Consider the following 56968-nt stretch of genomic DNA (forward strand, 5'->3'; position numbering starts at 1 on the left):
CCACCTGCTCATCCGCTGGGCCAAAAAGCCGGAAAACTACCTGGCCATGCTCCATTTTGCCTGCGCCCGAATTACGTGGTACAATTGTCTTTTTGGGTGACGCTGTTTCCCTATTCGGATAGGCACTTAATACCATTTACCTAACGGCCGAAACAGCAGGGAGTTATGAGCAGGCCGACGGTACCCAAGCTTAACTATTTAGTAATCAATTCTTTATAACCACAAAAGAAACCGCGCTACCAAGCGCTTGCCAAAGCAAGGCCAGGTAACGCGGTTTCTTTCATCGGGTGGCGTGCTGCGCTCAGTTGGCCACGGCGGGCGCGGGCGCTTTCACGTACTTATTCAGCCACGAATCCATCTCCCAGAGCATGTGGAGCAGGTTTTCGCGGGCGGCGTAGCTGTGCGCCTCGGCGGGCAGCACCACGTAGCGCACGGTAGCACCCTGGCCCTTGAGCGCCGCGTAAAACCGCTCGCTCTGGATGGGAAACGTGCCCGAATTGTTGTCGGCCTCGCCGTGAATGAGCAGAATGGGCGTCTTGATTTTATCGGCAAAGTTGAAGGGCGACATGGCGTCGTACACGCCCTTGGCCTGCCAGTAGGTGCGCTCCTCCCCCTGGAAGCCGTAGGGCGTGAGCGTACGGTTATACGCCCCGCTACGAGCAATACCGGCTTTGAATAAGTTGGAGTGCGCCAGCAGGTTAGCCGTCATAAAGGCGCCGTAGCTGTGGCCCATCACGGCCACGCGGTTAGCATCGACCACGCCCAGGCGGGCACCCTCGTCGATGGCGGCCTTGGCACTGCTTACCAGCTGCTCGGTGTAGGTGTCATTGGGCTCGGCGCTGCCCTCGCCCACAATGGGCACGGTGGCGTTTTCGAGCACCGCGTAGCCCTGCGTAACCCAGTACACGGGCGAGGCCCAGCTCACCCGCGTAAACGTATGGGGCGAGCCACTCACCTGCCCGGCATTGGCTTTGTCCTTAAACTCAACGGGGTACGCCTCCATCAGCGTGGGCAGCGGGCCGTCGGTTTTCTGGTAGTTGGGCGGCAGGTAAAGGTTAGCCGTAAGGGCCACGCCATCAGCGCGCTTGTAGTGCAACACCTGCTTGCGGAAGCTGCCGCCAAACTTAGCGTAGGGGTTGGCGAAGTGCGTGAGGGCCAGCGGCTGGCCCTTTTTGCCCAGTTCGCGCAGGTAGTAGTTGGGCGTTTGGGCGGCCGTTTCGCGGCGGGTCAGCAGCTCCAGCTTGCCTTTTTTGCCTTCAAAAATGGCGGCCGGCACCTCGTAGTACGGCGCTTCGGAGCGCCACAGGCGGGTCGTTTTTTGGGTGGTCAGGTTCAGCTCATCCACAAACGGCCGGTCGCCCTCGGGCGAAGCGCCCTGGCCCGACAGGTAGATGGCCTGCCCGCCCTGGCCCAGCCGCAGCACGGCGCGGCCCTGCGCATTGCGGCGCGTGGCGGGCGTGCCGGGGTTGTGGTAAGTATCCTGCGACGAGCCGTCGAAAAGCACGGCCAGCGGCTGGCCGGGCGCGGCGGGGTCGAGCCGCCAGGTGGTTTCGTGGCGGTCGGCCCAGCGGTAGCCATCTACCAGCGCCAGGTGGTCGGTGCCCCAGGTCATGCCCGCGTAGCGCAGCGGCAGCGCGGCCAGCTCCTGCGCCGGGCCAGCGAAGGGCGCGGCCAAGAGAAACACCTTGTCGCGCACGGCGGCCTTGGTCTTAGGGTCGCCCCCGTCCTGGGCCTCGGCGTAGTACACGGTGGCCGGGGCATCGGTGCGCCAGCCGTGGTCGCGTGGGCCGGTGGGCACGGCGTCGAAGTTGGTGGGCACATTATCGGCCAGCGGCAGGTCGGCAATCGTTTTGGCCAGGCTGCCCGAGGTTAAATACAGTACGTCAACGCGTTGCGCAAAGCCGCTCACTGGCAGCGTGTACGAATAGGGCCGGTGCACGGCGCGCACCAGCACGAAGCGGCCATCGGGCGAGGGCGAGGCGGTGCGCAGCACGCCCGGCTGGCCCAGCGGCTGGGCGCTGCCATCGGCCAGCTTCACTTTCACCAGCTGCGAGGTGGCGTAGTACTCGAAAAGCCGCTCATCGGCGGGGTTTTTCAGCAAGTCCTGGTAGGTGCGGGCCCCCGATTTTTTGCCGCTGCCCGTTTCCTGCACTGCGGGGCCGGTGGGCGTGGCATCGGCGGCCGGGGCGGCGCCGCGGCCGGCCGGCACGGTGCGCGCCAGCAGCGTCTGGCTATCCGAAACCCACTCGAAGGAGTTGCCAAACACGTCGTTGAGGGGCGTGGCCAGCAGGCGGCGGGCGGTGTTGGTAGCTACGGCGGCCACCCAAAGCTCGATGCGGCCGGGCGCGCCATCGGCCCCCAGCGTAGTGAGCGTGAAGGCCAGGTGCTGGTTGTCGGGCGACCAGCTGGGGCTGCTGATGCGCGCCTGGGCGGGCAGGCCCTGCACGGGCGTTTCGGCCCCGCTGGGCAGGCGCTTGAACTGCATGCCCACCGCGTAGCTCACGCGGCTGGGGCCATTGGTGCGCGGGTTGAGGCGCAGGCCAGCCAGGCGCAGCTCGGGCTGCGAAAGCTCGGCAACGGTCGGAAAATCCTGCACCGCCAGAATGGCCAGCACGCTGCCATCGCCGGCCACGCTCACGCGGGGCGTGGGCGCGGCCAGCAGCAAGTCGCGGATAGCCGCCGGGGGCTGTTGATACTGCGTTTCCTGGGCCATGGCGGGGGCTGCCAGCAGAAGCAGCACGGGGAAAATTTGTTTCATAAACGGGCGGGGTTGAAACGAAAGAACGCCCTGCGGAACCAGCCGAAGCAGCTCCGCAGGACGTTCAATGTTACGCCCAGCCAGTTAATTATCGGTTAAAATCGGCCAAAATTCAGCCCTAGAATCAAGACGATGCCGAGCACCATCAAAATCAGGTAGGTTTCGACCGAGCCGGTTTGCACGTTGCGCAGTAGCTGGCCGCCGGCCAGCGTGGCGCGGCCCACCCCATTGACAATGGGGTCGATGATGCCGTTTTCCACAAACTTGTAAAGGCCAATGGACAAGGCCATTACCGGCTTCACGAAGAGGCTGTTGTACAGCTCATCCACGTAATACTTGTGGTACACCAGGTTTTCGGGGGCCGAGCGCTGGGCGTCGTCCTCGGCGGGGCGCTGGGCGCGGGCTACGTACATCACGTAGGCCGCCACGATGCCAATCACGGCCGCTAGCACCGAAATGCCCATCAGCATGAGCTCTGTGTTTGGATTAACGTTATTATCCAATTCACCCAAAAATGCGGCGGGCAGAATCTGCTTGGAGTAGGTGAAAATCGGGGCCAGATAATCGGCCAGGTAGTGCTTGCCCACAAACATGGGCGCGCCCATAAAGCCACCCACGGTCGACAGAACGGCCAGCACAATCAGCGGCAGCGTCATGCTGGCCGGCGACTCATGCAAGTGGTGGCGCTGCTCCTCCGTGCCCCGAAACTCGCCGAAGAACGTGAGAAACAGCAGGCGGAACATGTAGAACGCCGTCAGGAGCGAGGTAAAAACGCCGATGGCCCACATCACTTTGTTGTGCTCGTACACGTGGCTCAGGATTTCATCTTTCGAGAAGAAGCCCGCGAACGGCGGAATGCCCGAAATGGCCAGGCAGCCAATCAGCATCGTTAAGAACGTGATGGGCAAGGCTTTGCGCAGGCCGCCCATGCGGCGCATGTCCTGCTCGTTGCTCATGGCGTGAATAACCGAGCCGGCGCCCAGGAACAGCAGGGCCTTGAAGAAAGCGTGCGTGAGCACGTGGAAGAACGACGACGTGTAGCCCATCACGCCCAGCGCCAGGAACATGTAGCCCAGCTGCGACACGGTGGAGTAAGCCAGCACTTTCTTGATATCGTTTTGCGCCAGGCCGATGGTGGCCGCAAACAGCGCCGTGGCCAGGCCGATAATGCCCACAACTTCCAGCGTTTGCGGGGCCAGCGTGAACAGCACGTTGGAACGTAGCACCAGGTAAATACCAGCCGTTACCATGGTAGCGGCGTGGATGAGCGCCGATACCGGCGTGGGGCCGGCCATGGCATCGGGCAGCCAGGTGTAGAGCGGCAGCTGCGCCGACTTACCCATCGCGCCTACAAAAAGCAGCAGCGTGATAACGGTGCAGATTTCGACGCCGTGGGTGCCAAACTGGCCCAGGCTAGCCTTCTGAAACACCTCGCCATACTGTACCGAATTGAAAGTCAGGTAGATGAGGAAGATACCGAGCAGGAAGCCCAGGTCACCGATGCGGTTGATGATGAAGGCTTTTTTGGCGGCGTTGTTGTAGCTGGTGTTCTTGTTCCAGAAGCCGATGAGCAGGTACGAGCACAGGCCCACGCCTTCCCAGCCGATGAAGAGGATAACGAAATTGGCCCCCAGCACCAGAATCAACATGCTGAATACGAAGAGATTGAGGAAGCTGAAGAACTTCCCCACGTTCTCGTCGTGGTGCATGTAGCCGATGCTGTAGATATGGATGAGCGTGCCCACGCCCGTAATCAGCAGCAGCATGAGCAGGCTCAGCTGGTCAATCTGGTAGCTGAAGGGTATTTGTAGCGAACCTACTGATATCCAATCGAATAGATTAACCGTGTATTGATACTGAAAATTCAGGAACAGAAACAGCGACAGGCCAAACGAGCCCAGCACGGCCAGCGTGCCAATGGCCCCAGCCACCGTGCCCGACAACCGCTTGTTTAGCAGGCCATTGAGCAGAAAACCCAAAAAGGGTAGCCCCGGAATGAGGACGTAGAGCAGCGTGGAGAAAGGTGCCGTGGCACCGGGGAGAACAGTTTCTTGCATAAGATTAACTAGGCGCCTACGCGGCTGTCATTACCCCTTCAACCGGCTGAGCAGGTTGACGTCGGTATTCTGGAAGTTGCGGTAAATCATGACGATAATGCCCAGGCCTACGGAAACTTCGGCGGCGGCTACGGCCATGATAAAGAACACGAACACCTGCCCATTGGGGTCGGCGCGGTAGGCGGCGAAGGCCGTCAGCAAGATGTTCACGGCGTTGAGCATCAGCTCGATGCACATGAAAATAATGATGGCGTTGCGCCGGATAAGCACCCCCGTGACGCCGATGCAGAAGAGCGAGGTGGCGAAAAACACGTAGTACTGAAGCGGCACCTCGTGAATGACGGCGGGAACGATGGAAGCGTTGGTCATGGCAAGAAAACTGCGGGAAAGCGCGCCGGCCGCAGCCAACGTAGCGGGCAAAGTTACACCGCAGATTCAAACGGATTTAACGGATTTCGCAGATACGTCGCTGCGCTCCTCTTCTACGCTGGGTGGGGGAATGGATTTGAGGGGGAGCCGTCATGCTGATGAAGGAAGCATCTCATCGCGTTGGAGCGAGTTATTTGATGGGGATAAGGTGCCTGGCAAGCAGCGTTGGATGAGCACCCCATTCCCACTCAATAGCCACCAAATCCATTTCCCAAACTGCGTACTATTGCGTAGAAAAGGAGCGCAGCGACGTATCTGCGAAATCCGTTTGAATCTGCGGTCCGGTTGAATTTGCGGTTAAAGTATTTCACTGTGGTAGTGCGTCTGCTTAGGTACGATGGAAGCACTTGCCCTCCCCCTTTCTGCGCTCATGACAACTGCCGCCGGCCAAGACCAGCAAATACAGACGGCGGTGCGCGAGCAGCGCGGCCGCCTGCTGCGGTTTATTGAGCGGCGGGTGCCCGACCCCGACGAGGCCGAGGACATTTTACAGGATGTGTTTGCCGAGCTGGTGGAAAGCTACCGCCTGCTCAAGCCCGTGGAGCAGGCGGCCGCCTGGCTGTTTCGGGTGGCCCGCAACCGCATCATTGACCGCTACCGGCGGGTGCCGGCCCAGCGCACGGTGTCGCTGGATGCGCCGCTGGGGGGCGGCACCGACGGCGACGAGCCGGCCCGCCTGCTGCAAGACGTGCTGCCCGCGCCCGACGACTCGCCCGAGAACCGGCTGCTGCGCGAAACCATCATGGACGCCCTCACCGATGCGCTGGCCGAGCTACCCGCCGAGCAGCGCCAGGTATTCGTGTGGCACGAGCTGGAAGACCGGTCGTTCAACGAGATGGTGGCCGAAACCGGGGTGCCGCTCAAAACGCTCATCTCCCGCAAGCACTACGCGGTGAAGCACTTACGCAAGCGCTTGCGTAAGCTCTACGACGAGTTGTTTACCGAGTAGCGCCCGTACCCTTCCCTTTTACTATTTCAATTCTAGCAATATGAACCGCTCTTTTTGGCTGAAAAAAGCCGCCAAATTCGTTTTCTTCGCGGCCCTGTTTGTGGTAGTGGCCGTGTTCGCAACCATGAGCCTCTGGAACTGGCTGATGCCGATGATTTTCCACCTGCCGGCCCTCAATTTCTGGCAGACGCTAGGCCTGGTGGTGCTCAGCCGCATCCTCACGGGTGGGTTTGGGCGCGGCGGCCAGGGTGGCCGCAGCCGCTGGGCCGCTTGGAAGCGCCAGACGCAGGAGCGCCTCGAAGCCTTCTCACCCGCCGAGCGCGAGAAATTCCGGCAGCAAATGCGCAACCGTTGCGCCGGCTCGTGGGGCCGTCCGGCGGCCGAGGCTCCGGTGGAGTCGGCGGTATAGTGCTTCGCTAGTTTGCAGATTAAAAGGCAATTAAAAAAAGGCAGTGGTCATTGCCGCGCTCCATTACGTTGCGCTCGCAATGACCACTGCCTTTTTTTAATTGCCTCTTAATCAATAATATACTTTACTGCTGGCTGGCCCGAAACAACTTCTGCTTCTCGTCTTTCGACAGGCTTTCGTAGCCGGAGCGCGAGATTTTATCCAGAATAAGGTCCACTTCCTCGGGGTGGGTGGCGCTGGGAGCTGCTTTGCCCGCGGCCGCCGGGCGGGCGGCGCTGGCCGAGCCGCGGTGCGTTACCTGCATGGCGGTACGGCGCTGGAACAGCCGGCTCAACCACGCGCCGGTGGCTACCACGGGCTTGCCCATATCGCGGTCACCGTTTAGCTGCTTGATGAAGATGAAGCCCAGCAGCGCGCCACCCAGGTGAGTAATTTCGCCGCCCGCGTTGCCGCCGTTGATGCCCGCAATGGAAATCAGTACCACCACCAGGGCTATCCACTTGATTTTCACGGGGCCCAGGATGAAAAGCATGAACGTGTAATCGGGCAGCAGCGTGGCGGCGGCCACGATAATGGCCGTAACCGAGGCCGACGCGCCCAGCACCGGCTGACCCACCATGGGCTGCAAGGCGGGCAGAAAATTATAGGCCAGCAAAAACAGCACGGCCCCGGCCAGCGCGCCCAGCACGTAGATGCTCACCAGCCGCCGGTCGCCGAGGTACTCCCGAATAATCTGCCCGAACCAGTAGAGGTTCAGCATATTAAACAAAATATGCAGGAAGCCCTCATGCACAAAGGCATAGGTGAGCAGCGTCCAGGGGTGGCGCAGCAGCACCCAGCCGTCCGACGACAGGGCTAGGTAGCGCATCACCACTGTGTAAATGCCGCGCGACTGCGCCAGAAACAGCACGGCCTGAAACACAATGAGCACGGCCCACACCAGCGCATTGAGCAGAATAAGCTGAATAAGCGCGTTATCGCGGCGCGAAAAAGCGGCGCGGATATCCTGGGTTACACTCATAAGAAACGTCGATTTTAATAGAAACGGGCGCGCCCGTTTTCCCAGAATTTAAGAATGATGAAGGCCACCAGCATCCCGCTGATGTGGGCGTAGTGAGCCACGTTGTCGCCGGGCACCTGGTGCACGCCACTATACAACTCGTAAAGGGCGTAAAAGAATACCAGATACTTGGCCTTGATGGGAAACGGAATAAAGAGCAGGTATATCTCCGTATTGGGAAACAGGTAGGCGAAGGCGAACATGATGCCAAAGAGCGCGCCTGAGGCCCCCAGCATCCCGTAGGGCGAGTCGTGAATGGCCGCGTATACCTCCTTGATATGCTGCACGATAGCTTCCTTTAGCTGCGCATCATTAGGGTTGCGCTCGAAGGCGGCGGCGGCGGCATCGTCGGCGGACTGCTTGAAGCCGCTGAGCTCCATAAACTGGTTGTAGTCGCCGGCTGTGGGGGCGCTAATTACTTCGCGGTAAGCTACTTCAATCTTGTGTATTTCATAGGTGCGCACGCCATCGTAGAGCAGTCCTGCGCCCACGCCGCACATCAGCCAGAAGGCCAGCAAGCGTTTTCCGCCCCAATTCTGCTCCAGCAGCGGCCCAAAAATAAGCAGGCCAAACATGTTGGAGAACAAGTGCCCCCAGCTGCCGTGCAGGAACATATAGGTGAAAAACTGCCAGAAGTGCAGGTTGGGCGACCCAAACGGAAACACGCTGCCCAACTGCGTAATGGAGGGGTCGAGGCGAATATTCTGCTGCGCTAAAAACACCAATAAATTGGCGAGCATCAGGTTGCGAACGGTGGGCGTGAGGTTGAACATAGAGGAGCGCCGGGCATCGGCCGGCGAGTGAGCGGGCGAGCAAAGTTCGCACCGGGCCGGCTACGCGCCGGTTTTGCGGAAATAGGCGGCCAGCTGCTCGCCATCGAGCAGCACTACAGTGGGGCGGCCGTCGGGGGTATAGTTGGGCACCTGGCAGCCGAAGAGCTTGTCTACCAAGGCGTTGAGTTCTACATCGGGCAGGCGGGGCAAGCTGGTGGCCTGGGCCACGCGCCGGGCCAGGGCGCGGGTCAGCGCCTCGCGCCGGTCGAGGCGCAGCGGGGCGGCCCCGCTCCGAAACTGCTCAATGAGGCCTTCGAGCAGCTCCTGCTCGCCCTGGGCGGGCAGGTCGGCGGGCACGGCCTCAATGGCAATGGTGAGCGGCCCAAACTCGGCAAAGCGGAAGCCCAGCAGGTGCAGCGTGGGCGTAAGCTCGCCCAGCACGGCGTAGTCGGCGGGCGAAAACGTGAGCGGCCGCGGAAACAGCAGCGCCTGCGAGTGCCCACCGCCGCCCCGCTCCTGCCCCGCCGCATACTGCTCATACAGAATGCGTTCGCGGGCCGCCTCCTGGTCAATCAGCATCAGCCCCGACTTCACGGGCAGCAGCACGTAGCGGTTCAGCACCTGCGTGGCGCGGGGCGTGCCCTGGTTGGGGGGCCGCCCCGCACTGACGGCGCTCGGCCCAGCGGGGGCGGCTGCGGGGCGCGGGCCCTCGGGCGGCGCGGGGTGGGTGAAGGGCAGTTCGGGCAAGGGCGCGGTAGGCGGCTCTACCACGAAGGCGGGCGCGGTGGGCGCGGCCTCCTCGCCGGGCGGGCGCACGGGCTGGCCCAGCTCGCGGTAAAAGGCTTCGAGGTCGCGCTTGGCCTGCTCGGTGGGGCGCGGCGGGGCCTGGCGGTCGTCGGTGGGCTTGCGGCCCCGCGCGGCGGCCGATACGGAGTCGGCCAGCGCATCGGGATTGAAGTGCACGGCGCGGGTGGGCGCGGGCAGCGAGGCGCTTTCGCCAAACGAGTTTTTGCCCGCCGAGGTGCGCAGCGGTCGGATGGGCGCAAAGTTCACGTCGCCCTCAAAATCGAGCGACGGCGTGAGGCTGTGCAGGCCCAGCGCCTGCCGCACGGCCGCCCGCACCACGGCGTACACTGTTTTCTCGTCCTCAAATTTTATCTCCGTCTTGGTGGGGTGCACGTTGATGTCGATGGCCTTTGGATCGAGCTCCAGAAACAGCACGTAGAACGGGTGCGTGTCGCGCGTCAGCAGGCCCTCGTAAGCCGCCAGCACGGCGTGGTTGAGGTAGGCCGAGCGGATAAAGCGGTTGTTGACGAAGAAAAACTGGTCGCCCCGGCTCTTCTTCGCTGACTCAGGCTTACCGATGTAGCCCTTCACCGTAATGAAAGGCGTAACCTCTTCGCAGCCAGCCAACTGCTCCTTATAGTTATTGCCTAGTAGCGACACAATGCGCTGACTCAGCTTGCCGGCGGGCAGGCCAAATACCTCCAGGTCATTCTGGTACAAGGAGAAGGCAATCTGCGGATTGGCCAGCGCCACGTGCTGAAACTCATCCAAGATGTGGCGCATTTCTACCGCGTTGCTTTTCAAGAAGTTGCGCCGGGCGGGCACGTTGAAAAACAGGTTTTTGACGGCGATGCTCGTGCCGTCGGGGCAGGCCGTGGGGGCCTGGCTCGTCACCTGCGAGCCCTCCACGAGCAGCAGCGAGCCGGTTTCCTGGCCGCGCTGCTTGGTGCGGATTTCGACCTGCGCCACGGCCGCGATGCTGGCCAGCGCCTCGCCCCGGAAGCCCAGCGTGCGAATGCGAAACAGGTCCTCCGTCGAGCGTATTTTACTGGTAGCGTGGCGCTCCAGGCTCATGCGGGCGTCGGTGGGCGACATGCCGAGGCCGTCGTCTACTACCTGCACCAGCTGCTTACCAGCTTCTTTCACAATGAGTTGCACGCTGGTGGCCCCGGCGTCCACGGCGTTTTCGAGCAGCTCTTTCACCACCGAGGCCGGGCGCTGCACCACCTCACCCGCCGCAATCTGGTTGGCGAGGTACTCGGGCAGAAGTTGGATGATGTCGGGCATAGGGGCGGGGGTGAGCCGGGGGCGGCACCGGTTTTTGGCCTTGGGTGGGCAATTAGTCAGTAGCACCGGCGTTTTGCGGCCGGGCCTACTGGCTTGGTGCCTACCTTTGCGGCCAATTTGGGCTAGCTGCCCGGCTTATTTTCGGCTGCCAAGCAAGGTTAGGTTCTCTAGGAACCGCCAAGGGCAGCCGGGGGTTCCGGCAGTGTTCACCGGCAAAAGTAGGCCGGCGGAACCGCCTTTTCTACCTCTTAAAACTTCCCGCCCTGGGCTGATGCGCGTCGATTTCCGGTTTTTGTTTCTGGGGTTGCTGCTGGGAGTTGCCGGGTTGCTGCTGGGCTTTTCGGTGCCCCGCCCACCCCTGCCCGACCCGCTGCCCAATGGCCCCGCCGAGCAGCGGTGGGTCGATAGCGTTTTTACCGCCCTCACCCCCGACCAGCGCCTGGGCCAGTTCTTCATGGTGGCGGCCTACTCCAACCGCGAGAAGGCCCACGCCGACCGCATCGAGCGGCTGGTGCGCAACCAAGGAATCGGGGGCGTGATGTTTTTGCAGGGCGGCCCCAAGCGCCAGGTGCTGATGACCAATCGGTTGCAGGCCGCCGCCAAGGTGCCGCTGCTCATCGCCACCGACGCCGAGTGGGGCCTCGACATGCGCCTCGACTCGACCTCGCACTTCGCCAAGGAGATGACGATGGGCGCTATGGACGACGACCGGCTGGTGTACCAGATGGGCCGCGACCTGGCCCGCAAGCTGCGGGCGCTGGGCGTACACATCAACTTCGCGCCCGTTGTGGATGTCAACTCCAACCCCGGCAACCCGGTGATTGGCAACCGCTCGTTTGGCGAAAACCAGGACCGCGTGGCGGCGCTGGGCGTACAGTACGTGCGGGGGTTGCAGGACCAACACGTGATTGCCGTAGCCAAGCACTTCCCTGGCCACGGCGACACCGATACCGACTCGCACGTGGCCCTGCCAGTTATTAATACCGACTTGGCGCGGCTCGAAAAAGTAGATTTGGTGCCTTTCCAAAAGGCGTTTGAGGCCGGGGCGCTGGGCGTGATGGTGGCCCACCTCTACATGCCGCTCTTCGACACCACCAACGCCAAAACCACGACCCTCTCGAAGGCCCTGGTAACGGGCCTGCTGCAAGAGCGGATGGGCTTTAAGGGCCTGATATTCACCGATGCGCTGAATATGCGCAGCGTGAGCAAGCTCTACAAAGACGGCGAGTTGGACGCCATGGCACTGGCTGCTGGCAACGACGTGCTGCTGTTTTCGGAAGACGTGCCGGCCGCCCTCAACCGCATTAAAGAGGCCGTGACCGCGGGCAAGCTGCAACAAGCCGACCTCGATGCGCGGGTGAAAAAAATACTGCGCGCCAAGTACTGGGCTGGCCTCAACCACTACCAGCCCGCCAACGCCCTCACCCTGCGCGACAGCCTCAACCAGCCGGCGTCGCGGGTGTTGTCGCAAACCATTTTTGAGCACGCCGTAACGGTGGTGAAGAACGAAGATAAGCTCCTCCCCTTCCAACGCCTTGACACGCTGCGTATTGCGGCCATCACTATCGGCACCCAGCCAGAAGGGCCCTACGCTACTATTTTCAACAAGTACCAGCCCGGCCCGGTGTATGCCGTGCCCGACCGCTACGCACCCGACTCCACGTTTGCCCGCATTCAGGCGCGCCTCGGCGACGCTAACGTGGTGGTAGTGAGCCTGCACCAGATGAACAACACCCCCGGCCACAGCTATGGACTGGGCGATGGGGCGCTGAAATTCATCAAGAACCTGCAAGCTGACAAGCGCCGCAAAACGGTGGTGGTGGCCATGGGTAATGCCTACAGCCTCAAATACTTAGAGGGCGCCCGCACGCTGGTGTGTGGCTACGAGGACCACTATGCCGCGCAAATTGTGGTGCCGCAAATATTGTTTGGCGCGCTGCCGGCCAAGGGCAAATTGCCCGTGACGGTATCGGAAACTATGAAGGTGGGCACCGGCCTGGCCCTGCCCGATCTACGCCGCCTGCGCTACGCCGCCCCCGAGCGCGAGGGCCTCGACTCGAAAATAATGAGCCAGATTGACCACATTGCCCTCGAAAGCATTGTGACGGCCGCTACGCCTGGCTGCCAGGTGCTCATCGCCAAAAACGGCACCGTAGTATTTGACCAGAGCTACGGCTACGGCACCTACGACCAGAGCCAGCCCATCACGAATAGCACTTTATATGACCTGGCCTCAGTGACCAAAGTAGCTGGCACCTTGCAGGCCGTGATGTTTTTGAAGGACCAGGGCCGCCTCAACCTTGATGCAAAAGTGGCCACCTACCTGCCCGAAATGGCGCGCACCAACAAGCGCGACATGACCGTGCGCGACGTGCTGCTGCACCAGGCGGGCCTCAAGCCCGGCATCCCCACCTGGGAGCGCACCGTGGCCGGCGGCAACCTCAAGCCCGCTTATTATTCGAGCCAGCGCTCCGACGATTTCCCCAATGAAGTAGCGCCCGGCGAGTATTCCATCAAGGCCGCCGACGACTCAGTGTGGGCCTGGACGATGCGCTCGGGGCTGCTGCCCAAAGTACGCGGCAAGTACCCGGTGGAGTACTCCGACCTCAGCTTTATTATCATGAAGCGCCTGAGCGAGAAGATATTAGGCCAACCGCTAGCCGAGTTTCTGCCCAAGGAGTTTTACAAGCCGCTGGGCCTGGGCAGCATGACGTATAACCCGCTCACGCGCTTCCCCAAGAGTTGCATTGCGCCCACCGAAAAAGATACGTACTACCGCCGCGAGCAGCTGCAAGGCACCGTGCACGACCAAACGGCCGCGCTCGTGGGCGGCGTGGGCGGCCACGCTGGCCTCTTTGCCACTGCCAACGACCTGGCCGTGCTCATGCAGATGAACCTGCAAAACGGCCGCTACGGCGGCAACACGTACTTCCAGAACTCGGTAGTGAGTGAGTTTTCGCGGCCCCAGGTGGCGGGCAACAAGCGCGGCCTGGGCTGGGACCGTGGCGACCCCAGCAAACCCGAGGGCCCCACCAGCCGCCTCGCGCCCGCCAGCACCTTCGGCCACACCGGCTTCACGGGCACCTGCGTGTGGCTCGACCCCGACAACCAGATTCTCTACGTCTTCCTCTCCAACCGCGTGTACCCCGACGCGGGCAACATCAAGTTGCGGACGTACAACATCCGCACCCGCATTCAGGAGGTGATTTACAAGGCCATGGCCCAGCACCGGACCAGCCAGGTAAGTAGCTCAGCCGGCGGGCAGTAGCCCAAACCGCTCAGCCCCTACCGCACAATCACGTCCAGCATCAGGTTGAAGCTAGTGTTGAAGGCCGTTTTCTGGGTTTCGCGCCAGTATTGGTACATCAGGCCCAGGTCGCAGTCGAGGTGGTGGCGCGGAATGTCCAGCGTGCGGCGGTAGTAAACTGAAAGCCGGTTTTCAGTGAGTTTATACGGGCTCCAGGACTGACCCGGGGCGCGGGTGGCGGCCGGGCCGTAGGCGTCGGTGGCCGTCAGCACTTCGTCGCTCAGAATGAGAAAGCGGTGGCCGGCCTGGTCGAGCGGGAAGCGGGCCGTTACCATGTCACGCAAGCGAAACTCGAAGGGCGTGGGCCAGCGCTCCTCAAAGCCGGGGGTGAAGTAGAAGCGGTAATCGGTGCGCAGGCTGTTGGTGAGCGCCACCCGGCCCAGCGTCCGGTCGTAATGCAGGCGGGCGTAGGGGCGCAGCTCGTCGCGGTAGTTATTAGGCTGCTCGGCCTCGTAGGGCGGCGCATCCTGGTAGGCGTCGCGCCGCCAGTAGCCGCCCGACAGGGAAACCCGCCAGTGCGGGCGCAGGCGGTACACAAAATCCTGGGTGAGCACAAACAGGCCCGTGCGCTTCACCGGGTTCAGGCTGCCGGTGGGGTCAGAATGGCGGCCCACCCCCATATCAGTTACCGACGACCAGCGGGTGCTCAGCTCCCTATCCAGGCCCAGCGCCACCCAGGTGGTGAGCTTGCCGCCCTGCGCCTCGGCCCCAATCTGGGCCTGGGCCGCCAGCGGAAGTACCGCGCCAGCCGCGGCTACCAGAAAGGTTTTTATCGTCATGCGCCCCAAAGCTCGCGCTACGCCCATAAAGGCTTGGTGAAGCGCCGACTAGCCTGTTCGCCAGTGGGTAATTGCACTTGCTACCGAGTTGCTTCCGCTCCGCAGGGTAGCGGCCTGGTTAGTGGGCTATTCCCGCCTGGCAACCTAACTACTTACTAAACATCTTTCTTACAAGTAGTTACTTAAGCTTCGCCACTGGCGTGGTGCTCGTCATAGTGCCCTCGGGCACGGTTTGCGCGGCCGTTACGTAGTCGAACCGGGAGGGCTTGTCGGCTTCGCTGCGGCCGGACGCCAGCAGGATTTGGCCGTGGCGGACGTACTCATTCCAGCGGCGGCGAAAGGCGGGCTCCGGGTCGGCGGCTTTGGGGAAGTAGGCCCACTCATCTACCAGGCCGGTGGCGCGGTTTACCAGCACTTGGTAGCGGTTATCGGGCGTTACGCCTACTTTGGTAAACGTCAGTTGCAGGCGGTCGGCGGGCGCGCCGTCCATCGTTTTGCCTTCGCCTAAGTACTTGAGCATCACGCCGGGGTCTTCCAGCTTGAAAGGCATCACCAGCCAGTAGGAATTGTTAATCCAGAGGGGCGTGAGCTTGTCAAGCGTTTCCTTACCGGCGGGCGTGGCCGACACGTCCTTGCCGCGGCTGTACACGTGGCCCTGCTTGGAGTTGAGGTTATAATTCGCCACCAGCGTATCCTTTTCCCAGTGAAAATCGCCGGTTTTCTTGTCCCAAATCTGGTACTGGCCTCCGAAGAAATCCCAGGCCAGGTAGCGGGTAGCATCCCAGCCCTCGCGGCCCCCCATCTCCTTCAGCACCCGGTCGGCAATGGCCACCGCCTTGGGGTCCGACGCCTTGTCGGGGCCCTTGTCTACGCACCCCAGCAACAAGCCGCTGGCGGCAGTGGCAAACATAAATCCGGCTAAGCGAGGGGCGAGGCGCATGGGAGTAGGAAAAATGCGCTGGCCGCGTGGGTTGCAGAAACAACTATGCTACCAGCCAGTGAATGAAGGGGTTGGTAAATGTAGCCTATTTTTCGTTTGCTGGTAGCGCAGTAGCCTAAACTCGACAGTTCGCGTCTCGTTGGCGCCGTGGCCCGCCCTATTGGCGCGGGGCCGCGCACCGCCAGGCTCACGCTACTGCGGAGCCGTCCACGCGTTGTCGGCCGGGTAGCTGTCGGGGGTGTAGGTGCTACCCAGCGTTACCTGCCGGATGGCGCGGCGGCCGGCTACGGGCACCGTAATGCGCTTGGCACCGTCCTTCCACACGGCGATAGTGCGGTGGATTTTTTCCTCGCTGCCGTTGTCAAACGTCACCGTCAGGTCTACGGGCATGGGCTTGCTGCCTTTGGCCGTGACCACGATGGCGGCGGGGCCATCGGCGGGGCGCGCCACGCTCGTGATGGCCAGGTCGGGGTAGCCGCCCTCAAAAAACCAGCGCTGCCAGAACCAATCCAGGTTTTGGCCCGCCCCGGCGTTCATCGAGTAGAAGAAGTCGTAGGGCATGGGGTGCTTGCCATGCCAAGTCCCGATGTAGGTATGCAAGGCCTTGGTAAACAGTTCATCACCCAGCATATCCTTCACGTAGAGGTAGCCCAGGCCGGGCTTGGGATACGAGTTGAGGAAGAACGGCGTGCCGGTTTGCTGGGTCGTGAGCGTCACGATGGGCAGGTCGTCCTCGGTGTCGGCGGCGCGGGCGTAGGGCACCATGCCGTAATCATCGACCAGGCCGGGCTGGATGAGGGGCGAGATAATCCACTCGCCGATGGTGGCCCAGCCTTCGTCCATCCAGGCGTATTTCGTCTCGTTGATGCCCATGTAGAACGGGAACATCGTGTGAAATATCTCGTGGTCGGTGAGCGTGATGCTCTCCTCGCGGGTGTGGGTGGGGTTGTCGTTCACCATCATGGGGTACTCCATCTGGTCGAGGCCGTCGAACACCGTTTCGTGGCTGTACGGGTAGGGCCACTTGGGGAAGGTGTAGCTCATGGCCTCCACCGTTTTGCGCCCAAACTGCGCAACCTCCTCAAAATCATCATGTTTAGCATTATACACGGCATCGACGCGGGTGCGGCGCTTGGTGGCGCGGTCCACCACCAGGCTAGTCGATTCCCACACGTAGTGGTCGGCGGTGGCGAAGGCAAAGTCGGTTACGTCGCGGGCGTCGAAGTGCCAGGTGTTGTAGGCGTTGGGCGCGGTGGCGTCGTGCAGGCGCGCCTCAGCGCTGTCGATTATGCTGGTAATACCGTCCTTTTTCTCGGCCGTGCGCAGGCGGGCCAAGTACTTTTTGGTGAGCACTTTATCAGCATTAGTCAGCTCGCCGGTGGCCCATACCAGGAAATTGCGCGGCACCGTGATGTCGACCTCAAAGTGACAGAAGTCGTTGTAAAACTCGGGGCCGCCAGTGTAAGCAATTCGGTTCCAGCCATCTATGTCGTCGTACACGGCAATGCGCGGAAAGAAATACGCCACAAACGCGGCCCCCGGCGCTACCTCGCCCGTGCGCTGGTGCGAGCCCTTGTTGAGTACGTAGGAGTACGCTACCTCCACCTGCGCCGCCTGGTGCGCGCCGATGGCGCGACGCAGCGGCACTACCATGTTGGTGTTATCAATAAGTAGTGAGCTGGGGTCAATAACCTGACCATTAATACTTAGTCGCTCAATCTTCACGCCATCGCTCAGGTCTTCAGCCGAAAACTTGCCCGAGCGGGGCGCCCCCTTTTGGTAGAGGTTGGGGTAGAGCTTGAACCAGAGTTGGCGTAGCGAATCGGGGCTGTTATTCTGGTACTTAATGTGCACCGTGCCGGCCAGCCGCCGCGTGGCGGGGTCGAAGTTGACCTTGATGGTATAGTCGGCGGTGTTTTGCCAGTACTTGGGGCCGGGCTGGCCGGTGGGCGAGCGGGTGCCTTTGTCGTAGGTCGCCCGCAGGTTGCGGGGCATGGGCAGGGCAGTCTGGGCCTGGCTGGCCGAATACGTGAGGGCCAGCAGAATCAGCAGCAGGCAACGAGAAAACGTGGAGGTATTTTTCAAAAAGAAAAACTAAAATGTAGCGTTGGTGAAGCCGGAAGGCAATTTTTGACGAAAACCGTCCGGCCAGGCTACAGACGCGAAAAGCCGGCTTGCCGCTGCAAGCCGGCCCACAAAAATAGGCAGGTAAGTAGCGTAAGCTTTCGCTTGCGAGTGAGCACAGCGAGCAGGCGGGGCCGGACGAACCTAGTGCCAGATACTCGCTACGCTCGCTCGCAAGCGAAAGCTTACGCTACTGCTTTACCGCTCTAGCTTGAAATCTTTGTCGCGGGCGGGCGGGGCGGGGCGGTTGGCCACGGCCCAGCCAGTGAGGTACATCCAGCGCGTCATGTTGGTGAGCTTGGGGTAGTCGATGCGCTTGGGCTCGTCGCGCGGAGTATGGTAATCGGGGTGCAGCACCGAGGTGTACATCACCGACGGGATGCCCAGGCGGGCATACGGCAGGTGGTCAGAGCGGAAATACCAGCCTTCGGGGTGGTCGGCGCGGTCCCAGAGGGTATCGAGCTTGAATTTGGGGCCGGCTAGGTTGGCGGCCAGCGCCATGTTTACTAGCTCGGTCGAGTTGCGGTGCGGGCGTTGGCGGCCCAATAGCGCGGCGCTATCGGGCGAGTTGCGGCCCATCATTTCGGCATTGAGCACCGCCACAATGGATGCCACCGGCACCGTGGGGTTGCTGGCGTAGTAGCGCGAGCCCAGCAGGCCGCGCTCCTCAGCCCCGTGAAACACAAACAGCGCCGAGCGCCGACCCGGCTTCTGCTTGAAGGCGCGCATGATGGCCAGCAGCGCCGAGCAGCCGGTGGCGTTGTCGTCGGCCCCGTTGTAAATCGAGTCGCCGGCCACCGCCTCGCGCACGCCGTCGTGGTCCTGGTGGGTGCTGAAGAGCACGTTCTGGCCCTTCAGCTGGGCATCGGTGCCGGGTATTTTAGCCACGATGTTTACCGAAGGGTAGGCGAAGCTTTCCAGCCGCAGGTCGGCCACAAACTGCTGGCCGGGCTGCTGGGCCCAGCTGGCGGCGCTGGCGGGCAGCCAGATGGTGGGCGCGCCGCTGTTCACCTTCACGTTGGGGCCGCCGGGCAGGTCATAGCGGCCGCGCTCGTAGGTGTGGCCCCAGTGCTCGTACACGGCCTGGGCGCGGGCATCGCCCACAATCACCACGGCCACCGCGCCCGCCTTCAGCAGTTCGGCCGAGCGGTCGCGCATGGTTGTCATCTGGTAGCGCCGGAAGCTGAGGCCGGGCGTTACGTCGCCGCCAAACTGCATGGCCACGGCCTTGCCCTTCACATCTACTTTGGCCAGCTCGGCGGGCGTGGCGTTGCCCACCCACACCAGGGGCGCGTTCACGCTGGCATTGACCGGGGCAAAGAGCAGGGCGTCGTGATTCAGCTTAAGCTGGTGGCTGCCAATGGTTAGGCTGCTGTTTTTGACCAGGCGCGTGCGCTGAATATTAAACCACTGGTAGTAAGTCCCATCGTCGCCGGCCGGCAGCGCGCCGGTGGCCCGAATCTGGTCGGCCAGCCACACCGAGGCTTTCAGCTCGTCGAGGGTGCCGGCTTCGCGGCCGCGAAAGTGGTCGCCGCCCAGCGCAAACAAGTCGCGCTTGATGTCGGACTCGTGGATGGCGCTTTCGGCGTTGGCGGCGGCGGGCGCAGCCTTTTTCTGGGCCTGGCCCACCAGCGGCAGCGACAGAGCGAGGGCCGCTAAGAGATGGAGTTTGTGTTTCATAGTCGCAAGGTTTCGCAAGGTTAAAGGAGGTTCAGCAAGGTCGATTTTTTGAGGACAATATAGGCGCAAGATTCCCAGGTAATCAGTTAGTTCACAGGCAGCCTCTTGCGAAACCTCTTTTAACCTTGCGAAACCTCGCGTTATTTCTGGCGGGCGGCCCAGGCGTCCATCCGCCGCTCCAGCACGGCCAGGGGCATGGCCCCGTCCAGCAGCAGCTCATCGTGGAAAGCCTTGAGCGAGAATTTGTTGCCTAATTGCTTTTCGTAGCGCGTGCGCAGCTCCCTGATTTTGAGCTGCCCCGTTTTGTAGGCCAGCGCCTGGCCGGGCCAGGCCATGTAGCGCTCAATTTCGGCGGTGGCCCCTTGCTCGGTAGTCGCCTCGTTAGCAAGCATGTACTGAATGGCCTGCTCGCGGGTGAGGCCCTTGGCGTGCATGCCCACGTCCACCACCAGCCGGATGGCGCGGTGCATCTCGGCGCTCAGCGCGCCCAGGTATTGATACGGGTCGGTGTACATGCCCAACTCCTTGCCCAGGCTCTCGGTGTAAAGCGCCCAGCCTTCGCTGAACGCCGAGTAAAACGCAAAGCGCTGGAATTTAGGCAAATCCGTGTTCTCCTGCTGCAACGATACCTGAAAGTGGTGGCCCGGAATGGCCTCGTGCAAAAACAGCGACTCCATGCCCGGCGTCTTAAACTTGGTAGCGTCCAGAATGGGCACGTAGAAAATGCCCGGCCGCGAGCCGTCGGCCGCGCCGCGGTTGTACTGCGCGCTGGCCGTAGCGGCCCGGAAGGCCTCCGTCTGCCGAATCTCGAAGGCCGTTTTGGGCAGGCGCCCAAACAGGCGCGGCAGCCCCGGCGCCACCCGCCCCTGAATGGCGCGGAAGCCGTTGAGCACGTCCTCGGGCGTTTTGTAAGGCCGGAATTTCGGGTCGGTACTCAGCGAAGCCAGCAGCTCGGGCAGGGTGCCCTGGTAGCCAATCTGTTGGCGCACCTGCTCCATTTCGGCCTTAATGCGGGCCACTTCCGACTGGCCGGTCTGGTAAATTTCGTCGGGCGTGCGGGTGGTGGTGGTCCAGTAGCCCACGGCGTAGGCGTACATGTCGGCCCCGCCGGGCACGTCGGCAATGCCGGTGCTGGTGCGGGCGGCGGGCAGATATTCGTCGCGCAGAAACGCGGCCAGCTTGCGGTACGTGGGCACCAGCTGCGTGCCAATGGCCTGCGCATACGCGGCCGTGAGGCGCTGCTTATCGGCCGCCGAAAACGCGGCCGGCAGCTGCTTAATGGGGCCGTAGAATACGCTCTGCGCAGGCTCGGTAGCCAGCGCTTCGAGCTGCGGTATCATCTTTTGCACCAGCACGTTGGGCAATACTACGCCGGTGCGCATGCCGTGCCGGAAGTCGGCGATGGCCGTATCGCCCCACGCCGGAAACTGCCGCACGCGGGCCAGCCAGTTATCGTAGTCCTGCGGCGTTTTAAATGGCTGCGCGCCGGTGCCCGCGCCCAACTGCGCCAGCTCGATGGGCAGGCCGCTAAACTGCGTGAACGGCATCGTCCAGGTGGGCTGCTTCAGCCCCGCCAGCCGGGTCGCCATCTCGTACTGAAACACGTCGTAGCTCGTTTGGTCGGCCGCCCCCAGCCGGCGGCGGTCAATGCGCGTCAGCTGACCCTGGTAGCGCGCATAGAGGCTGCGCTGCAGCTCCCGAAACGCCCGCGTGCCCGAATTAGGCAGCTGGTCGTTGTTGCGGTTGTCGCCCTGGCTGGTGGCTTGCAGCGGGTAGAGGCGCGCCTGCTCCTCCCAATAATTGGTGAAGAGTGCGGCCAGCGGGGCCGACAGGGCCACGGCCTTGGGCGAGTTGGCCCGCGTGGGCTGGGCCAGCGCGGGCGCGGCGGGGGCGGCGAGGCCGGCCGCCAGGCAACCCGCCAGTAAAAATTGCTTCATTGGGAAATCGCTAAAAACACAGTGGCCCAAAGCTACGCGGCGGCTACCGGTGGCGTTGTCGGCGCTTTTGGGCTCGTGCCCGTAAAGGCGCGGGCCGGGGCAGCCGGGTGGCGGCCAACATCCGCCGCGCATTCTGGTTAGCCCCTCGCCTACTATCCTTTCTACATGAACATCGGCATCGTCTGTTATCCCACTTTTGGCGGCTCCGGCGTGGTGGCCACCGAGCTGGGCAAAGCCCTGGCCCAGCGCGGCCACAAGGTCCACTTCATCACCTACAGCCAGCCGGTGCGGCTCGATTTCTTCAACGAGAACGTCTTCTACCACGAGGTGTACGTGCCCACGTATCCGCTCTTCCAGTTTCCGCCCTACGAGTCGGCCCTGGCCAGCAAAATGGTGGATATTGTGCAGAACGAAAAGCTTGACGTACTGCATGTTCACTACGCCATTCCGCACGCCTCAGCGGCCTACCTGGCCAAGCAGATTCTGCGCTCGCGGGGCATCACGGTGCCCGTAGTTACCACGCTGCACGGCACCGATATTACCCTCGTGGGCAAGGATGCCAGCTACGAGCCGGTAGTCACGTTCAGCATCAATGAGAGCGACGGCGTAACGGCCGTTTCGGCCGATTTGCGCCGCGAAACCTACGAGTATTTCCCGGTCGAGCACAAGATTGAGGTTATCCCCAACTTCATCGACCTGCACCGCTTTCGCAAGCAGGAGAAAAGCCATTTTCGAACCGCCATTGCGCCCGAGGGCGAAAAGCTGCTCATCCACACCAGCAATTTTCGCTCGGTAAAGCGGGTCGAAGACGTGCTGCGCATTTTCTGCGGCGTGCGCCAGGTTATCCCGGCCAAGCTGCTGCTGGTGGGCGACGGCCCTGACCGCTCGCGCATGGAGAAGCTGGCCCGCGACCTCGATTGCCACCGCGACATCCGCTTCCTGGGCAAGCTCGAAGCCGTGGAGGAAGTTCTGAGCGTGGGCGACCTGTTCCTGATGCCCTCTGAGAATGAGAGCTTTGGCCTCGCCGCCCTCGAAGCCATGGCCTGCGAGGTGCCCGTGGTCAGCACCAACGCCGGCGGCATTCCCGAGCTCAACGTGCACAACGTAACCGGCATGCTCAGCAACATCGGCGACGTGGAGGACATGATTAAGAACGCCCTCTACGTACTCGATGATGCCAACCTGCCCCGCTTCAAAGCCGCCGCCCACGCCCGCGCCGAGGAGTTTGCCGTCGACAACATCGTGCCGCTCTACGAGCGGTGCTACGAGCACGCCGTGCAGCTGGCCCAACAGCGCGTAGGATAAGCTTTAGCTTGCCGGCGCCAGGGCAAAATTGCCAGCGTTAGGATAACAAGTACCCTAACGCCGGCAAGCTAAAGCTTATCCTACACGCACTTACAGCAAGATATCACCTAGCTCCTGCCAGTTGTGCACCCGCCGATGACGCGTGTCGTGCGCATTATGCGGCGCATCAAATAATAGCCCCTCCCCGCGAAAATTATCGAAATTATAGGCGTTGTCGTCAATAAGATAATCAGCGTTCAGAATGCTCTTATCGCCGCAAAATACGAAGTTGCGCCACGAGATGAACGGGAAATGCTGCTCCAGCCACCGATATTTATCCAGAAAGGAATTCGGAAATTCCATCGCCGCGGTGGCCACAAAAATCTCATAGCGCTCGCTCAACGCTTGCAGAACGCGCTGGCTATCAGCAATAACGGGCAGGTCGCGAAAGAAGCCCTCGGCATTGGGATAGGCGCGCAGGGCGGGCTGGTGCTCGGGCGCTACCGCCTCGTGCGGGCTTTTACCGCGTAGCGTGTCCAGCGTTAGCTCCAGCTGAAAATCGCGGCCGTACCACTCCTGAAACCGAGAAATGGAATCGGCCATGACCTCATCCATGTCCACAGCTATGCGCTTCTTAATCATCACTCAATCAGGTAGCTGCCTCTAGAATAATTGCGCCGCCTCGCGCTTCACCACCGTCAGGGCGTGGGCGGTGGGGTCGGCGGCATCGGTCATGAGACCCTCCAGAATGCGCTTGGCCAGCTCGGTGCCGCGCAGCTGCGTGGGGTTGTTGAGGCCGTGAAAGGCGCGGTTTATCATCGTGAGCACGTCTTCCTTAGCTTGCTTCACCTGGCCCCAGGCCTCGGGCGTAATGTAGAGCTGCTGCGAATAATTGTGCTCAAACTCGCCGCGGATTTCCTGCTGCAACAGGCGGTGGTAGTCGGCCGCGTTCTGGCCGGCGCTGCTCAGGCGCACCAAAATATTGTTGGGCGAGATGCGCTCCAGCAGCAGTGTTACGCGCTCGTAGGCCTGCAGGCGCAGCGGCAGCGTGGTTTTGCTGCTATCGAGGCGCAGCTCGATGAGGCGGCGCTGCTGCTCCTTCTCCAAATACTGACGAAACAGGAAGAAGATGGCCCCCGCCACAATGAGCGCGGGCAAAATAGTTTTGAGCAGGTCGAAGAGATAAGTGGTCGTGTCCATAAATTGCGTGCTGGCTTTATTTGGCGTGAAGCTACGTTGGCTACGGATTTTGCGGCTGAAAAAGGCGGCGGCGCCCCCCGCTGGCCCACCCACCTGAACCGCCGCCGGCTCTGCCCTGTTTACAAGCGTGGGCCACCCGCTGGCCGCCGTATATTTGCCTTATCTACATTCATTCTAAACTCGAACCTGTTATGGCTACCGCCACCCAAGCTCCCCCTATCGGCCTCACTGCCCGCGCGTTAGTAGAGGTCAGGAATATCATTCAGGAGAAGAACGTCCCCGCCGACTACGGCCTGCGCATCGGGGTGCAGGGCGGCGGCTGCTCGGGCATGAGCTACCTGCTGGGCTTCGATAAAGCCAAGGACCAGGATGAGGTGTACGACCTCGACGGCGTGCAGCTTATCATGGATAAAAAGCACGCTATGTACGTGCTGGGCATGGAAGTTGACTTCCAGGACGGCCTCAACGCCCGCGGCTTCGTCTTCAACAACCCCCAGGCCAAGAGCACCTGCGGCTGCGGCTCGTCGTTCTCGGCCTAAGCCACGGCTTTATTAACTAATTATCTTATTACCAACCTTTTGCATGGACATTAAATATTTATCCGATGCCAAAGGCAACGTGACGGGGGTATTTATTGCCATCGAGGAATGGGAGCGCCTGCAAAAAGAGTATAAAATCGGCGAAGAGCTGCCGGCCGATTCCGGCAAGCAGTTGCGGCAGGAGCTAACCGGCGCCCTCCAGCGCCTCAAAAAAGACGATTCGGAAGACTAACGCTCGCCCGAAACCCATTAAAAAAGCCTGGCTAGCCGGGCTTTTTTAATGCACTCTTTTTTGCGGAGGCGGGCCTCAACTCAAGGGCGAAATCTTGAAGCCAGCCTCCTCCACGGCAGTTAACAGCTGGTCAATAAAAACCTGTCCGGAGGTGATGGTCAGTATTTTATCGGTATCTGCCGTATCGACCTGCCAGTTACCGGCCCCCACTTCCTGGTTGAGGGTCGGCGTTACGGCGCGCACGCAGTTACTGCAATTGATGGTGGTTTTGAAACGTAGGGTAGACATAAAAGCGATTTTGCTATGCAGTGGGAGGCGGCTGGTGGCCAATGGACGCAACCGGCCTCCCCGATTACAAAATTCGGGCAGATTTGCTTTCCTTTTGCCACAACATTTGGCCGGCGCAGTGCTGAATTAGGCTGTTCCCTCCTTGTTGCTTGGCCTAATACGTCTTGGTCATGTCGTCAGGCACCACGATGAGGTAGTCGGCCAGGTCTACATTTTCTTTATCAAGCGTCTGCAACTGGCTCTGGGTCACCATGCTCAGCGTGGCAACGCGCAGCTTGGGCGCGGCCTGGCGCAGGTAGGCCACAATGCCATCGTGGTGGTCGGAGTGGTATGAGCCGTTGAAGTGCAGCAGCGTTTGGCCGGGGCGCAGGCCCGTGCGGATGGCGTAGGCCATGGTAGCATCTTTCAGCGCCTGCGCCTGAATAACGTTGCGCGCACCGCCGCCGTGGGCTCCGCCGCCGCCAAACATGGCGGCCATATTTTTATAGCCCGGCAGCTCGTAATCGACTTTGAGCGGCAGCGGCATGAGGTAGGCTTTTTCGGCGGCGGGCAGCTGGTCGAGGGCCGTGAGCGAGCCGCGCGCCACTTGCTGGGCGTAGCGGCGCGGCGCATTGGTGGCAAGCACCGTTAGGTGCTGGTCGCGGGCCAGTTGCAGCAGCGGGCGGTAGTCGGTGGCGTAGTTGGGCCAGGGCCGGCTCTGGCGCTCAAAGGCCGAGTCGGGCAGCGTGCCGGCGGCGTACTGCGCCACCAGCGGCTGCACGTCGCGCTCAAACATTTCCATACCCAGCACCAGTTGGCCGGGGCCTTTCAGCTTAGCTAAGTCTTTGGTTACCTGCACTTCGAGCCAGTGGGCGATGGGGTCGTTGTGCTGCTCGCCAAAGAACACTACGTCGGCCTGGGCCATTTGGGTCAGCATCTGGTCGTAGTCGGCGGGCTGGCCCTGGGCGGTGAACAGGCGGTAGGCGGGCCGGTCGCCGGCCGGCGCAAAGGCCAGCAGCAAGGGCAGGGAAAGCAGAGATAATATACGGGCAAGCATGGGGCTAACAAAAGTCGCCTGTCATTGCGAGCCTGCGAAGCAATCGCACCAGAACGACAATACTACCACGACAACGGCGCGGACGATTATGTTCTAGGGCGATTGCTTCGCAGGCTCGCAATGACAGGCGATTCAGCGTCAATCAGGCGACGCAACTCACTAAGAATTTACCCCTTATAAAACATCCACTTCGATAACTCCTTATACGTCACCTTCTTACCATACATCAAAATACCTACGCGGTAGATGCGGGCCGCCACCCAGGTGGTACCCACGAAGCCGGCAATGAGCAGCGTGCCCGACAGTACCAGCTGCCAGGTGGGCACGCCGAAGGGTAGGCGCATGACCATGGCAATGGGCGAGGTGAGCGGAATCATGGAGAGCCAAAAGGCCAGCGGGCCGTTGGGGTCGCCGTTGATGATGACGTTGATGCTCACTACGTAGCTCAGAATGAGCGGAATAGTAACCGGAAACATGAATTGCTGCGCATCAGTCTGGTCGTCCACGGCCGAGCCGATGGCCGCAAACATGGCCGAATACAGTAGGTAGCCACCCAGGAAAAAGAACAGGAAGCCGCCGATGATGCTACCGATGGGCAGGCCATCGAGCGCGCTCCAGACGCTGAAGGGCTGGCCGGGGCGCGGGGCCACTACCGCATCCGTAACCGGCGCGGCAGCCGAAACGGCCGGCTTATCCACGGTTGCTTGCTGGTTATCAACAGTTTGGGTGGTAGTTACCGTGGCAGCGGCTACGGGCTTGTCGGCTTTCAGCAAAAGCGGCATTACCACCGTGGTAATGCCCCATGAGAGCACCAGCCACAGCGCAAACTGCGTGAGCACGACGCCGGCAATGCCCAAAATCTTGCCCATCATGAGTTGAAAGGGCTTCACCGACGAAATCATGACTTCCATGATGCGGCTCGATTTCTCTTCGCTCACGCCGCGCATCACCTGCACGCCGTAGACGAAAATGAACAGGTATACCAAAATGGACAGCACGTAGGCTATGCCCGTGGTGGTACCCACGTCGTTGCGGCGGCCGCCCTGCTGGGTGAGGTCGATGGCGGCCAGGTCTACGCGGGCCTGCATCTTGTCGATGACGGCCTGGGTGAGGCCCGAGCGCGCCATTTTCAGCTCGCCCAGGGCTTTGTTTACGGCCTTGCGGATGATTTCGCGGCGCTTGAGGGGCAGGCTGCCATTGGCCAGCACCTGCACGCCCCCGGTGCTATCGAGGGTGAAGCTGGCCGGAAAATCGAGCAGCGCGGCGGGCTTGGGCTTGGCTTTTAGGAAGGCTTGCTGCGCGGCGGCCAGCGAGCCGGGCGCGGCGGGCACAAAGGTGATGTCTTCGGTATCGGCTAGGTGTTCGGCCAGGCGCAGGCCGCTTTCGTCGTGCACGGCCACTATATCGGGCCCCGAGCCGGTGTTGAGCTTGGCAATAGCGATGCTGGCGCCGGCCAGCAGCAGCGGGGCCAGTAGTGAAATCACCAGGAAGCTCTTTTTGCGCACCCGGGTGAGGTATTCGCGCTGAATGATAAGCCAAATTTTGTCCATAGTAGTGGGTAGCCCAACGGCTTAGCTAACAGGTAGTTCCAAGAGGGTTTCGGGCATGGTTTCGCGCACGCGCCGGATAAAAATCTCGTTGATGCTGGGTATTTGCTCGCGGAAAGCATCGACCTGCACCTGCCCGATGAGGAAGCGCAGCAGGTCGTTGGGCGTAGTGCCGGCGTGCAGCTGAATGCGGGCGTAGAAGTGGTCGTTTTCGCGGGCTTTCTGCTCTATCACCTCAAAATCGGGGTGCATAACCAGCAGCTTGCCCTGGCCCTCGACCTCGTAGGTGCTGGTTTTAAACTGGTTCTTAATCTGCGACACCGGCCCATCGAGCACTTTGCGGGCGCGGTTGATGAGGGCAATATTGTCGCACAGTTCCTCCACCGATTCCATGCGGTGGGTCGAGAAAATGATGGTGGCCCCATCTTGCCGCAACTGCAATATTTCGTCCTTTATCAGATTGGCATTGATGGGGTCGAAGCCCGAAAACGGCTCGTCGAGGATGATAAGCTTGGGCTGGTGCAGCACGGTGGCAATGAATTGCACTTTTTGCTGCATGCCCTTGCTCAGGTCCTCCACGTTTTTCTGGGCCCAGGGCTTCAGCTCCAGCCGGTCGAGCCAGTGCTTGATGCGCTGCGTAGCCTCGGCGCGGGGCAGCCCGCGCAGCTGCGCCAGGTAGAGCAGCTGCTCGCCCACCTTCATTTTTTTGTAGAGGCCGCGCTCCTCCGGCAGGTAGCCAATCTGGCCGATGTGGCTGGCGTTCAGCTTTTCACCACGAAATAAAATCTCGCCCGAGTCAGCCCCCGTTATCTGGGTGATGATGCGGATGAGCGAGGTTTTGCCCGCGCCGTTAGGGCCCAGCAGGCCAAAAATGCTTTGCTCGGGCACGGCCAGGCTCACGCCGTCGAGGGCGGTGTGGGCGGCGTAGTGCTTGCGCACGTCGCGGGCTTCCAGAATGGGCCGGGAGGCAGGGTTTTGCATAGAAAGAAGGAGTAGCGTAGGGTGTAAATGTAACCGCTACTAGCGAGCGGCCCGCCGCGCAGTTACCCAAGCGGTAACTATACGGCTTCAAACGGTAGTAATCAGGGCTGAATGGCCGGGCAAGGCTCAGCTTTTCGCATCGGGCAGCGGCCCTTCGTTCAACTCGCGCAGCTGGCCTTCGAGGCGGTCGAGGTGCTGGCCATAAAGGCGTTGCAGGTACCAAGCGGTAGCTCGCGAGGCTGGCCAGTACAACACGGCCATTTCTACTACTAGGCCGCCACCTATCAGCGCTAATTTGGCCGGGGTCAGCGCGCCCAGTACTTTTAGCAGCGCCAAGGTCCCTATCATCAGCGCCGTTACCGGAATCATGGCCAGCGTGAAGCGATAGTAAAACCGAATAAGTGCCCGCAGGCCCTCCGTGATGCGCAGGAGGTGCACCCGCAGGTTACCCGCTGGGTCGTCCATGCTGCGCAGCAAGCCAAGCTTGCGATTCAGGTAGTAGATGCACACCGCCGCTACCAGCGCCAGCAACCCGCCGCACAGCCGCAGCCACAGCGCCGGGGCCAAGGCGCACATACCCAGTGAGATGATTAGCAGCGCATAGTTGATGCCCATTTCCAGGCGGGCATTGCGCCGCAGCTGCCCCACAATGCTGCCCGATTGCCGGGCCACCAGCTGCGTTAGCTCGGCGGCGCTTAGCGGCACCGAGGCTTTGGCCGGCGTGGGCCGCTGCCACTGCCGCCGCAAATCATCAAGTTCCATAAATCATTGTTTTACAGATAGTTAATTATGAACCAGTTGCCGACGCAGCTTATCCTGCACGCGGTGCATTTTTACGCGCACATTATTTTGGGTAATGCCCAGAATATCAGCCATTTCGTCATACGGCCGGTCCTCCAGGTACAGCAGCACGAATGCCTTGTCTACATCCGAAAGGCGGTCGATGGCGCGGTACAGGGCGGCCGTTTCCTCGGGCTCGTAGGCCCCGGCCTCGGTGGGCTGGGCCAGGAACCGAGCGGCCTCATCTTCCAGCCCCACGGCGGCCGGCCGGCGCGTGCGCTGCCGCAGGTTGCTGATGGCCACGTTTAGGGCAATGCGGTAGAGCCAGGTGCTAAGCTTGGCATCGGGCTGGGGTACGTAGCGCGGCCAGGCCCGCCACAATTGCAGCACTATTTCCTGAAAGAGGTCCTGCCGGTCGTCGGCGTCCTGGCAGTAGAGCCGGCACACGCGCCGCACCAACGGCTGGTAGTCGTGCAGGGCAGCCAAAAAATCGGCAGACGGGGCAGTACGCATTGCAAGGCAGAGGTTTCGGGAAGTTATTCGCCGAAGGTCGCCCCGCATTACAACCCACCCAATTTTTCAGCGCAGAAAAAACAGCGGGTTTCGCAGAAGAAACGCATAAGCACAAAAATGCCCCACTCGGCCAATAGCCAAGTGGGGCATTCGTAACACAGCCGCGCCGTCCGAATCTGCGAAATCAGCGCAATCTGTCTAAATCATCGATTATTGGAAGTACTCCTTTACCTTCTCAAAAAAGCCCTTCTCATTCTTACCAGGATGGGGAATGAAGTTATCCGAGTCGCGCAGCTTCTCCAGCAGCTCGCGCTCTTGGTTGCTCACGTTTTTGGGCGTCCACACGTTGAGGTGAATCAGCTGGTCGCCGCGGCCGTAGCCGTTGAGGTCCTTGATGCCCTTGCCGCGCAGGCGCAGAATTTTGCCGGGCTGCGTGCCGGGGTCCACCTTTATTTTAACCTTGCCCTCAATGGTGGGCACCTCCAAGCTGGCGCCCAGGGCGGCATCCACAAACGAGATGTACTGCTCAAACATGATGTTGTTGCCATCGCGCTTGAGGAATTCGTGCGGCTCCTCCTCAATCTGAATGAGCAGGTCGCCGGGCACGCCGCCGCGCTCGGGGAAGTTACCTTTGCCGCTCATGCTCAGCTGCATATCGTTGGCTACGCCGGCCGGAATGTTAATCGGAATCACTTCCTCATTCAGCTGCCGGCCGTCGCCCTTGCACACGTCGCAGGTGGTCGAAATGGTTTTGCCCTCACCGTGGCAGGTAGGGCAAGTGCTGGCGCTCACCATCTGGCCAAGCATCGTGTTTACCACGCGCTTGGTTTGGCCGCTGCCCTGGCAGGTGGCGCAGGTTTTGAGCTCGGTGCCGTTTTTGGCCCCGGTGCCGCTGCACGGTGGGCAAGCCACGTAGCGCTTCACCTTGATTTTTTTCTCAACGCCGTTGGCAATTTCCTCCAGGTCAAGCTTGAGCTTAATTCGCAGGTTGGAGCCCTTCTTTACGCGGCGGCCCTGGCCGCGCCCGCCGCCGCCAAAGAAGCCCTCGAAGCCGCCACCCCCGCCGCCATTGCCGAAGATGTCGCCGAACTGCGAGAAAATATCCTCCATATTCTGCGCGTGGCCGCCGCCGCCACCCTGCTGGTGGCCAAACCGGTCGTAGCGCGCCCGCTTGTCCCCATCACTAAGGACTTCGTAGGCCTCGGCGGCTTCCTTGAACTTGTCCTCCGCCGTGGGGTCGTCGGGGTTTTTATCGGGGTGATATTTAATAGCCATCTTGCGGTAGGCTGACTTAATGACGTCGCCCTCCGCGTTTTTGGCTATCCCTAATACTTCGTAATAATCGCGCTTTACAGTTGCCATAACTAGCTGTCATCCTGAGCTTGCGAAGGACCTTATCACGCCTGCACCGCTGTTAAATATATATTTTGACGAAAGAAGCCGTGATAAGATGCTTCCTTCGTCAGCATGACGCTTATTGACCTAATACCACCTTTGCGTGGCGGATAACCTTGTCACCCAGATAGTAGCCTTTTTCAATCTCCTCAACAATCTTGCCGCGCAAATCGTCGCTGGGCGCCGGAATTTGCGTGATGGCCTCGTGCAGCTCGGCATCAAAGTCGCCACCCTTGACTTCCATCGGGGTTAATCCCTTCTGTTGCAAGGTTTTGCTAAGTTTGTTATACGTAATATCGAGCGCGTTTTGCAGCGCGGCTGGGTCGGCGGTACCCTGCGTATGCAGCCGGGCGCGGTCAAAATCGTCGAGCACCGGTATTAAGGCCACCATAAGCTCCTGGTTGGCAGTTTTGAAGAGGTCGGTACGCTCCTTGGCGGTGCGGCGCTTGTAGTTCTCAAACTCGGCCGCCAAGCGCAAGTACTTGTCCTTGAGGTCGGCTAGCTCGGTTTCAGCGCGGCTGCTGCCGGCGCTGGCACCGGCCTCGGGCGTGGTGGCATCGGTAGCAAATTCCTGCTCGCCGGCGGTGTGCTCGGCGGTGGGGTCGGTCAGCGGCTGGTCGTCAGGATTCATAGGGTTATCGTCGGTCATTTTTTGGAAAAAATGGCGGAATCGGCTAGTGAAAGAAGTTCCCATGTGGGTAATGGGTCGGGCGCAAGGAGTTTGCCAAAGGTGGGTAGGCTGCCAAGTTGGCACAAAGGCGACTTTCAGTTACCCTGTGCACCGCACGCCGGGCAGTGCAAAACTACCCATACCATGCCTGTTGCTAGCTAGTTTTCTCCGTGCTTTAGCGGCTGCGGCACATAGCGAAATCGCTTTAGGGCGAAAGCCACCGCACCTGGTAAAAAAGCAATGCATGCGGCCAGCACATATTGTAGCAATACCTCCCCGTACGGCACCTTCGGAATGAAGAATGGCCGGAACCAAGGCAGCCAGCAAATAGTGACGAAGAGCGTAACGTAAATAGCTAGCCACCAACGCATACCAGTTTTAAAAGCCCCCGAAGGGTCTGCAATATCACGTTGTAGCTGCCGGCGTAAGAGCCACATCGGGGCCACCGCCGCCACAAATTCAATTGTTAATGAAACGATTTTCAGGTAGAAGAGCAAGTTAAAAAAGCTGCCTGATATTCCTAGTAGCAGCGTGCTGAGCAGCAGCCCTGTTACAAACAGTAGTAGCAGATTTCTCCATTGCATGCCACAAGCTACTCTTCGTGCAACGCGCCCCAAATCAGGTCTTTCAGCGGCTGAATGTTCTTGTTGGTGAGGCTGGAGATGAACAGCGTGCGTGGCAAATCGGCCGGTAACGAGGCCAGAATCTCGGCTTCCAGCTCCTCGTCCAGCATGTCGGATTTGGTGATGGCCAGCAGGCGCTTTTTGTCGAGCAGGTCAGGATTGAACTGCTCCAGCTCGCCCAGCAGTATCTTGTATTCGGCCGCAATGTCCTTGCTGTCGCAGGCTATCATAAAGAGCAGCATGGAGTTGCGCTCGATGTGGCGCAGAAAGCGTGTGCCCAGGCCCCGGCCATCGGCCGCGCCCTCGATGATGCCCGGAATGTCGGCCATCACAAACGACCGGAAGTCGCGGTAGGCCACCACGCCCAGGTTGGGCACGAGGGTAGTGAAGGCGTAATCAGCAATCTTGGGCTTGGCCGCCGACACCACCGAGAGCAGCGTGCTCTTGCCGGCGTTGGGGAAACCCACGAGGCCCACGTCGGCCAGCAGCTTCAGCTCCAGAATCACCTGCTCCTCAACGGCGGGCTCGCCAGGCTGCGCATACTGCGGGGCCTGGTTGGTGGAGGTTTTAAAGTGGTCGTTGCCCAGCCCGCCGCGCCCGCCGGGCGTGAGGATGAGGCGCTGGCCGTTCTCGGTTATTTCGAGCTTCATTTCACCGGTTTCGGCGTCGCGGGCCACGGTGCCCAGCGGCACCTGAATGACGATATCCTCGCCCTGCGCGCCAGAGCGCAGGTTGCCGCCGCCCCCTTCACCGTCCTGAGCAAAGAGGTGCTTGCGGTATTGCAGGTGCAGCAGCGTCCAGAGCTGCGAGCTGCCTTCCAGAATAATGTGGCCGCCGCGGCCGCCATCGCCGCCGTCGGGGCCACCGTTGGGCAGGCCCTTGGCCCGGAAGAAGTGATGCGAGCCAGCACCACCCTTGCCCGAGCGGCAGTTGATTTTGACGTAGTCGATGAAGTTGTTATTAGCCACGGGTTTATACGTATCGTTATTAAAAAACTGTCATCCTGAGCTTGCGAAGGACCTTCTCGCGTTAGTGGCCGCCGGGCTTATTTACCCAGTGATTCCAACCGTGATAAGGTCCTTCGCAAGCTCAGGATGACAGACGGATTACAAAAACTTAGGGCCAGCCCTACGCTTTCACCTCGCGGGTAGCGGCGGCGGGCGCTTCGGAACCAGCCGCCTGGTGCTGGTCGATGATGCTGGAAATGTGCTGAAAAATCGCATCAACCTCGCCGATACCGTTGAGGGCGTGAAACTTATGTTGCGCGGCGTAGTATCCGGCCACCTGGGCAGTTTCGGTGTTGTAAACCGTTACGCGGCGGCGAATCCTGATTTCGTCCTGGTCGTCGGGGCGGCCACTGGTCTTGCCGCGCCCTAGCAGGCGCGTCACCAGTTCCTCCTCCCCCACTTCCAGGGCAATCATGCAGGCCACGCTAGTGCCATGCTCGGCCAGCAGGCGGTCGAGGCTTTCGGCCTGGGTGGTGGTGCGCGGAAAGCCATCGAAGATGAAGCCAGCAGCCTGCCTGTTATTATGCAACGCGCTGCCAATCATACCAATAACCACTTCGTCGGGCACGAGCAGGCCTTCATCCATCAGCTTTTTGGCCGTTAGGCCCAGCGGGGTACCTTCAACAATTTGAGCGCGCAGCAGGTCGCCGGTACTCAGGTGTACGAGGTGATACTTGGCAATGAGCTTCTGGCTTTGAGTGCCTTTGCCCGCGCCGGGCGGGCCGAAGAGGACGATGTTATGCATGGGGGAATTCGGAAATGAGGCGCGGGCGCCAGGGCGGGAACTGAGAAGTAGCCTACTTAAAAAATGGGTGGCGGCAGCTTATACGGCTACGTACACATCGGGCAAGTTACGACCCAAGCCATCGTAGTCAAGGCCGTAGCCCACCACAAAATCGTTGGGAATTTCGAGCGCGATATAATTAAGGGTCAGCGGATAGCGCAGGCTGGCGGGCTTAAAAAACATGGCCGCTATCTCGATAGAGGCCGGGTTGTTGGCTTGCAGCGTGGGCAACAGGTGGTTGAGCGTGGTGCCAGTATCCACAATATCTTCTACCAGGATAATATCGCGGCCCTGCACGTCTTCGCGCAGGCCCAGAATTTCCTGCACCTGTCCGGTGCTGCCGGTGCCCTCATAGGAAGCCACCCGGATGAAGACAATCTCGCACTCGCCCGTGTAGCGCTTGAGCAGGTCGGTGGCAAACATGAAACCGCCCGTGAGCACCACCACAAACAACGGCCGGCGGCCGGCGTAGTCGGCATTGAGCCGCACGGCTAACTGGTCGATGGCCGTGGCGATTACATCGGCCGAGAGATAAGGCTTAAAAGCCTTGTTGTGGAGCGTAATAAGGGGGTGACCCATGCGGAGGGAGTGGCCTAGGCGGCCGTTTCGGGGGTGCAAAGGTAAGGGCGGCAACATTACCCCTGCGAGCCCACCCGAATTGTTGGCCGCGGACCGCTTGCAGACCACCGGGCGGCAGCGAGCGCATAGCCCGCTTTGTGTAGCGCCAAAACTGGCAGAATACAGGCCTTTCCTTGGCCACAGGTTGCATTTTGCCCCGCGCATCTCCCACCAATACTTACTTTGGACACTTGATAATCAGCCGTTTTCGAACTTCTTTACGATGCTCACTTTTAGAAAAATGCTGACGTGCGCGCTCCTGGCGGCACTGCTACTGCCCGGCGCGGCCCAGGCTCCGGCGCAGCCGACGGCTCCAAAAAAGCTGACTTTAGCGGCCGGCCAGTTTGTGCACCAGCATGGCCGCCTGCACGTGGTGGGTACCCAGCTTGTAGACCAGCGCGGCCAGCCGCTGGTGCTGCGGGGCGTTAGCCTGGGCTGGCACAGCCTGTGGCCACGCTTCTACAACGAGGCGGCCGTGCAGTGGCTGCGGCAGGATTTTGGCTGCAACGTGGTGCGGGCCGCCATGGGCATTGAGGTGGGCGAGCGCAACTATAAGCAGGACCCGGCTTTCTCAAAAGCGAAAATAAATGCCGTGGTGCGGGGCGCTATCAAGGCCGATATGTACGTGCTAATCGACTGGCACAGTCACAACATCAACTTGCCGGAAGCCAAGGAGTTCTTCGCCGAAATGTCGAAGAAATATGCCAAGTACCCCAACGTTATCTACGAGGTGTTTAACGAGCCCGACCAGGAAAGCTGGCCCGAGGTGAAGGCCTATTCGGAGGAGGTAATCAAGGTAATTCGGGCCAACGACCCCAGCAACATCATCCTGGTGGGCTGCCCGCACTGGGACCAGGATATCAACCTGCCCGCCGCCGACCCCATCAAGGGCTACAAAAACCTGATGTACACCATGCACTTCTACGCCGCCACGCACAGCAAGTGGCTGCGCGACCGCACCGACGCAGCCCTGCAAAGCGGGCTGCCGGTGTTCATATCCGAGTCGGCCGGCATGGAGGCCAGCGGCGACGGCCCGCTCAACCTCGTGGCCTGGCAGGAATATCTCGACTGGTTGGAGGCCAAGGGGTTAAGCTGGATTGTCTGGTCGGTGTCGGACAAAGACGAGACGTGCTCGATGCTGCAAAAATCGGCCAGCTCTACGGGCCCGTGGCAGGACGCTGATTTGAAGGAATCAGGGCTAAAAACGCGGGAATACGTAAAGCGTTACAACACAAATAAATAGCCTTACTACTCCATCGGTCTGGGGAAGCCAGGGCCAGTAAACGCACCAAAAAGGGGATGATACTCAACTGACTGAGCATCATTCCCTTTTTGGTAAAGCATTACTAGATAATTACTTGCAAAGCATGCCGCACAATAGCTTCGGCGGCGGGCGGCACGTTTTGCACGAAGCGCACGTGGGGCTGGCTTAGCTCCGTGCGCAGGGGAACCGGCACCATGCCGGAGGTGCCGCCCACGCGGGCAATGTGCGGCGCAATTACCAGCGACACGATGCTCATGAGCTTGATGAGGATGTTCATGCTCGGGCCGCTGGTATCCTTGAAGGGGTCGCCCACGGTGTCGCCGGTGACGCTGGCCTTGTGGGCTTCGGAGCCTTTGTACTGCATCACGCCATCCACGAGCACGCCTTTCTCGAACGACTTTTTGGCATTGTCCCAGGCCCCGCCGGCGTTGCTTTGAAACATGGCCATGAGCACGCCGCTCACCGTGACGCCCGCCAGCGTGCCGCCCAGCACCTCGGGCCCAAAGGCAAAGCCGATAACGATGGGCGTGAGCAGCGCAATGGCCCCCGGAGCCACCATCTTACGAATAGCCGCTTCGGTGCTGATGGCCACGCACTTCTCGTACTCGGGCCGCCCCGTGCCCTCCATGATGCCCGGAATCTCGCGGAACTGCCGGCGCACTTCCTGCACCATCGCCATGGCGGCCTGCCCCACCGCCGTAATGGCCAGCGCCGAAAAAATGAACGGTATCATGGCTCCCACAAACAAGCCCGCCAGCACGTTGGCATTGCTGATGTCGATGGTGTCGATGTGGGCCGTGCCCATGAAAGCCGCAAACAGCGCCAGCGAGGTGAGCGCCGCCGAGGCAATGGCAAAGCCCTTGCCGGTGGCCGCCGTGGTGTTGCCCACGGCATCCAGAATATCGGTGCGCTCGCGCACTTCCTTGGGCAATTCGCTCATTTCAGCAATACCGCCCGCGTTGTCGGCAATGGGCCCGAAGGCGTCGATGGCCAGCTGCATGGCCGTGGTAGCCATCATGCCGGCCGCCGCAATAGCCACCCCATAAAGCCCGGCGGCCTTGAAGCTGAGCACAATACCCGCCGCCAGCACCAGGATGGGCAGCACCGTGCTCTCCATGCCCACGGCCAGCCCGCCGATAACGGTAGTGGCGTGGCCGGTGCTGCTTTGCTGCACAATGCTATTCACCGGCCGCTTGCCCATAGCGGTGTAATACTCGGTGATGATGCTCATGAGCGTGCCCACGCCCAGCCCCACCAGCACGGCGTAAAACACGTGGTTGGCATCGAAGGTGTAGCCGCGAATGGTGATGTCGCCCACCGGCAACATCCACTTAATCAGCAAGTAAGAGAATACGCCTGATACGGCTACCGACACGTAGTTGCCAAAATTCAGCGCGCCCTGCACGCTGCCGCCCTCCTTCACCTTCACCAGCAAAATGCCGATGAGCGAGGCCACGATGCCCAGCCCGGCAATGGCCATGGGCAGCAAAATGGGCGAGAGCCCGCCAAACGCGTCGGTGTTGCCCAGCCGCACTTCGCGGCCTAACACCATGGTAGCCAAAATAGTAGCTACGTACGAGCCAAACAGGTCGGCGCCCATGCCGGCCACGTCGCCTACGTTGTCGCCCACGTTATCGGCAATGGTGGCGGGGTTGCGGGGGTCGTCTTCCGGAATACCGGCCTCTACCTTACCCACGAGGTCGGCGCCCACGTCGGCCGCTTTGGTATAAATGCCGCCGCCCACGCGGGCAAACAGCGCAATGCTCTCGGCCCCCAGCGAAAAGCCGGTGAGTACCTCCAGCGCCTTTTCCATCTCCACGCCGCTGGCCGAGCCGCCCAGGCGCACCACAAACAGCTGGTAGAAGATAATAAACAGCGACCCCAGCCCCAGCACCGCCAGCCCGGCCACGCCCATACCCATCACCGAGCCGCCCGAAAACGACACCTGCAGCGCCCGGCTCAGCGAGGTGCGCGCCGCCTGGGCCGTGCGCACATTAGCCTTGGTGGCGATTTTCATCCCAATAAAGCCCGCCGTGGCCGAAAACACCGCCCCAATCAAAAACGCAATCACAATGACCGGGCTCGACCGCTCGCCCGTGAAGCCCAGGTAGCCCAGAAACACCGAGGCAATGAGCGCAAACAGCGCCAGCACCTTGTACTCGGCCTTGAGGAAGGCAATGGCCCCGTCGGCGATGTAGCCGGCAATGGTGCGCATCTTTTCGTCGCCGGCATCCTGCCGGGCTACCCAGCCCGCGCGCAACCAGGTGTAGAGCAGGGCCAGCAGGCCCAACGCGGGCACGGCGTAGAGAATAGGTGGCATAAGCGAGCAGGAAAAGTAAGGTGGGAAAGAACAGCTAAGCCCATGATACTGAGCGCAGCCGGGTAAATGTACCTAACTACCTTACAATTCGCGCAGCAGCACTTCGTAAAGCGCCACCATGCTCGCAATGTCGGCTTTAGCTACGATTTCGTTGGGTGAGTGCACTTCGTCTTCGGGCGCCCCCACAAAGCACCAGTCCCAGGGTATGTCGCTGCGCTGCAAGTCCTTGGCATCGGAGCCACCGATGCCTTCTACCTCTACCTGGTGCCTAATGCCCGCGGCCCGCGCAATAGCCCGGATGCGCTCGACATAAGCGCGGCGCGGAATGAGTGAGTCGCGCAGGGAGACAACGCAGCCGCTGCCGGCCTTCACCCCCTCCGTTACCCAGGTGATATCCGCAATCAGGGCCTGGCGCACGCCATAGGTTTCGTAAATAAAACGGGCCAGGTAGGGCACCGAACCACCGCCGTGCTCCTCCCAGCACGAGAAGGCAATAATGCCGTGCTCCAGCGTTTCGGCCAGGCGCAGGGCAGCCCACACCCCCAGGCGATTGTCGAGGTAGCAGCTCTGCACGGTGGTTTCGGTTTCGCGAAAGTCGCAGGCAAATGTGAGGCTGGTGCCGGGGTCAATAGCGCGGCTGAACTCGTAGCCCAGCACTTCGGTTTCTGCCTCATCCGTACCCTGCTCCACCGTTAGCGTGCACGTTATTTCTCCTTGCGCATCTTGCCCCACCAGCTGGTAGCCCGGCTTACATTCTGGCCCGCCAATGGGCACCAGCTCGCGGCCATATCGCACCGTGAAGCCGATGCTGTCAAGGTGGGCAAACACGGCCGTGCGGGGCTGCCCAAACACCAGCACCAGGCAGTCCTGAAACCGGCTTTCATCGTGCACCACCAGCGGCGGGTGCCGCCAGCCGGGGCCGTGCTCGCGCACGTAATTCAGGAGAAAGGTCGTCAGGGCTGCCTCCTCGCCCGAGGGAGCCGGCAGTTGGCACAACGTTTTCAGCAAGTGCATAAGCTAATGCGTAAGTCGGTTAAACCGCCAAAGCTAGAGCCGCTGCCGTACTTTCGTAGGGCCGGGGGCTGGCTTTTTTCTGCCCTATTTGCCCGTATGTCCGTTCTTTCCTTGTTTTCGCGTGGTTTATTGGTGCTATTGCTCTTCAGCGGTAGTGTTGTCCTGAGCCAAGCGCAGCAAACTTCGCCCTCCGATACTACGCGCCTACGCATAGGCCAAGTGCCGGCTATGCGCACCGTGGCCATCGACACGGTAAGTGTGCTGCCCACCGCCGACACCAAGGGTTGGCTCCTACTGGACAAGGATATTCAGTTGGAGCTAGACGGGGCCGTGCAAAACCTCTACAACTTTAAATACGACAAGGCCGAAAAGCAATTCCGGTCGTTGCGGCGGCGCTACCCCCACCACCCCATGCCCTACTTCCTGCTCGGCTTGAGCACGTGGTGGAAAATAATGCCTACCAACTTCGACAGTAAACAGTACGACAAGCTGTTTTTTGCCTATATGGACACGGCCAATACCTATAGTGAACGACTGATAAAGGCCGACCCGCACAATTACGAGGCCTACTTCTTCCTCTCGGCCGCCAACGGCTTCGACGCCCGCCTCAATGCCGAGCGCCACAACTGGCGCAAAGCCACCGTCAGCAGCAAACGTGCCCTCACCTCCCTACAAAAAAGTAGCGAGGCCAACGGCCTCAGCCCCGAGTTTCTATTCGGCGAAGCCCTGTTCAACTACTACGCCGTCTGGATTCCCGATAACTACCCGCTACTCAAGCCCGTTCTGCTGTTTTTTCCTAAGGGCAACAAACAACTAGGTCTCAGTCAGTTGCGCACCGTAGCCAACACCGGCTTCTACACCAGCGTCGAATCCAAAGTCTTCTTAATGAAGCTTTTGCACAACGACGAGCACCAGACGGCCGCCGCCATGCCCATCGCCCGCGACCTAGCCCTCAGGTACCCCGACAATGGCTATTTCGCCCGCTTCTACTCCCTGCTCTGCTTCGACCAGGCCGATTTTACCGAGTGCGAGCGCATAAGCCGCGACATCATCACTAAAATCAATGCCGGCCTACCTGGCTACGAAGCCAGCAGCGGCCGCTACGCCAGCTACTTCTTGGGCTACCTCATGCAGTATAAATACCGCGACCTCGCCAAGGCCAAAGACTATTACCAACGCTGCATCGTCTTTGCCGAAAGTAACAACGAAACCAGCGGTGGCTTCTACCTTTTCGCTAATGCCAACCTAGCCCGCATGGCCGACCACGACCGCGATGCCCCCGCCGCCCGCCGCTACTACGAGGTACTAGCCGACAAGGCCGACCACAAGTCGGACCAGTACAAAGAGGCTAAAACCTGGCTGAAAAAGAATTCTTAATCTATATGGAATTAGCTGACTTATTTCTGGCACCACTTTACCTAGCGTTATTCTATTTTATTGCGTACATGGTGCGCCCGGCCGTTACCAACAAGTTTACCCGGCCTTATTTCCTTCCCGGCCTCACCCTCAAATTCGTGGGTGCCATTAGCTTGGGCTTGATTTATCAGTTTTATTACCACGGCGGCGATACGTTCAACTACCTATATCACGTCAAGCTAATTGCGGCGGCTTTCGACCACTCTTTCGCTACTGGCCTTAAGCTACTACTCGATGATGGAGGAAGCCAAGATCCCGCAATTCTTCCGTATGCTTCCCGCATGTTCTGGCACCAAGAAGGCTCCACCGAGTTCCGCTTGGTTCGGATAGCTGCTTTTTTAGGCTTGTTTTGCTTTAATAACTATACTGTTATTGCCTTATTTTTTGCGATTATAAGCTTCAGCGGTATTTGGGCTTTGTATATAACGATGGTCAAGATTCGGCCTCACGTATACAAAGAGTTAGCTTGGACTATGTTTTATATGCCCTCCTTGTTTTTCTGGGGTTCGGGCCTGTTGAAAGATACTATATGTATAGGTGCGTTAGGCTGGCTATTTTACGGCTTTTATCGCGGCACAATTCAAAAGCAAGCTCCAGCCAAAAGCCTGCTTATTGGCGCACTAGGCGCTTATACCCTTTTCAATATTAAGGTTTACATTTTACTTTGTTTTCTACCGGCTGCGCTGCTGTGGGTATTCAACGAAAATAGTGCTCGCATCAAAAATCAAGTGTTGCGGCTTATTGCAAAGCCCCTATTTTTTGGGTTGGGAGGAATCGTTGCTTTGTATGCAGTTACCAACCTAACGAAAGGAGACGAAAAATACGACATCGATAAAATTGGGGAGCGCAGCAAGATTACCGCCGACTATCTCTACGAAGTAAGCGTAGCACAAGAAGGCTCCGGTTACAACCTAGGCACGCAAGATGGCACTATTGGCGGCATGGTGAAATTAGCGCCACAAGCTATTGCTACTGCCTTGTTTCGCCCATTTATTTGGGAAGTTCGCAACCCCGTAATGTTGCTCTCGGCGCTAGAGGCAGGCTTTTTTTTAATTTTTACCCTTCGCATCTTTAAGCGCACTGGCGTAGGACCTACGTTATCCCTCATTAGGCAGACGCCAATTTTGTTGATGTGCTTTATCTTCTCACTGATTTTCGCCGCCTCGGTTGCTATTACCAGCTCTAATTTCGGCACTTTGGTACGCTATAAAATTCCCCTTATTCCCTTCTACCTAAGCGGGCTATACATTTTGCAGAGTATGGCTGCCGAAAACAGCTCGCGCACCCGGCGGCCAGCAGTAGCCCGGCAGCGGCAGCTATCTTAGCTAAGAGCCTGTTAGGCAAGTGGAAATTTTCAGAAAATCAGCAGAGTAAGCTTTCACCTAATAGCGCTGTTCCACTTTGACCCGGACTGCCTGCGCTAGGCGGGTGCACAATATAGACTCGGCCAGCAAATGGCGCAGGTGGTACTTCCAGTCGGCCGCCGTTGCGCAAAGGCAGGCTTTTGCTACCTCCTGCACTATCGCAGTATTCATGGCCGAGCGACAAAACCAGGGGCGGATTACCCATCTCCATATGCTTCAGGGCTTTAGAAGCGCACTCATCTACGATTTAGTCGAGATAGCTGAGCACCTGCTCGCCCAGTCGATATTCGTGGGATTTACTACGGTACGGTAATTAAACCGCTGGGCCTACAAGAACAGTTGCGGCAGTCGCAATTGCTCTTGTAGGCCCAGCGGAAAATGCTAGCTACCTAAATACAAAGTCGTAGTGCGGTATGGCCAGGAGCACCCATAGCCGTTGCTAGGATTCCTCTTCCCTTGCTCTCAGTTAGAGGACGGCGTGGTATTGAAGCGCAGGTTCTTCACGTAGGCATTGTACGTTAGGTGCTGTGCCATATATTCCTTCACGCCCGCATATTTTCTGCACAACTCCTCATAATGGTCGCGGCAATAGGCCAATTTGGCGTGCAGGTCGGCTACGTCTGAGGGCTTAAAAGTAAGCGAGAGTTCCTCGTTTTTATTTATTTCCTTTACGCTGTCAAATGCACCATTTATTACTAGTCTACCAGAAATCAGGGCATCGAAATACTTAACGTGCACTACGTGCTGAGAGAAAGGGTTTTCCTTGTCGGGGCACACAATGACGTGCGCCAAGCTTTGGTAAGTAGCCATCTCGGCGTACGGGATGTGACTTATAAAGTGAATCGCATCGGCGGCTGGGAGCTGTTGCGCTAGCTTAACGCAGTCATCCTTGATTGGCCCTCCACCAATCATTATCAGCTTGCTGGCGGCTATATCGCGGTGAAGCAGGTCAAATGCCTTTATCAGGTCATCCATGCCGCCGGTCTGCTTGTAGGTACCAATAAAAAGTACCACGAAGTCTTGCTCGGTCAAACCGAGTTCCGCCTTCAGCTCCCGTTGCCGGGCCGCGTCGGGCTGTCGTTTCAACGCATCATCACCTACTAGGTAAGGTATCACGAAGCTTTGCTTACCGTCGAGCCGATACATCTGCTCGTAGTATTTCTGCATGGAGCTGCTACCATAGATGAGGCCCGCCGCCCCCTCAAACACTTTCCGGTCGAGACTATTTACCAGAAAATATTTCCAGCTATGTACTAAACGCTGGTAACTACTACTGGCGATGCTTCGCTGATACGACTGCTCAATCGTGCTAATACCGTGAATATCATTGACATACGACTGGATGATACCTTTAGCCTTTAATAGGTAGCCAATGGTGTTATCCATGTAATCAAAAAAGCAAACCGGCATCCTGCCTACGCCCGCACGCTCGATAGCCGCTTCAATCTTACTGAAGAGTGGGCGGAACTGCTGGTACACTACGCTTGCGGGAAAAAGCGCCAACAGGCCCTGCATCTTGCGCTTCTCTTGGAAATCGTAGCCAATGCACACCTGTTGGATGGCAGGGTGAAAGGACTTGTAGTCTTCGGCATTTGAAAGGAATACTACTTCATGGCCCTGCGCTGCCAGTGAGTTGAGCATACCGTACATCCGCACGTTTTCCCCTACCTCTTTCTTAAAATCGCGGAGCGTGAAAAAATAGTATTTCATCATTATTACTTCATCAAGCCTTTTTGCTTCATTTGCCGAATAGACTCCTCGTAGCTGCCACCTTGCACCTCCTGCTGTTCCACCCAAGCCGCAAACTTCCGGATACCCTCACTGAATGACACCTCTGGCCGGAAGCCAAGGCCGGCGCTAATTTTTTCCAGCGAAGCTACGTTGTGCCGAATATCGCCAATGCGATAATTACCAGTTACTTCTATCTCCGTATCGGCCCCGTACAGCGTGCGCAACTGCTCCGCTACTTCCCGCACAGTGGTCGCTACGCCGGAGCCTACATTATACACATCATGGGACACTGTCTGGGATTCAATCCCCAGCATGGTGGCCTTCACTACATCACCTACATACACAAAATCGCGCGTCTCCTCACCATCTTCAAAGATGTTAATGCGCTTACCGCCACTGCGAATGAGAGTGGAAAAGATGGAGAGAATGCCGGTGTAAGGATTCTTGAGCGACTGCCCAGGCCCATACACATTTTGGTAGCGGAAGGCAAGCGCCGGAATACCGATAGACTGGCACACATTGAGTACCAGCTGCTCCTGGCTCAGCTTCGTGATGCCGTATACCGAGGAGGGGTGCAACTTCGAATCCTCATCGGTGGGCAACACCCCCAGGGGCTTGTCGCACTCGGGGCACCGGGGCTCAAAGTTGCCAGCCGCTAAATCTTTATCCTTGCGGCTGGGCGGATACTGCACCTGGTGCTCGTCGCAGACATATTTGCCCTCACCGTAAATAGCGCGCGAGGAAGCAACTACCACCTTTTCTACCTTGTGCTTGGTATTCACCAGCGCGTCGAGTAGCAGGGCCGTGCCCGAAATGTTATGCTCAATATATCGGTGCACCTCGTACATAGACTGGCCAGTGCCCGTCTCCGCCGCGTAATGAACCACTATATTAGCGTCCTTCATCGCTTCTTCCCAATCGGCCTTATTTCGCACATCACCTTTAATAAAGCGGACGCCCTCCTGCTCGGGAAAGGTATAATCCTCCCCATGAATCTGGGGCGATAAATTATCGAGTACAATAACGCCGTAGCCGTGCTCCAGCAGACTCTGAGTAAGATGAGTGCCGATAAAGCCCGCACCACCTGTTATAAGAACTTTCTTCATAAATTTTTACTTCTGGAAGGAGAAAGGATTTGCTTGAATAGCAAGTATCAAACTCCGGACTTGCGTTAACCAAGTCAGCCAAGCAGTATTAGGAGTCGTGGCACAAATATACCACATTAGAAAGGCTCGTATTACCGCAACGAGTAGCCCAGCCAACCTACTATACGGCTGGCACACCAAAAAAATGAACGTATGCTTGGCGCGACAGTTCAATCGAGCGATGCCGCTCAGCTAGCTGGCGCACCTGCTGGCGGTAGCCGGGCTGCGCCATTTGCTGGGCCACATTGCCTAGGGCTTCAGGCACCGAAATGGGCCGGTCAAGATTAAAGATGGCCCCACCGCCTTCCTTATTGATAATGTCGCTGTCGTCGCCGATGCCTTCGGGGAGCAGCACGGGCAGGCCACTAGCCCAATATTCCCCAATCTTAATGGCCGAGCAGAATAGCCGACAGGGCGCGGGCTTAATTGTAGCAAATGCAAAATCGGCAGCCGACAAGTAATCAGGCACCTCATGGTGAGCGGCTTTGGTTACGAACACCTGGCTGGCTGCCAGTCCGGCCGCAGCCAGCTTAGCCTGTACTTCGGGCAAGGGGTCAGGCGTCAGAATAATCAGGCGAAAAGCTGCGCCGAAAAAATCAGCCGCCGTCCGAAATACCTGGAACGCCTCCTCATCGTAGTATATGCTACCGAATTTCCCTACGTATACGCCCACTACAACCTCGGCGGGCCAGTCCAGGCGCTCACGTACCCGCGCCCGCACCCCGGCCTCGAAGGCAAAGGCGGCGGCATTCACTGAGCAGGGCACTGTTACGATGCGCTCGGCCGGTACGCCTTCCTTCATCAGCTGTTGGCGGTAGTTCTCGGCTACCGGCATTAGGCCCAGCGCCAACTGCTTCTGCCGTTTCTCCCAGTACTGCTGAAACAGGAAGCGCGGGTCGTAAGCTCGCCACACCCCCGACTCCAGCATATAGTCGGCGTGCGGCTCAAACGACTCCACGTAAAAAGGCAGCTTCGTCTTCTTCCACACCAAATAGGCCAGCGCGCCCGCCGGCGAACCCCGCGCCAGGATAAAGTCGGGCTTAAACGCCGCCACCTGCTTCACCAACTCGTTTGGGAAGCGCGTAAAATCTTCAATCTTATTCAAAAAAACATTGCCCGCTGGCTTAGAGCGCAACGGCTCGAAACTGATTTTATTCGCCTCGAAGCCGGGTGCAAAAGTCAATTCGGCCTGCGCCTCCATGCCCCGTTCAATGGTTACGAGCCGGATGGCTTCTACATCGGACCGCTCCTGCAAAAGGCGCAGATGCGGGAACACAGTGCTGGTCGTCAGGCCTTCGTTCAGGCCCCAATAGCCAAGAAAAAGAATACGCATTCGAATATATCAGGTGGTTAGCGGAGCGGGCGGAGTCCTAACGCTTTAGCAGCCCGACTATTTTTACGCCCAACAGGCTGCGCAGCAGGAGTATGGCCGCGGTTTTTGCATCTAGGCCCGGCGCGGCCTGCCGGGCATAGCCCCAAGCCTGCCCTCGGTACCCATCGGCATAGGCGTGGATGGCACAAAGGTAATAGACCCGCCCCAGCAGGCGGCGGCGCTGCTTGGGGGTCAGGGTCAAGTGCTGCTGCATCCAGTCGGTAGCCAGCTCCAGCCGCCGGATGAGGCCCTGGTTATCGGCCCGCATCGAACGCTGGTCGTGGTCGTTCATGGTCAGCGTCACAGCATCTACGAGTTGCACTGTGGCCCCGTGCTGCGTGTTTTCCAGCATAAACAGCCAGTCTTCCACGGCGGCGTAGCGACGGTCTTCCTCAAACTTTTTAAGTGCGGGGTTGGCCCGGAGTACGCACACATTGCAGGCCAGCACGTTGCCCGCCAGAAAGGTTTCAAACCCCAGTGGGCCGGCAGGTAGCGGAGCCATATCGCTGGAACGGTGTTGCCCCTCACGGTCAAAATCGTACTTGGTGGCAATGAAATTGGGCGGCGCGGCGGCGGCGGCAATGGCGGCCTGCAACGTGGCCAAGTGGTTATGGTGCAGCAGGTCGTCGGAGTCCAAAAAAATAACGTACTCGCCACGGGCGCGGGCCAGACCGTAGTTGCGGGCGGCCCCGCGCTCGGCATTTTGCTTAGGCAGGTACTGCACCCGCGCATCGGCTAGATAAGGCCGCACCACAGCGGCCGTATCATCGGGGCTACCGTCGTCCACCACCAACAGTTCCCAGTCAGGCAGCCCTTGGGCCAACACCGAGTCCAGCGTCAGGCTGATGAGGCTGGCGCGGTTGTAGGTGGGAATAATGATGGAGAAGAAAGGAGCTAGCATCAGGAGGAAGGAAGATAACTAAGGCGAATACCCTGCGACTAGAGGCTTGCATAAAACTCCAGAACTCCATCCACTACGCGCTGTTGCAGTTCGGGGTACAATTCATAGTAGAGCGGAAGGCGTACTAGGCAGTCGGTATAGTGGTCGGCCCATGGTAGGGCGCGGCCGTCGTGCTTATCAGTGTAAAAGGGGCTGGTATGCAGCGAAAGGTAATGGAACACCGGCAATATCTGCCGCTGTTTGAGGGCATTAATCAGGGCCGTGCGCTCGTCCAGACTGCGGCACACGAGGTAGAACATGTGGCCGTTATTAGTGGCGTATTCTGGCAGGTGGGGCAGGCTCACCCCTTGCGCCGCCAAGGGTACAAAGGCATCGTAGTAGCGCTGCCAGATGGCCTTACGACGGGCCTGAATGTCGCCCATATGCTCTAGTTGCGCGTAAAGGAAAGCCGCCACAATGTCAGAGGGCAGAAAGCTGGAACCCACATCCACCCAGCCATACTTATCCACTTCACCCCGAAAAAACGAAGAGCGGTTGGTACCCTTCTCCCGAATAATCTCGGCCCGCTGCGCGTAGCGTGGGTCGTTGATGGCCAGCATCCCGCCCTCGCCGGCGATAATATTCTTGGTTTCGTGAAACGAAAAAGCCGCCAACTCCCCGATGGTGCCTAGTGCTTGGCCCTTATAAAAACTATCAATGGCCTGCGCTGCGTCTTCTACCACGGCTAACCCATGCTTGGTGGCCACGGCCCCGATGGCGTCCATGTCACAGGCGATGCCTGCGTAATGCACCGGCACTACGGCGCGGGTACGTGGCGTAATCAGGCTTTCCAAAGTGGCTGGATCCAAGTTGGGGTTTTCGGCAGTGCTGTCGGCAAACACAATTTTGGCTCCGCGCAGTACGAAGGCATTGGGCGTGCTTACAAAGGTGTAAGAGGGCACAATTACCTCGTCGCCAGGTTGCAGGTCGAGTAGTAGAGCGGCCATTTCCAGTGCGTCAGTACAACTCGTGGTCAGCAACACTTTGGTGAAGCCGAGTTGCTGCTCAAAAAACTGGTGGCAGCGCTTGGTGAACAAGCCGTCGCCCGAGATTTTGCCCGAGCGCACGGCTTCCTCAATATACTTGGTTTCGGGGCCGGCGAGGTAGGGCTTGTTGAAAGGAATGGCGGCGAAAGTAGATGACATAAATGAAGTGGCTAAATTTGTCGGAATTAATGATTACAAGCAGAAAAGATGTGCGCAAATCAATCCAGCCATAGATGATAGATGTGCTCCTCGTGCGCCAGACGGAAACCGCACTTTTCGTAAAAGCGGTTGGCCGGCTCGTTATCGCGCTGGGTCACCACCTGCAGTTGGGCATAGCCCCAAGCGGTGGCCTGCGCCTGGGCGGCGGCCACCAGCTGCTGCCCCACGCGCTGCCCTCGGGCGACGGCATCCACGGCCAGCAGGCCAATGTCAGCCCGACCATTTTTCTCCCCCAGCGTTAGCAGGCCTAATTCGCGGCCGGCGGCGTCGCGCCACACCAGCACCCGCTGGGCGATAATGCCCGCTAGAGAATTGCGTAGCCACTGGCTGTAAAGGGCCTGAAATACAGTGGGTGCAAAATGCGTATCGAGCCGGAAGCGCGAGTACTCCCCACTCTGCCAGGCCAGCGACTCCAGCTGCGGCGAATAGTGCGTGGCCGTTCCGATGGCGGCCACTGGCTGAAAAGTGCGGCTTGGCGATAGCGGCATGACAAACGTCACCTTGCGGTCGGCCAGCCACGCTCCGGTGGCCTTTGCCACCGCCACCACTACTGCATCGGCAGGGTCGGCCACCATATACAACAGCCGCTGCCCGGCGTTGCGGGCAGCCGCAATAGCCGACCGCAACGCCGCAGCCGACTGCCCGGTCGTCGTTAGCCGGGCCACCGGGAAACCTAGGAAATCACTGTCCCAGGACAGAGGCTGCCAGATTGCTGGATTGCTCATTCGGCGGCGGGGCGGGTGTGGGCGGGTGGGTCGGTACGCACATCTATCAGGTAGATAGGGCGGTTTTTCACCTGCTCAAAGGTCTTACCCAGATACAGACCCACCATGCCCAGCACGGATAGTATCAGTCCCGAAAAAAACCAGATGGAGATTATCAGGCTGGCGTAGCCGGTTTCCCAATGGTAACCCAGCAGTGCCCGCACCAGCGTAGTGAGCACCAACAGGAAAGCAGAAGCCGAAATACCCAGCCCCAGCTTTACCGTTAGACGCAGGGGCTTATCAGAGTACGATAGAATAATGTCTAGGGCCAGATTGAGAAGACCACGCAGATTGTAGCTGCTTGTACCCTCCGGACGCTCGGCGTGCGCCACTGCTAGGCTGCCGGCCCGGAACCCTACCCAACGCAGCATGGTAGGAAAGTAACGGATGCTTTCGCGCATGGCCAGCACGGCCGCTATCACCTTGCGTTGGTATATACCAAAGTTGGCGATGGCCGGGTCTTGTTTAGTTTCAGTGAGGTAGGCCAGCATTTGATAAAACGCCCGCGACCCTACCCGCTTCAGCCACGAGTCCTGCCGCTCCACGCGCCGGGCAAACACCAAGTCGTAGCCTTCGCTCACGGCATGGTCATAGAGTTTAGGGATTTCCTCGGGTTGGTCCTGCAAGTCGCAGTCCATCACTACTATCCACTCGCCCCGCGCCTGCGCCAGCCCTGCCGTAATGGCCTTATGCTGCCCAAAGTTGCGAGAGAGACGCACGCCCCGCACCCGTGGGTCGAGGGCGGCCTGCTCCACGATGCGGTCCCAAGAATCGTCCGGCCCACAGTCGTCTACCAGAATAATCTCGTAGTTTTCCGTCAGCGTTACCATGCTACCCTTTATACGGCGCACCAACTCGGAAATCAGTTTTTCGGCCCGGTAAACTGGACTGACGATGGAGAAAAAGGGTGGAGAATCAGACAAAACTGTTAGAAATAGAGCAGACAAATTTAGGCAAAGTTACGCCCGGCCGTGTCGTCGGGGCTGCCGTCGTCCACCACCAGCAACTCCCAGTCGGATAATTTCTGGGCCAGCACTGAGTCCAGCGCCAGGCAGATGAGGTCAGCCCGGTTGTAGGTGGGAATGACGATGGAGAAAAGGGGGGCGACAGTAGACATGGATTGTCTAGGCGTTCTATAAATAGAAAGCTAGCTGCGAACCGGCTTTCTATTGGGTTAATTGACCCAGGTGGGCCTACTCGTGGTAGCTGTACACCTTATGCCCGCCTTCCAGTAGGTAGGCGTCGCGGCGAAACAACTCCACGTCGGCTTCTACCATATCTTTCACCAGCGAGGCCAAGTCGTGCTTCGGCACCCAGCCCAGTTGGGTCTTTGCCTTGGTGGGGTCACCGATAAGCAGTTCCACTTCGGTGGGGCGGAAGTATCGAGGGTCGATTTCGAGCACTACTTCGCCGGGCTTTACCTGGCTTTCGGGATTGGTGTTGCGCACTACGCGGCCTTTCTCTTCTACTCCTTCTCCTTCAAAGGCTACTTCGATGCCTACTTCAGCGAAGGCTAGGCGCACAAACTCACGCACGGTGGTCGTCACGCCGGTAGCAATTACAAAGTCCTCGGGCTCGTCCTGCTGCAGGATGCGCCACATGGCTTCCACGTAGTCTTGGGCATGGCCCCAGTCGCGCTTAGCGTCGATGTTGCCCAGAAAAAACTTGCTTTGCAGGCCCAGCGCGATGCGAGCCACGGCGCGAGTGATTTTACGCGTCACGAAGGTTTCGCCGCGCAACGGGCTTTCGTGGTTGAACAGGATGCCGTTGCAGGCAAACATACCGTAGGCTTCGCGGTAGTTGACCGTAATCCAGTAAGCGTACATCTTGGCCACGGCGTAGGGCGAGCGTGGGTAGAAGGGCGTGGTCTCACTCTGCGGCACGGCCTGCACCAGCCCGTACAGCTCCGAAGTACTGGCCTGGTAGATGCGCGTCTTCTCGGTAAGGCCTAGAATACGAATGGCTTCAAGTAGGCGCAGTGTACCGATGCCGTCGGCGTTGGCCGTGTACTCGGGCGTGTCGAAGCTCACCTTCACGTGCGACATAGCCCCAAGGTTGTATATCTCGTCGGGCTTCACCTCCTGCACAATACGGATAATATTGGTCGAGTCGTTCAGGTCGCCGTAGTGCAGTTTCAGGCGCACATCGGTTTCGTGCGGGTCCTGGTAGAGATGGTCAATGCGGTCGGTGTTGAACAGCGATGAGCGCCGCTTCAGGCCGTGCACTTCGTAGCCTTTACCTAATAGTAGTTCGGCTAAGTAGGCCCCATCCTGGCCCGTAATGCCGGTTATCAATGCAACTTTCATGGAAAACAAATCAGATGTAAAAAAAACAAGTAAGTAGCCGCTTCATTTCTTCACTTTGCAAATAGCCATGCACGAATCGATGGGACCTGCTACTCTGGTATAAAGCAGCGTTTTACCAAGCGCAAGCTAAGGGCCTACGGCTGAAAATCAACCGAAAAGGTTATCGGTAGGCCACTGCCTCCGGCTGAGCCACAAAGTCTTCGTACACCGCCGCCACGCCTTCTTCCAGCCCGATGGATGCCTGCCAGCCGTGCCCGGCCAGCTTGCTCACGTCCATGAGCTTGCGCGGGGTACCGTCGGGATATTCGGGATTGAAGCGGATGCTGCCCCCGTAGCCTACCGTGCGCTGCACCAGCTCGGCCAACTCCTTGATGCTCAGGTCTTCTCCGGTACCAATGTTTACCAGGCCCGGCTCGTTGTAGTTCTCTAGCAGCCAGAAGCAGGCGTCGGCCAGGTCATCGGCGTGCAGAAACTCGCGGCGCGGCGTGCCGCTGCCCCACACTTCCACCTCGGCCGCGCCGGCCAGCTTGGCCTCGTGAAACTTGCGGATGAGTGCCGGTAGCACGTGCGAGTTTTTCAAGTCGTAGTTATCATGCGGGCCGTACAGATTTGTGGGCATGGCCGAAATGAAGTTGCAGCCATACTGTGCCCGGTAAGCGTCGCACAGCTTGATGCCCGCGATTTTGGCAATGGCGTAGGGCTCGTTGGTATCCTCTAGCGGCCCGGTGAGGAGGGCATTTTCCTGCAAGGGCTGCGGAGCCAGCTTGGGGTAAATGCACGACGAGCCCAGAAACAGCAGCTTCTCCACGCCCTGCACGTAGCTCTGGTGGATAACGTTGGCCTCAATCATCAGGTTTTCATACAGGAAATCAGCCCGGTACGTGTTGTTGGCTACGATGCCGCCCACTTTGGCGGCGGCCAGCACTACGTATTCCGGCTTTTCGGCGGCGAAAAAGTCCGCTACGGCGGCCTGCTCGCGCAAATCCAGCTCAGCCGAGGTACGGGTAAGCAGGTTTTCGTAGCCAGCCTGTTGCAGGCGGCGTATCATGGCTGAGCCCACCATACCACGGTGCCCGGCAACATATATTTTGGCGTTTTTTTCCATTATTTTCATAGAAAACTAATCAGCAAGATGAGCAGTTATTTTCCGCTGAATATCGGAGCACGTTTGGCTACGAATGCTACTACCCCCTCTCGAAAATCGTCCGTATGACAACATGATACAAACGCATTCGCTTCTGCAGCATAGCCCTCGGTAACTCCCTGGTAGGCAGCGGCAGCGGCTTCTAGTACTCCAGCTAGAGCCTTGGGTGCCCGTTGTAGCATATAGCCCAACAGTTCCAGACTTTTAGGCATCAGGTCAGCAGGCGGCACTATGTGGTTCACCAAACCCATGCGCCAAGCCTCGGCAGCGCTGATGGGGTTGCCGGTCAGCATCAGTTCTAGCGCCCTGCCCTTACCCACAAGACGCGTCAGGCGCTGGGTACCGCCGTAGCCGGGGATTATGCCCAACTTCACTTCTGGCAGCCCGATTTGGGCGTGGTCGCTGGCCACGCGCAGGTGGCAGGCCAGCGCCAGCTCGCATCCCCCGCCCAACGCAAAGCCATTGACAGCCGCCAGTACGGGCACCGGCATATCTTCCAGTTGCTGAAGCACCCGCTGCCCCCGTTCGGCGAAAGCCCGGCTTTCTGCTGGAGTCAGCTGCTGAAACTCCTTGATGTCAGCCCCGGCCACAAATGCCTTCTCGCCCGCCCCGGTCACCAGAATAGCCCGTACGTCCGCATTGGCGCGAGCCTGCGTCAGGGCCGACTCCAGCTCCTCCACCATGCTGATGGTCATGGCATTATACTGAGCCTCGCGGTTCATTGTCAGTACCAAGATACCGTCGGGCCGCAGTTTAGTTTGCAAAGAAGTTAAGCTGTCCATAAATATTTTTTAGCAATTCTATCTCTTGCCGTTTCGCGAGCTTACCCCCGCCACCAATCCAAATCTGGCCACGTTGTCATCACCTCTACCGACTCAGGCCGTAGTGCGCTTATCAAGCCACGTGGCAGCACCTTGCGGGCTACCTGATTCACGGTATTGCCGAGTATCATGCGGCGGGTACGGCTGCTGTAGCTTAGCAGGCTGGGTAAGTAGCGCATGGCGATGGCGCGGGCGGCGGCGGGGTCACGCTTACTGGTCCAGTTGATTTCCCAGTACGGATAGAGGTCGCGGCGCTCTTCGTCGGTCAGGCGGAATGCGCTGCCGTAGCGGGGCTCCTCCTCGGTCAGTTCCACCATCTTCACGAGGTTGGGGTACCACTTGTCGCTCGTGGCGGTGCGCTGGTCGGGGTGCAGCTGGTACACGGCTACCATCTCGGGGATGTAGTGGCCTGGGGCCAGGTGCGCAATGCGGTACCACTGGTCAATGTCGGCGCACATGTCTACGGCCAGGCGCATTCCTCCGGTTTCCTCAAAGTAGCGGCGCTTAACGAAGGTGGCGTGCTGCGGCGGAATGGCCTGGAACAGAATGGTACGGGGCGTAATTTCGCCGCGCGGGCTGCCGCTGCTCACGATGTTGCCGGCCAAATCAATGGCGTACTCGCCGCCCGAGATGAAGCTGGCTTCCGGGTGCTGCTCGAAGCCCGCCGCCATCGCCCGAAACGCGCCCGGCAGATAGTAGTCGTCGGAGCTTTGCACGGCCAGGATGTCGCCCGTGGCCTTAGCCACGCCCTTGGTCACGGCATCCACAAAGCCCTTGTCGCGGGCCGACCACCACGTAATGCGGTCGCCGTAGCCCTTAAGCACGTCCACCGTCTCGTCAGTAGAGCCACCGTCAGAAACGATGATTTCAATCGAGCCAGGGTAGTCCTGCTTTAAAATGCTGTCGAGGGTGCGCCCGATAAAGTGGCCCTGATTCCAAGACGGGATGACGACGGAAACGGAAAGAAATTCGGCCATAATGAGTAACTAGTATTGGGTAAGCATTTTATACTATAAAACCGTCATACTAAGCTTGTCGAAGCATCTTTACTGCGGCAGTAAGTATCAATCATTAAATAGTTTATGTTAAAGCAGACTGTCATGCTAAGCTTATCGAAGCATCTTTACTACGTAACTAACTCTAAACGTTGAAATTACTCTCGTGGTAAAGATGCTTCGACAAGCTCAGCGTGACCGCCTTTTAGCGCTCAATAACTCCTCTATTTCAGCAGCGTCTTCAAATCCGTCAGCCACAAATCCAGCAGTTCAGTTTCCTGGGCCGTCACGATGTTCTCGGTCAGCAGCTCGGCGTAGGCGGCGCGCAAGTCTTCGGCCACTGTGTTACCGGGCTTCAGAGCCCGCTGCACGGCGGCGATAACGCGGTTGGGGTGCAGGTAGCAGGGAATTTCGCTCTCGAAGTCCTTCACGTAGTCGTGCGGGTTACGCACTTGCAGAACCGTGGCCTGCGTAAAGCCCAAGCGGTAGCCGTGCGCCCACATAATCGGCTGGGCCACCAGCCCGCGCAGAATATCGGTGAAGCGGAACGTGACGTAGGCCGGCAGGTAGAGCAGGGCAAACAACTCGCGCCGCACCAGCGTGTTCTGTGAATTGAAGGGGCAAAGCGTGCCTATGGGCAGCACGATAGGGTCGCGCTTGTCGAAGAAAATCTCGGTGTTGTCCACCAGCCGATAAATGGCGTCTACGTCCGGGTCGGAATCGGCCAGGCCCTGCCAGATGCCGATTTTGGCCTCCTGATGCGTCAGGTCGGCCTCCTTCAGGTTGTGGTCGGTATTCAGAATCAGGTCGAGCGGGTAGCCGCGGGGCCAGATGTGGTGGGAGGTAAAGTTCTTATAAATGTTTACGAAGCCCTTATCGGCCGGGGCGGTAGCGAAGCTGCCGCTCATCGCCGGAAAGGCCCAGTCGTCGTAGGGAATGTTATCGTCGTCAGTATCCACTATCACCTCAGCTCCTTCGCGGATGGCGTGCAAATAGCCCATCATCTTGCGGCCGTAGTGGTTGAAAGGCAGCTTAGCGCTCATCCCGAAACCCAGCGCCTCCTGCGCGGCCACGTCGAGGTAGGTGACGTTGGGCTCCTGCCAATCGACGGGCGACTTCTTATCGCCGGCCACTACCAACTGGTAGTTGGGTAGGTTGGCAAACTTGGTAACGGCCTCGGTGGGCGCGAAGATGGAGGTGATGACAATGCTGGTGTTAGGCATAAGAGCAAAAGAGTAGCGAAGCCGGCCAGTGCGCGCGGCCTAGCAAAGATACGGCTTAATTTTGGGGGTCTGGTTCGGACGAGCAGGCCCGGTACCTGGGCAAAGGTCCACGAGTAGCCTGCATGGCTTTCTCTGGTGGCACCGGCCAGGGCGGTACTGGCAGTCTGGGTCGGGTGCCTGCCTACGGCTAGGTAGTCGGGGGCGGGGCAGTACTGGCCAGTAGCTATCTACCAAACTGCCAGGTGGCAATACCGGGCACTAAATGCTCTAGCCCCAGCCGCAGCCCCTTGAGCACAGCCAGCACCAACACCAGCATAGCTATGGTACGCAAGGCAATGCGCAGCACGGGCAGTTCTAGCAGGTGCAGAATATGCATGTCGATAAGAAAAATGCACACCAAGCTGCCCGCACCGAAGAGCAGCAAGGCAAGGTTCACGTCGTGCAGGTACACGCCCACGGCCAGGGCCGCCGCCCGCGTGAGCAGGAGTAGCAGGTTGGTAAGCAGCAGGTAGCGCTGCTTACCTAATATAGTGTATAGGTTGCCAGTGGCCTGCGAAGTGAGCTTGAAGATGTAGTAGTAGCCCAGGTAGCCGGTGAACACACCGGCCATTTCCCACCGGGCCCCAAAGGCGATGCGGAATATCCAGTCACCAAATATTGTAATCAGCCCCAGCGGCAGGATGCCCGCGTAGAGCAGCTTGTTATAGATGTTGAGCGTCAGCTCCCGCAGCCGGGGCATATCGGTATGGTACAACTCGGCCGCTTTCTGATAGAATACCGGCGCGATGGCCGAGCCGGTGAGGCTGACCGGAATTTCGAGGAGCGTGACGGAGAACGAATAAAGCCCCACTACGGTGGCCCCGAAGCCGCTGGTGAGGAAGAAAATGGGTAGCTGTGCCGACAGCGTATTGACGTATGCCCCCGGCAGCATATAGAGCGGGAATTCGCGGTAAGTATGCGCTACGGCCCGTACCCGCGCCCACGAAAACGTGCTTTGTAGCTCACCCCACTCGCGGTGTATGCCGCTACGTAGCAGTCCAACAAACAAGGTGAATTTACTGAATACATCGCCCACCACCAGCCCCGAAGGATGCCCCCCCGTGGCCAGACCCCAGCCAATGGTAACTGCCCGCCCGGTCACCGAGGTGACCACATCGACCCCGGCACGGGTC

At 59.4% G+C, this 56968-nt stretch carries 50 protein-coding genes and 1 pseudogene (1 of these 51 cut by a window edge); 10 read left to right on the forward strand and 41 right to left on the reverse strand.

Annotated features, from left to right (window positions below; translation table 11 throughout):
* Positions 1–100: pseudogene (locus QMK33_RS05025) on the forward strand (IS5/IS1182 family transposase); the annotation flags it as partial.
* 201 nt (positions 101–301) lie between these two features.
* On the opposite strand, the gene QMK33_RS05030 reads toward QMK33_RS05025, so the two are convergent.
* The 3 genes from QMK33_RS05030 to nuoK form a co-directional block, all read right to left on the reverse strand.
* Positions 302–2758 (reverse strand): S9 family peptidase, encoded by a 2457-nt coding sequence (locus QMK33_RS05030; RefSeq protein WP_283563468.1) that lies wholly within the window; start codon positions 2756–2758, stop codon positions 302–304.
* A 95-nt stretch (positions 2759–2853) separates the two neighbouring features.
* Positions 2854–4815, reverse strand: a complete 1962-nt coding sequence (gene nuoL / locus QMK33_RS05035; protein ID WP_283563469.1) for an NADH-quinone oxidoreductase subunit L — start codon at positions 4813–4815, stop codon at positions 2854–2856.
* 30 nt (positions 4816–4845) lie between these two features.
* The gene (gene nuoK / locus QMK33_RS05040) at positions 4846–5184 is read right to left on the reverse strand and encodes an NADH-quinone oxidoreductase subunit NuoK (RefSeq protein ID WP_283563470.1); all 339 of its coding nucleotides are present in this window, start codon (positions 5182–5184) and stop codon (positions 4846–4848) included.
* Positions 5185–5614: 430 nt separating this feature from the next.
* Here nuoK and QMK33_RS05045 point away from each other — a divergent pair, with 430 nt between their 5' ends.
* Positions 5615–6193: an RNA polymerase sigma factor gene (locus QMK33_RS05045; protein ID WP_283563471.1), complete on the forward strand. Its 579-nt coding sequence runs from the start codon at positions 5615–5617 to the stop codon at positions 6191–6193.
* Positions 6194–6233: 40 nt separating this feature from the next.
* Complete coding sequence (locus QMK33_RS05050; protein WP_283563472.1) at positions 6234–6602, forward strand: hypothetical protein; 369 nt, start codon at positions 6234–6236, stop codon at positions 6600–6602.
* A gap of 124 nt (positions 6603–6726) precedes the next feature.
* Here the strand turns inward: QMK33_RS05050 and QMK33_RS05055 are convergent, their stop codons facing one another.
* Genes QMK33_RS05055 through mutL form a run of 3 tightly spaced genes read right to left on the reverse strand, consistent with a single transcriptional unit; the run spans position 6727 to position 10508 of the window.
* Positions 6727–7623, reverse strand: a complete 897-nt coding sequence (locus tag QMK33_RS05055) for a rhomboid family intramembrane serine protease (RefSeq protein ID WP_283563473.1) — start codon at positions 7621–7623, stop codon at positions 6727–6729.
* Positions 7624–7637: 14 nt separating this feature from the next.
* Positions 7638–8435 (reverse strand): rhomboid family intramembrane serine protease, encoded by a 798-nt coding sequence (locus QMK33_RS05060; RefSeq protein WP_283563474.1) that lies wholly within the window; start codon positions 8433–8435, stop codon positions 7638–7640.
* A gap of 60 nt (positions 8436–8495) precedes the next feature.
* Positions 8496–10508, reverse strand: coding sequence for a DNA mismatch repair endonuclease MutL (gene mutL / locus QMK33_RS05065; protein WP_283563475.1), 2013 nt, complete (start codon positions 10506–10508; stop codon positions 8496–8498).
* Between the two features lie 271 nt (positions 10509–10779).
* Between mutL and QMK33_RS05070 the strand changes: the two genes are divergently transcribed.
* Positions 10780–13776, forward strand: coding sequence for a serine hydrolase domain-containing protein (locus tag QMK33_RS05070; RefSeq protein WP_283563476.1), 2997 nt, complete (start codon positions 10780–10782; stop codon positions 13774–13776).
* A 17-nt stretch (positions 13777–13793) separates the two neighbouring features.
* Here QMK33_RS05070 and QMK33_RS05075 read toward each other — a convergent pair whose 3' ends face one another.
* The 5 genes from QMK33_RS05075 to QMK33_RS05095 form a co-directional block, all read right to left on the reverse strand.
* Positions 13794–14594, reverse strand: a complete 801-nt coding sequence (locus QMK33_RS05075; protein ID WP_283563477.1) for a DUF2490 domain-containing protein — start codon at positions 14592–14594, stop codon at positions 13794–13796.
* A gap of 178 nt (positions 14595–14772) precedes the next feature.
* Entirely contained in the window at positions 14773–15504 is a 732-nt protein-coding gene (locus QMK33_RS05080) for a hypothetical protein (RefSeq protein WP_283563478.1), read from the reverse strand.
* Between the two features lie 222 nt (positions 15505–15726).
* Positions 15727–17619 (reverse strand): M1 family metallopeptidase, encoded by a 1893-nt coding sequence (locus tag QMK33_RS05085; RefSeq protein WP_283563479.1) that lies wholly within the window; start codon positions 17617–17619, stop codon positions 15727–15729.
* A gap of 237 nt (positions 17620–17856) precedes the next feature.
* Entirely contained in the window at positions 17857–19338 is a 1482-nt protein-coding gene (locus QMK33_RS05090; RefSeq protein ID WP_283563480.1) for a M28 family peptidase, read from the reverse strand.
* A 140-nt stretch (positions 19339–19478) separates the two neighbouring features.
* Positions 19479–21275 carry a DUF885 domain-containing protein gene (locus tag QMK33_RS05095; protein ID WP_283563481.1) on the reverse strand — a complete coding sequence of 599 codons (1797 nt, stop codon included), beginning with the start codon at positions 21273–21275 and terminating at the stop codon, positions 19479–19481.
* A gap of 165 nt (positions 21276–21440) precedes the next feature.
* On the opposite strand from QMK33_RS05095, the gene bshA reads away from it, so the two are divergent.
* Positions 21441–22580, forward strand: a complete 1140-nt coding sequence (gene bshA / locus QMK33_RS05100; protein WP_283563482.1) for an N-acetyl-alpha-D-glucosaminyl L-malate synthase BshA — start codon at positions 21441–21443, stop codon at positions 22578–22580.
* A 90-nt stretch (positions 22581–22670) separates the two neighbouring features.
* Here the strand turns inward: bshA and QMK33_RS05105 are convergent, their stop codons facing one another.
* Both QMK33_RS05105 and QMK33_RS05110 read right to left on the reverse strand, forming a co-directional pair.
* Positions 22671–23201 carry a 5' nucleotidase, NT5C type gene (locus tag QMK33_RS05105; protein WP_283563483.1) on the reverse strand — a complete coding sequence of 177 codons (531 nt, stop codon included), beginning with the start codon at positions 23199–23201 and terminating at the stop codon, positions 22671–22673.
* A gap of 21 nt (positions 23202–23222) precedes the next feature.
* The gene (locus QMK33_RS05110; RefSeq protein ID WP_283563484.1) at positions 23223–23759 is read right to left on the reverse strand and encodes a DUF7935 family protein; all 537 of its coding nucleotides are present in this window, start codon (positions 23757–23759) and stop codon (positions 23223–23225) included.
* Between the two features lie 191 nt (positions 23760–23950).
* On the opposite strand from QMK33_RS05110, the gene QMK33_RS05115 reads away from it, so the two are divergent.
* Together QMK33_RS05115 and QMK33_RS05120 are read left to right on the forward strand one after the other, a co-directional pair.
* Complete coding sequence (locus tag QMK33_RS05115) at positions 23951–24298, forward strand: HesB/IscA family protein (protein ID WP_283563485.1); 348 nt, start codon at positions 23951–23953, stop codon at positions 24296–24298.
* A 43-nt stretch (positions 24299–24341) separates the two neighbouring features.
* Complete coding sequence (locus tag QMK33_RS05120) at positions 24342–24530, forward strand: hypothetical protein (protein ID WP_283563486.1); 189 nt, start codon at positions 24342–24344, stop codon at positions 24528–24530.
* Between the two features lie 75 nt (positions 24531–24605).
* On the opposite strand, the gene QMK33_RS05125 is transcribed toward QMK33_RS05120, so the two are convergent.
* The 12 genes from QMK33_RS05125 to QMK33_RS05180 form a co-directional block, all read right to left on the reverse strand.
* A complete protein-coding gene (locus QMK33_RS05125; protein WP_283563487.1) occupies positions 24606–24818 on the reverse strand; it encodes a heavy-metal-associated domain-containing protein in 213 nt (70 codons plus the stop codon).
* A 154-nt stretch (positions 24819–24972) separates the two neighbouring features.
* Positions 24973–25854, reverse strand: coding sequence for a ChaN family lipoprotein (locus QMK33_RS05130; protein WP_283563488.1), 882 nt, complete (start codon positions 25852–25854; stop codon positions 24973–24975).
* 167 nt (positions 25855–26021) lie between these two features.
* Positions 26022–27404, reverse strand: coding sequence for an ABC transporter permease (locus QMK33_RS05135; RefSeq protein ID WP_283563489.1), 1383 nt, complete (start codon positions 27402–27404; stop codon positions 26022–26024).
* A 21-nt stretch (positions 27405–27425) separates the two neighbouring features.
* The gene (locus tag QMK33_RS05140) at positions 27426–28382 is read right to left on the reverse strand and encodes an ABC transporter ATP-binding protein (RefSeq protein ID WP_283563490.1); all 957 of its coding nucleotides are present in this window, start codon (positions 28380–28382) and stop codon (positions 27426–27428) included.
* 126 nt (positions 28383–28508) lie between these two features.
* Complete coding sequence (locus tag QMK33_RS05145) at positions 28509–29144, reverse strand: hypothetical protein (protein WP_283563491.1); 636 nt, start codon at positions 29142–29144, stop codon at positions 28509–28511.
* Between the two features lie 21 nt (positions 29145–29165).
* Positions 29166–29675 (reverse strand): RNA polymerase sigma factor, encoded by a 510-nt coding sequence (locus QMK33_RS05150; RefSeq protein ID WP_283563492.1) that lies wholly within the window; start codon positions 29673–29675, stop codon positions 29166–29168.
* 210 nt (positions 29676–29885) lie between these two features.
* Positions 29886–31037 carry a molecular chaperone DnaJ gene (gene dnaJ, locus QMK33_RS05155; protein ID WP_283563493.1) on the reverse strand — a complete coding sequence of 384 codons (1152 nt, stop codon included), beginning with the start codon at positions 31035–31037 and terminating at the stop codon, positions 29886–29888.
* 112 nt (positions 31038–31149) lie between these two features.
* Entirely contained in the window at positions 31150–31719 is a 570-nt protein-coding gene (locus QMK33_RS05160; RefSeq protein WP_283563494.1) for a nucleotide exchange factor GrpE, read from the reverse strand.
* A 179-nt stretch (positions 31720–31898) separates the two neighbouring features.
* Positions 31899–32324, reverse strand: a complete 426-nt coding sequence (locus QMK33_RS05165; RefSeq protein ID WP_283563495.1) for a hypothetical protein — start codon at positions 32322–32324, stop codon at positions 31899–31901.
* 8 nt (positions 32325–32332) lie between these two features.
* Entirely contained in the window at positions 32333–33331 is a 999-nt protein-coding gene (obgE, locus tag QMK33_RS05170) for a GTPase ObgE (RefSeq protein WP_283563496.1), read from the reverse strand.
* A gap of 160 nt (positions 33332–33491) precedes the next feature.
* Complete coding sequence (locus tag QMK33_RS05175) at positions 33492–34115, reverse strand: adenylate kinase (protein ID WP_283563497.1); 624 nt, start codon at positions 34113–34115, stop codon at positions 33492–33494.
* 78 nt (positions 34116–34193) lie between these two features.
* Entirely contained in the window at positions 34194–34733 is a 540-nt protein-coding gene (locus tag QMK33_RS05180; protein WP_283563498.1) for a phosphoribosyltransferase, read from the reverse strand.
* 280 nt (positions 34734–35013) lie between these two features.
* Here QMK33_RS05180 and QMK33_RS05185 point away from each other — a divergent pair, with 280 nt between their 5' ends.
* Positions 35014–36015, forward strand: coding sequence for a glycoside hydrolase family 5 protein (locus QMK33_RS05185; protein ID WP_283563499.1), 1002 nt, complete (start codon positions 35014–35016; stop codon positions 36013–36015).
* A 103-nt stretch (positions 36016–36118) separates the two neighbouring features.
* Here QMK33_RS05185 and QMK33_RS05190 read toward each other — a convergent pair whose 3' ends face one another.
* Both QMK33_RS05190 and QMK33_RS05195 read right to left on the reverse strand, forming a co-directional pair.
* Entirely contained in the window at positions 36119–38356 is a 2238-nt protein-coding gene (locus tag QMK33_RS05190) for a sodium-translocating pyrophosphatase (protein ID WP_283563500.1), read from the reverse strand.
* An 81-nt stretch (positions 38357–38437) separates the two neighbouring features.
* Positions 38438–39370, reverse strand: coding sequence for a M20/M25/M40 family metallo-hydrolase (locus tag QMK33_RS05195; protein WP_283563501.1), 933 nt, complete (start codon positions 39368–39370; stop codon positions 38438–38440).
* Positions 39371–39466: 96 nt separating this feature from the next.
* Here QMK33_RS05195 and QMK33_RS05200 point away from each other — a divergent pair, with 96 nt between their 5' ends.
* Both QMK33_RS05200 and QMK33_RS05205 read left to right on the forward strand, forming a co-directional pair.
* On the forward strand, positions 39467–40747 hold the full coding sequence (locus QMK33_RS05200; RefSeq protein ID WP_283563502.1) for a tetratricopeptide repeat protein: 1281 nt from the start codon (positions 39467–39469) through the stop codon (positions 40745–40747).
* A 5-nt stretch (positions 40748–40752) separates the two neighbouring features.
* Entirely contained in the window at positions 40753–42111 is a 1359-nt protein-coding gene (locus QMK33_RS05205; protein ID WP_283563503.1) for a hypothetical protein, read from the forward strand.
* A 501-nt stretch (positions 42112–42612) separates the two neighbouring features.
* Here the strand turns inward: QMK33_RS05205 and QMK33_RS05210 are convergent.
* The 14 genes from QMK33_RS05210 to QMK33_RS05275 form a co-directional block, all read right to left on the reverse strand.
* Entirely contained in the window at positions 42613–43863 is a 1251-nt protein-coding gene (locus tag QMK33_RS05210) for a glycosyltransferase (protein WP_283563504.1), read from the reverse strand.
* Positions 43864–43865: 2 nt separating this feature from the next.
* The gene (locus QMK33_RS05215; protein WP_283563505.1) at positions 43866–44987 is read right to left on the reverse strand and encodes an NAD-dependent epimerase/dehydratase family protein; all 1122 of its coding nucleotides are present in this window, start codon (positions 44985–44987) and stop codon (positions 43866–43868) included.
* 160 nt (positions 44988–45147) lie between these two features.
* Positions 45148–46359 (reverse strand): glycosyltransferase family protein, encoded by a 1212-nt coding sequence (locus tag QMK33_RS05220; RefSeq protein WP_283563506.1) that lies wholly within the window; start codon positions 46357–46359, stop codon positions 45148–45150.
* Between the two features lie 37 nt (positions 46360–46396).
* Positions 46397–47299 (reverse strand): glycosyltransferase family 2 protein, encoded by a 903-nt coding sequence (locus QMK33_RS05225; RefSeq protein WP_283563507.1) that lies wholly within the window; start codon positions 47297–47299, stop codon positions 46397–46399.
* Between the two features lie 38 nt (positions 47300–47337).
* Entirely contained in the window at positions 47338–48483 is a 1146-nt protein-coding gene (gene rffA, locus QMK33_RS05230) for a dTDP-4-amino-4,6-dideoxygalactose transaminase (RefSeq protein ID WP_283563508.1), read from the reverse strand.
* Positions 48484–48542: 59 nt separating this feature from the next.
* Positions 48543–49208, reverse strand: a complete 666-nt coding sequence (locus QMK33_RS05235) for a GNAT family N-acetyltransferase (protein WP_283563509.1) — start codon at positions 49206–49208, stop codon at positions 48543–48545.
* A 56-nt stretch (positions 49209–49264) separates the two neighbouring features.
* Positions 49265–50230 (reverse strand): glycosyltransferase family 2 protein, encoded by a 966-nt coding sequence (locus QMK33_RS05240; RefSeq protein ID WP_283563510.1) that lies wholly within the window; start codon positions 50228–50230, stop codon positions 49265–49267.
* Positions 50231–50256: 26 nt separating this feature from the next.
* On the reverse strand, positions 50257–50424 hold the full coding sequence (locus QMK33_RS05245) for a glycosyltransferase family 2 protein (protein WP_283563511.1): 168 nt from the start codon (positions 50422–50424) through the stop codon (positions 50257–50259).
* Between the two features lie 76 nt (positions 50425–50500).
* Positions 50501–51613, reverse strand: a complete 1113-nt coding sequence (gmd, locus tag QMK33_RS05250) for a GDP-mannose 4,6-dehydratase (RefSeq protein WP_283563512.1) — start codon at positions 51611–51613, stop codon at positions 50501–50503.
* Positions 51614–51773: 160 nt separating this feature from the next.
* Positions 51774–52718, reverse strand: coding sequence for a GDP-L-fucose synthase family protein (locus tag QMK33_RS05255; protein ID WP_283563710.1), 945 nt, complete (start codon positions 52716–52718; stop codon positions 51774–51776).
* Between the two features lie 35 nt (positions 52719–52753).
* A complete protein-coding gene (locus QMK33_RS05260; RefSeq protein WP_283563513.1) occupies positions 52754–53539 on the reverse strand; it encodes an enoyl-CoA hydratase/isomerase family protein in 786 nt (261 codons plus the stop codon).
* A gap of 41 nt (positions 53540–53580) precedes the next feature.
* Entirely contained in the window at positions 53581–54555 is a 975-nt protein-coding gene (locus tag QMK33_RS05265; RefSeq protein ID WP_283563514.1) for a glycosyltransferase family 2 protein, read from the reverse strand.
* Positions 54556–54797: 242 nt separating this feature from the next.
* Positions 54798–55796: an STELLO glycosyltransferase family protein gene (locus QMK33_RS05270; RefSeq protein ID WP_283563515.1), complete on the reverse strand. Its 999-nt coding sequence runs from the start codon at positions 55794–55796 to the stop codon at positions 54798–54800.
* Between the two features lie 223 nt (positions 55797–56019).
* Positions 56020–56968: the 3' portion of a lipopolysaccharide biosynthesis protein gene (locus QMK33_RS05275; RefSeq protein ID WP_283563516.1), read on the reverse strand. The gene runs 473 nt beyond the window's last position; the window shows 949 of its 1422 coding nt (coding positions 474–1422); the start codon falls outside the window, past its right edge — the gene reads right to left on this strand; it ends in the stop codon at positions 56020–56022.

The sequence above is a fragment of the Hymenobacter sp. H14-R3 genome (assembly GCF_030063445.1).
GTDB lineage: Bacteria > Bacteroidota > Bacteroidia > Cytophagales > Hymenobacteraceae > Hymenobacter.

What these genes read in the sequence shown, in the direction of transcription:
- QMK33_RS05220 (WP_283563506.1), bottom strand. Translation starts at nt 46,359, where the DNA reads ATGCGTATTCTTTTTCTTGGCTATTGGGGCCTGAACGAAGGCCTGACG.
- bshA (WP_283563482.1), top strand. Translation starts at nt 21,441, where the DNA reads ATGAACATCGGCATCGTCTGTTATCCCACTTTTGGCGGCTCCGGCGTG.
- QMK33_RS05110 (WP_283563484.1), bottom strand. Translation starts at nt 23,759, where the DNA reads ATGGACACGACCACTTATCTCTTCGACCTGCTCAAAACTATTTTGCCC.
- QMK33_RS05135 (WP_283563489.1), bottom strand. Translation starts at nt 27,404, where the DNA reads ATGGACAAAATTTGGCTTATCATTCAGCGCGAATACCTCACCCGGGTG.
- QMK33_RS05175 (WP_283563497.1), bottom strand. Translation starts at nt 34,115, where the DNA reads ATGCATAACATCGTCCTCTTCGGCCCGCCCGGCGCGGGCAAAGGCACT.
- QMK33_RS05090 (WP_283563480.1), bottom strand. Translation starts at nt 19,338, where the DNA reads ATGAAACACAAACTCCATCTCTTAGCGGCCCTCGCTCTGTCGCTGCCG.
- QMK33_RS05105 (WP_283563483.1), bottom strand. Translation starts at nt 23,201, where the DNA reads ATGATTAAGAAGCGCATAGCTGTGGACATGGATGAGGTCATGGCCGAT.
- QMK33_RS05145 (WP_283563491.1), bottom strand. Translation starts at nt 29,144, where the DNA reads ATGGAACTTGATGATTTGCGGCGGCAGTGGCAGCGGCCCACGCCGGCC.
- QMK33_RS05070 (WP_283563476.1), top strand. Translation starts at nt 10,780, where the DNA reads ATGCGCGTCGATTTCCGGTTTTTGTTTCTGGGGTTGCTGCTGGGAGTT.
- mutL (WP_283563475.1), bottom strand. Translation starts at nt 10,508, where the DNA reads ATGCCCGACATCATCCAACTTCTGCCCGAGTACCTCGCCAACCAGATT.
- QMK33_RS05130 (WP_283563488.1), bottom strand. Translation starts at nt 25,854, where the DNA reads ATGCTTGCCCGTATATTATCTCTGCTTTCCCTGCCCTTGCTGCTGGCC.
- QMK33_RS05060 (WP_283563474.1), bottom strand. Translation starts at nt 8,435, where the DNA reads ATGTTCAACCTCACGCCCACCGTTCGCAACCTGATGCTCGCCAATTTA.
- QMK33_RS05160 (WP_283563494.1), bottom strand. Translation starts at nt 31,719, where the DNA reads ATGACCGACGATAACCCTATGAATCCTGACGACCAGCCGCTGACCGAC.
- QMK33_RS05150 (WP_283563492.1), bottom strand. Translation starts at nt 29,675, where the DNA reads ATGCGTACTGCCCCGTCTGCCGATTTTTTGGCTGCCCTGCACGACTAC.
- QMK33_RS05255 (WP_283563710.1), bottom strand. Translation starts at nt 52,718, where the DNA reads ATGGAAAAAAACGCCAAAATATATGTTGCCGGGCACCGTGGTATGGTG.
- QMK33_RS05210 (WP_283563504.1), bottom strand. Translation starts at nt 43,863, where the DNA reads ATGATGAAATACTATTTTTTCACGCTCCGCGATTTTAAGAAAGAGGTA.
- QMK33_RS05270 (WP_283563515.1), bottom strand. Translation starts at nt 55,796, where the DNA reads ATGCCTAACACCAGCATTGTCATCACCTCCATCTTCGCGCCCACCGAG.
- QMK33_RS05225 (WP_283563507.1), bottom strand. Translation starts at nt 47,299, where the DNA reads ATGCTAGCTCCTTTCTTCTCCATCATTATTCCCACCTACAACCGCGCC.
- nuoL (WP_283563469.1), bottom strand. Translation starts at nt 4,815, where the DNA reads ATGCAAGAAACTGTTCTCCCCGGTGCCACGGCACCTTTCTCCACGCTG.
- nuoK (WP_283563470.1), bottom strand. Translation starts at nt 5,184, where the DNA reads ATGACCAACGCTTCCATCGTTCCCGCCGTCATTCACGAGGTGCCGCTT.
- rffA (WP_283563508.1), bottom strand. Translation starts at nt 48,483, where the DNA reads ATGTCATCTACTTTCGCCGCCATTCCTTTCAACAAGCCCTACCTCGCC.
- QMK33_RS05165 (WP_283563495.1), bottom strand. Translation starts at nt 32,324, where the DNA reads ATGCAATGGAGAAATCTGCTACTACTGTTTGTAACAGGGCTGCTGCTC.
- QMK33_RS05045 (WP_283563471.1), top strand. Translation starts at nt 5,615, where the DNA reads ATGACAACTGCCGCCGGCCAAGACCAGCAAATACAGACGGCGGTGCGC.
- QMK33_RS05185 (WP_283563499.1), top strand. Translation starts at nt 35,014, where the DNA reads ATGCTGACGTGCGCGCTCCTGGCGGCACTGCTACTGCCCGGCGCGGCC.
- QMK33_RS05195 (WP_283563501.1), bottom strand. Translation starts at nt 39,370, where the DNA reads ATGCACTTGCTGAAAACGTTGTGCCAACTGCCGGCTCCCTCGGGCGAG.
- QMK33_RS05200 (WP_283563502.1), top strand. Translation starts at nt 39,467, where the DNA reads ATGTCCGTTCTTTCCTTGTTTTCGCGTGGTTTATTGGTGCTATTGCTC.
- QMK33_RS05095 (WP_283563481.1), bottom strand. Translation starts at nt 21,275, where the DNA reads ATGAAGCAATTTTTACTGGCGGGTTGCCTGGCGGCCGGCCTCGCCGCC.
- QMK33_RS05245 (WP_283563511.1), bottom strand. Translation starts at nt 50,424, where the DNA reads ATGTCTACTGTCGCCCCCCTTTTCTCCATCGTCATTCCCACCTACAAC.
- QMK33_RS05205 (WP_283563503.1), top strand. Translation starts at nt 40,753, where the DNA reads ATGGAATTAGCTGACTTATTTCTGGCACCACTTTACCTAGCGTTATTC.
- QMK33_RS05260 (WP_283563513.1), bottom strand. Translation starts at nt 53,539, where the DNA reads ATGGACAGCTTAACTTCTTTGCAAACTAAACTGCGGCCCGACGGTATC.
- QMK33_RS05140 (WP_283563490.1), bottom strand. Translation starts at nt 28,382, where the DNA reads ATGCAAAACCCTGCCTCCCGGCCCATTCTGGAAGCCCGCGACGTGCGC.
- QMK33_RS05055 (WP_283563473.1), bottom strand. Translation starts at nt 7,623, where the DNA reads ATGAGTGTAACCCAGGATATCCGCGCCGCTTTTTCGCGCCGCGATAAC.
- QMK33_RS05075 (WP_283563477.1), bottom strand. Translation starts at nt 14,594, where the DNA reads ATGACGATAAAAACCTTTCTGGTAGCCGCGGCTGGCGCGGTACTTCCG.
- QMK33_RS05180 (WP_283563498.1), bottom strand. Translation starts at nt 34,733, where the DNA reads ATGGGTCACCCCCTTATTACGCTCCACAACAAGGCTTTTAAGCCTTAT.
- gmd (WP_283563512.1), bottom strand. Translation starts at nt 51,613, where the DNA reads ATGAAAGTTGCATTGATAACCGGCATTACGGGCCAGGATGGGGCCTAC.
- QMK33_RS05050 (WP_283563472.1), top strand. Translation starts at nt 6,234, where the DNA reads ATGAACCGCTCTTTTTGGCTGAAAAAAGCCGCCAAATTCGTTTTCTTC.
- dnaJ (WP_283563493.1), bottom strand. Translation starts at nt 31,037, where the DNA reads ATGGCAACTGTAAAGCGCGATTATTACGAAGTATTAGGGATAGCCAAA.
- QMK33_RS05030 (WP_283563468.1), bottom strand. Translation starts at nt 2,758, where the DNA reads ATGAAACAAATTTTCCCCGTGCTGCTTCTGCTGGCAGCCCCCGCCATG.
- QMK33_RS05265 (WP_283563514.1), bottom strand. Translation starts at nt 54,555, where the DNA reads ATGGCCGAATTTCTTTCCGTTTCCGTCGTCATCCCGTCTTGGAATCAG.
- QMK33_RS05125 (WP_283563487.1), bottom strand. Translation starts at nt 24,818, where the DNA reads ATGTCTACCCTACGTTTCAAAACCACCATCAATTGCAGTAACTGCGTG.
- QMK33_RS05190 (WP_283563500.1), bottom strand. Translation starts at nt 38,356, where the DNA reads ATGCCACCTATTCTCTACGCCGTGCCCGCGTTGGGCCTGCTGGCCCTG.
- QMK33_RS05080 (WP_283563478.1), bottom strand. Translation starts at nt 15,504, where the DNA reads ATGTTTGCCACTGCCGCCAGCGGCTTGTTGCTGGGGTGCGTAGACAAG.
- QMK33_RS05115 (WP_283563485.1), top strand. Translation starts at nt 23,951, where the DNA reads ATGGCTACCGCCACCCAAGCTCCCCCTATCGGCCTCACTGCCCGCGCG.
- QMK33_RS05120 (WP_283563486.1), top strand. Translation starts at nt 24,342, where the DNA reads ATGGACATTAAATATTTATCCGATGCCAAAGGCAACGTGACGGGGGTA.
- QMK33_RS05215 (WP_283563505.1), bottom strand. Translation starts at nt 44,987, where the DNA reads ATGAAGAAAGTTCTTATAACAGGTGGTGCGGGCTTTATCGGCACTCAT.